The sequence below is a fragment of the Roseitalea sp. MMSF_3546 genome (assembly GCF_030732865.1).
Lineage (GTDB): Bacteria > Pseudomonadota > Alphaproteobacteria > Rhizobiales > Rhizobiaceae > Roseitalea.
In genome coordinates this window covers 1-57671 of record NZ_JASHKB010000011.1, presented here as the reverse complement: position 1 = coordinate 57671, position 57671 = coordinate 1, and the positions used below count along the sequence as shown (strand labels likewise).

Annotated in this window: 52 protein-coding genes and 1 tRNA gene (1 of these 53 running past the window's edge); 29 read left to right on the top strand and 24 right to left on the bottom strand. The window is 67.2% G+C overall.

Annotated features, from left to right (window positions below):
* The 6 genes from RBB34_RS10710 to RBB34_RS10685 all read left to right on the top strand — a co-directional run.
* Positions 1–1090 carry the 3' portion of an extracellular solute-binding protein gene (locus RBB34_RS10710; RefSeq protein WP_306119211.1) on the top strand. 143 nt of this gene lie to the left of the window's left edge, so 1090 of the gene's 1233 nt are visible here — the last part of the coding sequence; its start codon lies off the left edge, out of view; its stop codon occupies positions 1088–1090.
* A gap of 105 nt (positions 1091–1195) precedes the next feature.
* Positions 1196–2071, top strand: a complete 876-nt coding sequence (locus RBB34_RS10705; protein WP_306119210.1) for a sugar ABC transporter permease — start codon at positions 1196–1198, stop codon at positions 2069–2071.
* Positions 2068–2892 carry a carbohydrate ABC transporter permease gene (locus RBB34_RS10700; protein ID WP_306119209.1) on the top strand — a complete coding sequence of 275 codons (825 nt, stop codon included), beginning with the start codon at positions 2068–2070 and terminating at the stop codon, positions 2890–2892. Before RBB34_RS10705 ends, RBB34_RS10700 begins: the two co-directional genes overlap by 4 nt.
* A gap of 18 nt (positions 2893–2910) precedes the next feature.
* Positions 2911–3276: a RidA family protein gene (locus RBB34_RS10695; protein WP_306119287.1), complete on the top strand. Its 366-nt coding sequence runs from the start codon at positions 2911–2913 to the stop codon at positions 3274–3276.
* Between the two features lie 21 nt (positions 3277–3297).
* Positions 3298–4797 (top strand): M81 family metallopeptidase, encoded by a 1500-nt coding sequence (locus tag RBB34_RS10690; protein ID WP_306119208.1) that lies wholly within the window; start codon positions 3298–3300, stop codon positions 4795–4797.
* 73 nt (positions 4798–4870) lie between these two features.
* Positions 4871–5209, top strand: a complete 339-nt coding sequence (locus RBB34_RS10685) for an MmcQ/YjbR family DNA-binding protein (RefSeq protein ID WP_306119207.1) — start codon at positions 4871–4873, stop codon at positions 5207–5209.
* Positions 5210–5285: 76 nt separating this feature from the next.
* Here the strand turns inward: RBB34_RS10685 and RBB34_RS10680 are convergent, their stop codons facing one another.
* The 12 genes from RBB34_RS10680 to RBB34_RS10625 all read right to left on the bottom strand — a co-directional run bounded on the left by RBB34_RS10680 (position 5286) and on the right by RBB34_RS10625 (position 16580).
* Complete coding sequence (locus tag RBB34_RS10680) at positions 5286–6467, bottom strand: ABC transporter substrate-binding protein (RefSeq protein ID WP_306119206.1); 1182 nt, start codon at positions 6465–6467, stop codon at positions 5286–5288.
* Positions 6468–6618: 151 nt separating this feature from the next.
* Positions 6619–7359 (bottom strand): proteasome-type protease, encoded by a 741-nt coding sequence (locus RBB34_RS10675; RefSeq protein WP_306119205.1) that lies wholly within the window; start codon positions 7357–7359, stop codon positions 6619–6621.
* Positions 7360–7392: 33 nt separating this feature from the next.
* Positions 7393–8196, bottom strand: a complete 804-nt coding sequence (locus RBB34_RS10670; protein ID WP_306119204.1) for a transglutaminase family protein — start codon at positions 8194–8196, stop codon at positions 7393–7395.
* A gap of 3 nt (positions 8197–8199) precedes the next feature.
* Positions 8200–9141, bottom strand: coding sequence for an alpha-E domain-containing protein (locus RBB34_RS10665; protein ID WP_306119203.1), 942 nt, complete (start codon positions 9139–9141; stop codon positions 8200–8202).
* Between the two features lie 291 nt (positions 9142–9432).
* Positions 9433–10869 carry a circularly permuted type 2 ATP-grasp protein gene (locus RBB34_RS10660; RefSeq protein ID WP_306119202.1) on the bottom strand — a complete coding sequence of 479 codons (1437 nt, stop codon included), beginning with the start codon at positions 10867–10869 and terminating at the stop codon, positions 9433–9435.
* 209 nt (positions 10870–11078) lie between these two features.
* Positions 11079–12206, bottom strand: a complete 1128-nt coding sequence (locus RBB34_RS10655; protein WP_306119201.1) for a beta-ketoacyl-ACP synthase III — start codon at positions 12204–12206, stop codon at positions 11079–11081.
* Positions 12207–12320: 114 nt separating this feature from the next.
* Entirely contained in the window at positions 12321–14087 is a 1767-nt protein-coding gene (locus RBB34_RS10650; RefSeq protein WP_306119200.1) for an SLC13 family permease, read from the bottom strand.
* A gap of 52 nt (positions 14088–14139) precedes the next feature.
* Positions 14140–14601 (bottom strand): GNAT family N-acetyltransferase, encoded by a 462-nt coding sequence (locus RBB34_RS10645; protein ID WP_306119199.1) that lies wholly within the window; start codon positions 14599–14601, stop codon positions 14140–14142.
* Between the two features lie 11 nt (positions 14602–14612).
* Complete coding sequence (locus RBB34_RS10640; RefSeq protein ID WP_306119198.1) at positions 14613–14870, bottom strand: hypothetical protein; 258 nt, start codon at positions 14868–14870, stop codon at positions 14613–14615.
* Entirely contained in the window at positions 14867–15451 is a 585-nt protein-coding gene (locus RBB34_RS10635) for a DUF2953 domain-containing protein (RefSeq protein ID WP_306119197.1), read from the bottom strand. Before RBB34_RS10635 ends, RBB34_RS10640 begins: the two co-directional genes overlap by 4 nt.
* 350 nt (positions 15452–15801) lie before the next feature.
* Entirely contained in the window at positions 15802–16164 is a 363-nt protein-coding gene (locus RBB34_RS10630) for a spore germination protein GerW family protein (RefSeq protein ID WP_306119196.1), read from the bottom strand.
* 167 nt (positions 16165–16331) lie between these two features.
* Positions 16332–16580: a hypothetical protein gene (locus RBB34_RS10625; RefSeq protein WP_306119195.1), complete on the bottom strand. Its 249-nt coding sequence runs from the start codon at positions 16578–16580 to the stop codon at positions 16332–16334.
* 352 nt (positions 16581–16932) lie between these two features.
* Between RBB34_RS10625 and RBB34_RS10620 the strand changes: the two genes are divergently transcribed.
* Entirely contained in the window at positions 16933–18369 is a 1437-nt protein-coding gene (locus tag RBB34_RS10620) for a helix-turn-helix domain-containing protein (protein WP_306119194.1), read from the top strand.
* Here the strand turns inward: RBB34_RS10620 and RBB34_RS10615 are convergent.
* Positions 18347–19279 carry a LysR family transcriptional regulator gene (locus tag RBB34_RS10615; protein WP_306119193.1) on the bottom strand — a complete coding sequence of 311 codons (933 nt, stop codon included), beginning with the start codon at positions 19277–19279 and terminating at the stop codon, positions 18347–18349. The two genes, RBB34_RS10620 and RBB34_RS10615, sit on opposite strands and share 23 nt — an antisense overlap.
* A gap of 88 nt (positions 19280–19367) precedes the next feature.
* Here RBB34_RS10615 and RBB34_RS10610 point away from each other — a divergent pair, with 88 nt between their 5' ends.
* From RBB34_RS10610 to RBB34_RS10585, 6 genes are all read left to right on the top strand, one after another.
* The gene (locus tag RBB34_RS10610; RefSeq protein ID WP_306119192.1) at positions 19368–19604 is read left to right on the top strand and encodes a hypothetical protein; all 237 of its coding nucleotides are present in this window, start codon (positions 19368–19370) and stop codon (positions 19602–19604) included.
* Between the two features lie 27 nt (positions 19605–19631).
* Complete coding sequence (locus RBB34_RS10605; RefSeq protein ID WP_306119191.1) at positions 19632–21020, top strand: glutamine synthetase family protein; 1389 nt, start codon at positions 19632–19634, stop codon at positions 21018–21020.
* Between the two features lie 147 nt (positions 21021–21167).
* Entirely contained in the window at positions 21168–22247 is a 1080-nt protein-coding gene (locus RBB34_RS10600; protein WP_306119286.1) for a polyamine ABC transporter substrate-binding protein, read from the top strand.
* 164 nt (positions 22248–22411) lie between these two features.
* Positions 22412–23551 carry an ABC transporter ATP-binding protein gene (locus RBB34_RS10595; RefSeq protein ID WP_306119190.1) on the top strand — a complete coding sequence of 380 codons (1140 nt, stop codon included), beginning with the start codon at positions 22412–22414 and terminating at the stop codon, positions 23549–23551.
* 8 nt (positions 23552–23559) lie between these two features.
* The gene (locus RBB34_RS10590) at positions 23560–24492 is read left to right on the top strand and encodes an ABC transporter permease subunit (RefSeq protein ID WP_306119189.1); all 933 of its coding nucleotides are present in this window, start codon (positions 23560–23562) and stop codon (positions 24490–24492) included.
* On the top strand, positions 24489–25298 hold the full coding sequence (locus RBB34_RS10585; protein ID WP_306119188.1) for an ABC transporter permease: 810 nt from the start codon (positions 24489–24491) through the stop codon (positions 25296–25298). Before RBB34_RS10590 ends, RBB34_RS10585 begins: the two co-directional genes overlap by 4 nt.
* A 6-nt stretch (positions 25299–25304) precedes the next feature.
* Here the strand turns inward: RBB34_RS10585 and RBB34_RS10580 are convergent, their stop codons facing one another.
* Together RBB34_RS10580 and RBB34_RS10575 are read right to left on the bottom strand one after the other, a co-directional pair.
* Complete coding sequence (locus RBB34_RS10580) at positions 25305–25547, bottom strand: DUF6460 domain-containing protein (protein ID WP_306119187.1); 243 nt, start codon at positions 25545–25547, stop codon at positions 25305–25307.
* A gap of 125 nt (positions 25548–25672) precedes the next feature.
* Positions 25673–27472 carry an AsmA family protein gene (locus tag RBB34_RS10575; RefSeq protein WP_306119186.1) on the bottom strand — a complete coding sequence of 600 codons (1800 nt, stop codon included), beginning with the start codon at positions 27470–27472 and terminating at the stop codon, positions 25673–25675.
* Positions 27473–27669: 197 nt separating this feature from the next.
* Between RBB34_RS10575 and RBB34_RS10570 the strand changes: the two genes are divergently transcribed.
* Positions 27670–29622 (top strand): acetoacetate--CoA ligase, encoded by a 1953-nt coding sequence (locus RBB34_RS10570; protein ID WP_306119185.1) that lies wholly within the window; start codon positions 27670–27672, stop codon positions 29620–29622.
* 212 nt (positions 29623–29834) lie between these two features.
* On the opposite strand, the gene RBB34_RS10565 is transcribed toward RBB34_RS10570, so the two are convergent.
* The gene (locus RBB34_RS10565; RefSeq protein ID WP_306119184.1) at positions 29835–33353 is read right to left on the bottom strand and encodes an ATP-binding protein; all 3519 of its coding nucleotides are present in this window, start codon (positions 33351–33353) and stop codon (positions 29835–29837) included.
* Between the two features lie 225 nt (positions 33354–33578).
* Between RBB34_RS10565 and RBB34_RS10560 the strand changes: the two genes are divergently transcribed.
* Positions 33579–34073, top strand: a complete 495-nt coding sequence (locus tag RBB34_RS10560; protein WP_306119183.1) for a phasin family protein — start codon at positions 33579–33581, stop codon at positions 34071–34073.
* A 176-nt stretch (positions 34074–34249) separates the two neighbouring features.
* Positions 34250–34326: transfer RNA gene (locus RBB34_RS10555), tRNA-His, on the top strand.
* A gap of 48 nt (positions 34327–34374) precedes the next feature.
* Here the strand turns inward: RBB34_RS10555 and xseA are convergent.
* Positions 34375–35988 carry an exodeoxyribonuclease VII large subunit gene (gene xseA / locus RBB34_RS10550; RefSeq protein ID WP_306119182.1) on the bottom strand — a complete coding sequence of 538 codons (1614 nt, stop codon included), beginning with the start codon at positions 35986–35988 and terminating at the stop codon, positions 34375–34377.
* A gap of 117 nt (positions 35989–36105) precedes the next feature.
* Here xseA and RBB34_RS10545 point away from each other — a divergent pair, with 117 nt between their 5' ends.
* From RBB34_RS10545 to RBB34_RS10535, 3 genes are read left to right on the top strand one after another with little or no spacing between them, the layout of a single operon-like run.
* Positions 36106–37038, top strand: a complete 933-nt coding sequence (locus RBB34_RS10545; protein WP_306119181.1) for a DMT family transporter — start codon at positions 36106–36108, stop codon at positions 37036–37038.
* Between the two features lie 59 nt (positions 37039–37097).
* Positions 37098–38543, top strand: a complete 1446-nt coding sequence (locus RBB34_RS10540; protein WP_306119180.1) for a glutamine synthetase family protein — start codon at positions 37098–37100, stop codon at positions 38541–38543.
* A 14-nt stretch (positions 38544–38557) separates the two neighbouring features.
* Complete coding sequence (locus RBB34_RS10535; RefSeq protein WP_306119179.1) at positions 38558–39850, top strand: FAD-binding oxidoreductase; 1293 nt, start codon at positions 38558–38560, stop codon at positions 39848–39850.
* A 60-nt stretch (positions 39851–39910) separates the two neighbouring features.
* Here the strand turns inward: RBB34_RS10535 and RBB34_RS10530 are convergent, their stop codons facing one another.
* The 3 genes from RBB34_RS10530 to RBB34_RS10520 form a co-directional block, all read right to left on the bottom strand.
* Complete coding sequence (locus RBB34_RS10530) at positions 39911–40669, bottom strand: PRC-barrel domain-containing protein (protein ID WP_306119178.1); 759 nt, start codon at positions 40667–40669, stop codon at positions 39911–39913.
* A 113-nt stretch (positions 40670–40782) separates the two neighbouring features.
* A complete protein-coding gene (locus RBB34_RS10525; RefSeq protein WP_306119177.1) occupies positions 40783–42159 on the bottom strand; it encodes a glutamate--cysteine ligase in 1377 nt (458 codons plus the stop codon).
* A 98-nt stretch (positions 42160–42257) separates the two neighbouring features.
* Positions 42258–42995 carry a 16S rRNA (uracil(1498)-N(3))-methyltransferase gene (locus RBB34_RS10520; RefSeq protein ID WP_306119285.1) on the bottom strand — a complete coding sequence of 246 codons (738 nt, stop codon included), beginning with the start codon at positions 42993–42995 and terminating at the stop codon, positions 42258–42260.
* A gap of 273 nt (positions 42996–43268) precedes the next feature.
* On the opposite strand from RBB34_RS10520, the gene RBB34_RS10515 reads away from it, so the two are divergent.
* Complete coding sequence (locus RBB34_RS10515; protein WP_306119176.1) at positions 43269–43415, top strand: hypothetical protein; 147 nt, start codon at positions 43269–43271, stop codon at positions 43413–43415.
* A 111-nt stretch (positions 43416–43526) separates the two neighbouring features.
* Positions 43527–44693 (top strand): alpha-hydroxy acid oxidase, encoded by a 1167-nt coding sequence (locus RBB34_RS10510; protein ID WP_306119175.1) that lies wholly within the window; start codon positions 43527–43529, stop codon positions 44691–44693.
* A gap of 38 nt (positions 44694–44731) precedes the next feature.
* On the opposite strand, the gene RBB34_RS10505 is transcribed toward RBB34_RS10510, so the two are convergent.
* Entirely contained in the window at positions 44732–45514 is a 783-nt protein-coding gene (locus tag RBB34_RS10505) for a FadR/GntR family transcriptional regulator (RefSeq protein ID WP_306119174.1), read from the bottom strand.
* A 290-nt stretch (positions 45515–45804) separates the two neighbouring features.
* On the opposite strand from RBB34_RS10505, the gene RBB34_RS10500 reads away from it, so the two are divergent.
* Positions 45805–47082, top strand: coding sequence for a DUF3422 family protein (locus tag RBB34_RS10500; protein ID WP_306119284.1), 1278 nt, complete (start codon positions 45805–45807; stop codon positions 47080–47082).
* A gap of 121 nt (positions 47083–47203) precedes the next feature.
* Here the strand turns inward: RBB34_RS10500 and RBB34_RS10495 are convergent, their stop codons facing one another.
* Positions 47204–48235 carry a LysR family transcriptional regulator gene (locus RBB34_RS10495; RefSeq protein ID WP_306119173.1) on the bottom strand — a complete coding sequence of 344 codons (1032 nt, stop codon included), beginning with the start codon at positions 48233–48235 and terminating at the stop codon, positions 47204–47206.
* A 269-nt stretch (positions 48236–48504) separates the two neighbouring features.
* Here RBB34_RS10495 and RBB34_RS10490 point away from each other — a divergent pair, with 269 nt between their 5' ends.
* The 4 genes from RBB34_RS10490 to glcF are packed head-to-tail and all read left to right on the top strand — an operon-like array spanning position 48505 to position 52976.
* A complete protein-coding gene (locus RBB34_RS10490; RefSeq protein ID WP_306119172.1) occupies positions 48505–49947 on the top strand; it encodes an FAD-linked oxidase C-terminal domain-containing protein in 1443 nt (480 codons plus the stop codon).
* Between the two features lies 1 nt (position 49948).
* A complete protein-coding gene (locus RBB34_RS10485; RefSeq protein ID WP_306119171.1) occupies positions 49949–51169 on the top strand; it encodes an FAD-binding protein in 1221 nt (406 codons plus the stop codon).
* A gap of 28 nt (positions 51170–51197) precedes the next feature.
* The gene (locus RBB34_RS10480) at positions 51198–51590 is read left to right on the top strand and encodes a hypothetical protein (protein ID WP_306119170.1); all 393 of its coding nucleotides are present in this window, start codon (positions 51198–51200) and stop codon (positions 51588–51590) included.
* 27 nt (positions 51591–51617) lie between these two features.
* Positions 51618–52976, top strand: a complete 1359-nt coding sequence (glcF, locus tag RBB34_RS10475) for a glycolate oxidase subunit GlcF (protein ID WP_306119169.1) — start codon at positions 51618–51620, stop codon at positions 52974–52976.
* 36 nt (positions 52977–53012) lie between these two features.
* Here the strand turns inward: glcF and RBB34_RS10470 are convergent, their stop codons facing one another.
* Entirely contained in the window at positions 53013–53660 is a 648-nt protein-coding gene (locus RBB34_RS10470; RefSeq protein WP_306119168.1) for an outer membrane beta-barrel protein, read from the bottom strand.
* A 133-nt stretch (positions 53661–53793) separates the two neighbouring features.
* A complete protein-coding gene (locus tag RBB34_RS10465; protein ID WP_306119167.1) occupies positions 53794–54543 on the bottom strand; it encodes a L,D-transpeptidase in 750 nt (249 codons plus the stop codon).
* Positions 54544–54759: 216 nt separating this feature from the next.
* On the opposite strand from RBB34_RS10465, the gene RBB34_RS10460 reads away from it, so the two are divergent.
* From RBB34_RS10460 to hisS, 3 genes are all read left to right on the top strand, one after another.
* On the top strand, positions 54760–55383 hold the full coding sequence (locus tag RBB34_RS10460; protein WP_306119166.1) for a DNA-3-methyladenine glycosylase I: 624 nt from the start codon (positions 54760–54762) through the stop codon (positions 55381–55383).
* A gap of 106 nt (positions 55384–55489) precedes the next feature.
* Positions 55490–55969, top strand: a complete 480-nt coding sequence (locus RBB34_RS10455) for a BA14K family protein (protein WP_306119165.1) — start codon at positions 55490–55492, stop codon at positions 55967–55969.
* 115 nt (positions 55970–56084) lie between these two features.
* On the top strand, positions 56085–57614 hold the full coding sequence (gene hisS / locus RBB34_RS10450) for a histidine--tRNA ligase (protein ID WP_306119164.1): 1530 nt from the start codon (positions 56085–56087) through the stop codon (positions 57612–57614).
* The last annotated feature ends 57 nt before the right edge of the window (positions 57615–57671 follow it).

Here is a 57671-nt window from a genome sequence, read left to right as displayed (position 1 = left end):
TTTCGAACAGGCCAATCCGGACGCCGACGTGCAGATCGAGGTCGTGCCCTGGGACGTGCTGCTGCAGAAGCTGACCACCGACATTTCGGGCGGCGCAAATGCCGACCTGTCGATCATCGGCACGCGCTGGCTGATCGACTTCGTCTCCGAGGGCATCGCCGCCCCGCTCGACGAATATATGGACGAGGACTTCCGCGGCCGGTTCTTCGATGTGTTCCTGTCGCCCTCGGTGATGGACGGGCAGACCTACGGCCTTCCGGTCGCCGCGTCGGCGCGTGCCATGTACTACAACAAGGACCTTCTCGAGCAGGCCGGGATCGACGGCCCGCCCCAGACCTGGGACGAACTGGCCGAAGCGGCGCCGAAGATCTCGGCGCTGGGCGATGACATTGCCGGCTTCGGCATGCAGGGCAAGGAAATCGAGACGGACGTCTATTTCTACTATGCCTTCTGGGCCTATGGGGGCGATCTCGTCGAAGAGGACGGCACGTCGGGCCTTGACACCGAGGCCGGCTATCAGGCGGCCGAGACTTACAAGTCGCTGATCGATGCCGGCGCGACGCAGCCCGGCGTGACCGCCTATAACCGCGAGGACGTGCAGAACCTGTTCAAGCAGGGCAAGGTCGGCATGATGATCACCGCGCCGTTCCTGTCGAGCCAGATCGCCGAGGAAGCGCCCGATCTGGACTATGGCGTGACCGCCATTCCCGCCGGACCGGACGGCGATCGCGGCACCTATGGGGTGACGGACTCGATCATCATGTTCGAGAACTCGCAGAACAAGGAGCTTGCCTGGGAGTTCCTCGACTTCATCTTCACCACCGAGTGGCGCGCCAAGTTCACCGAGGGCGAGGGCTTCCTGCCCGTCAATCCCGAGGTTGCCGCCATGCCGGCCTTCGCCGACAATGCGGACCTGAAGGAGTTCACCGCCCTGCTGCCCGATGCCCGCTTCGCGCCGGTCATCGCCGGCTGGGAGGAGATTGCCGGCATCACCTCGGATGCGCTGCAGACGATCTATCTGGGCGAAGGCGAGATCCAGCCGACGCTCGATGCGGCCGCCGCCGAGATCAACGAGATCCTCGACCAGTAACGCCCGGCGTGCCCGGTGCCCTGCGCACCGGGCGCCCGGCTTCATGGATCATCGCGCCCCCGGCGCGGTGATCTTCTCGGCGACACGGCAAGAGACCTCCGAGCCATGCAGCGAACCGCACCGCTTGCGCCCTATGCCCTGGTGATGCCGGGCTTTCTGCTCGCGGCCTTCATCGTGCTGTGGCCGCTCTATCAGCTCGGCGTGATCTCGACGAGCGAGGTCAATCGCTTCGGCCAGTTGCGCGGTTTCGCCGGCCTTGAGAACTATGTCGCCGTCTTCACCGATCCCGACTTCATCGGCGCGCTGTGGCGCACGCTGATCTGGACCTTCGGCATCGTCTTCGGCGCGCTGGCGGTGTCGTTTCCCGTGGCGATGATCCTGCACGAGGACTTCTACGGCCGCGGCGTGGCGCGCGTCATCGTCATGCTGCCCTGGGCGGTGTCGATCACCATGACGGCGATCGTCTGGCGCTGGGCGCTCAATGGCGAGAGCGGCATGCTCAATTCGGGCCTGAAGAACCTGAACATCATCGATACCAACATTCAATGGCTGGCCCAGGCGGCGACCGCCTTTCCGGTGCAGATCATGATCGGCATCCTGGTGACGGTGCCGTTCACGGTGACGATCTTCCTTGGCGGGCTGTCGTCGATTTCCGGCGATCTTTACGAGGCCGCACGGCTCGAGGGATCCTCGCCGCTGCAGACCTTTCGCAAGATCACCTTTCCGCTGATGCGGCCCTTCGTGAACATCGCCGTGGTGCTGAACACGATCTACGTGTTCAACTCGTTTCCGATCATCTGGGCGACGACGCAGGGCGGGCCGGCCAATTCGACCGACATTCTGGTCACCTATCTCTACAAGCTCGGCTTTCGCTTCGGCAAGCTCGGCGAGGCCTCGGCACTGTCGCTGATGATGTTCGCGCTGCTGCTCGCCTTCACCATCCTTTACGTCTATCTCGCCTCGCGGGAGGTGCGCGAATGAGCGCCAAACTCAAGCGCACGGTCATCGCCTGGGCGGTGCTGTCGCCGCTGGTGGTGGTGACGCTGTTTCCGTTCGCGGTCATGCTGATCACCGCGCTCAAGCCGCCGACCGAGGTGCTGACGCCGAACTGGGTGCCCAGCCGGCTGGCGTGGGAGAATTTCGTCTCCATGTGGTCGGCGACCAATTTCGGCCCGGCGCTGTGGAACTCGATCTATGTCGGCGTCCTGTCGACGGCGATCGCGATCGCGGTGTCGATCCCGTTCGCCTATGCGCTCAACCGCTTCGACTTCGGCGCCAAGGGCTTCCTGCGCCAGTTCCTGCTGGTCACGCAGATGCTCTCGCCGATCGTGCTGGTGATCGGCCTGTTTCGCATCGCCGCCGCGCTGGGGCTGATCGACAACGTCAATTCGGTGGTGCTGGTCTATGGCGCGTTCAACATCGCGTTCACCGTGTGGATGCTGCAGAGCTATTTCGCCACCATCCCCAGGGACCTCGAGGAGGCCGCCTGGCTGGAGGGCGCCTCGCACGCATCGGCGCTGGTCCGCGTCTTCCTGCCGCTGGCGGTGCCGGCGATCACCGTGACGGCGATCTTCTCGTTCATCCAGGCGTGGAACGAATTCGTCATCGCATTGACAATGCTGCGCCGGCAGGAGAGCTACACCCTGCCGATCCAGATCTTCTCGCTGGTGGCCGGGCGCTACACGGTCGAATGGCATCACGTGATGGCCGCCTCGCTCGTCGCAACCATCCCGGTCGCCATCATCTTTGCCTGGCTGCAACGCTATCTGGTGCGCGGGCTGGGTGTCGGCGCGGTCAAGTAACGCAAACCGAAAGGACCAATCATGACCATCGAACATTTCGGCGCCGCCCATGTGCCGCTGTCGCCCGCCGTGCGGGCCGGCGACTTCGTCTATGTCTCCGGACAGGTGCCGGTGGTGGACGGCCGGGTCGTCGGCGCCGATGTGGGGGCGCAGACCGACCAGGTGATCGCCAATATCAAGCAGGTGCTGGAGATGGCCGGCTGCACGCTCGCCGACGTCATCAAGACCCATGTCTACCTGACCGACCGGGACGATTTCGCCGCCTTCAACGAGGCCTATGGCAGGCACTTCGCCACCAACCCGCCGGCGCGCACCACCGCCGAGGCCCGCCTGATGATCGACATCAAGGTCGAGATCGAGGCGATCGCCTACAAGCCTCTCTGACAGGCGGCGGAGGTATCGACGATGCGCGTCTTCACCGCCTCGCTGGCCACCGAGACCAACACCTTCTCGCCCGTGCCCACCGACCGGCTGTCCTTCGAGACCGCCTTTTACGCGGCGCCGGGCGCGCATCCCGACACGCCGACGCTTTGCTCGGCGGTGATGCCGGTCCTGCGCCGGCGCGCCGCCCTCGACCCCGATCTGGAGGTGATCGAGGGCACCGCCGCCTGGGCCGAGCCGGGCGGCTATGTGCGGCTCGACGTCTACGAAGCGCTGCGCGACGAGATCCTCTCGCAGCTCGAGGCGGCGATGCCAGTCGACTGCGTGGTGCTCGGCCTGCACGGGGCGATGGTGGCGCGCGGGCTCGACGATTGCGAGGGCGACCTCCTGGCGCGCGTGCGCACGATCGTCGGGCCCGATGTGATCGTTGCCGCCGAACTCGACCCGCACAGCCATCTGACGAAGAAGCGCGTTCAGGCGGCCGACATCCTGGCGGCGTTCCTGGAGTTTCCGCACACCGATTTCGAGGCGCGGGCCGAGCATGTGGTCGACCTCGCGCTCGCCGCCGCGCGCGGGCGAACGCGGCCGGTGATCTCGACCTTCGACTGCCGGATGATCGACATCTTTCCGACCAGCCGCGAGCCGATGCGCTCGTTCGTCGACCGCATCAAGGCGCTCGAGGGCAAGGACAAGGTGCTGTCGGTCTCGCTGATCCACGGCTTCATGGCCGGCGACGTGCCCGAAATGGGCACGCAGGTCATGGTCGTCACCGACGGCGCGAAGGCCAGCGGCGACGCGCTCGCCGAAACCCTCGGCCGCGAGGTGTTCGCGATGCGCGGGACGACCAAGATGGACCTGATCCCGGCCGAGGCGGCGGTGGCGCGTGTCAAGGCGACGCCCGCCGGCGCCGCGCCGGTGGTGCTCGCCGACGTCTGGGACAATCCGGGCGGCGGCACGGCGGGCGACAACACCGTGCTGCTGCGCGCGCTGATCGATGCGGGCATCGAGTCGGTCGGGGTGGCGACCATCTGGGACCCGCAGGCGGCGCTGCTCGCCCGTGGCGCGGGCGAAGGCACGCAGCTTGAAATGCGCATCGGCGGCAAGACGCACGCGACCAGCGGGGCGCCGATCGACGGGCTGTTCGAGATCCGCAAGCTCGCCGATCCGGGCTGGCAGTCCTTCCAGGCGAGCCGGGTAACGCTGGGGCCGACCGCCGTATTGCGGCTCGCGGGAACCCAGATCGACATCATCGTCAACTCCAACCGCACGCAGACTTTCGAACCGGACATATTCACCAATCTGGGCATCGAGCCGGCCGAAAAGCGCGTGCTACTGATCAAGTCGACCAACCATTTCCATGCCGGATTCGCGCCGATCGCCAGCCAGATCGTCTATGTGTCGGTGCCCGGCGGCTATCCGAGCCATCCGGCGGAGGCCGATTACAAGACATTCGACCGCGCCATCTGGCCGATCGTCGACGACCCGTTCGGCGAGGCGGAGGCGCCGCGCCGGTCGGCCGGATGAACGCTGGCGGCAACTGTCAGCTTGCCGGCAAGTCCCGATTGACCGCAAGGCCGCCGGGCGGCACCCTTGCGCCATGAGCCGCGAACGCATCAACGCCATTTGCGCGCAGTTTCCGGGCGCCGAATGCAGCGATCCCTGGGGCGGCGGCCATGATGCCTGGAAGGTGGGCGGCAAGATGTTCGCCTGCATCGGGGCGATCACGCCGGGCGTCAGCGTCAAGACGCCCGATGTCGAGACCGCGCAGATGCTGATCGAACAGGGCGCGGCGGCGCGGGCGCCCTATTTTCACAAGAGCTGGATCCTGGTGCCGTTCGAGGCAGAAGCGGAGGAACTCGAGCACCGACTGCGCATGTCCTACGAACTGGTGCGCTCGAAACTGCCAAAGAAAGTGCAGGCAGGACTGGGCGCCTGACACAAAACGACCCCGGAGCCGGGCTCCGGGGTCGTGGGTCTGCCTTGATGCGCACCGTTGCGGCGCGCAACGGCGGTCAGCGCGTTGTCACCACGTTCCACTCGCCATCCTCGATGGCAAGTTCGTTGAAGCGGCCCGACGGCTCGCCGACATCGTTGAACTCGACATCGGTGGCGCCCTGATAGTCGATCTCCTCGCCGGCGGCGATCAGTTCGAGCGCCTTGCCGATCTCGCCCGGGCCGATCTGCTCGCCCGGCGCATTGGCGACGTCCATGATGTGCTCGGCCATGGCACCGCGCTCGGCAGAGCCTGCCTTCTGCATGGCCAGGATCATCAGCGCGGCAGCGTCATAGCTCTCGCCGCGATAGACGCCGGTGCCGGTGATGCCGGCCTCGGCCGCCATCTCGTCGAACTTGGAGATGTTCTCGCTCTCGCCACCGGCGGCCGAACCGACGACCGTGACGTCCTCGAGACCGGGCAGGTCGAGCAGCGAATCGCCGATCATTCCGTCACCGACCGCGAACATGTCGAACGCGCCGGTGTCGATGGCCCCTTCCATGATGCCGCGGCCGCCCTCGTCGACATAGCCGAGCACGACGAGCGCGTCGCCGCCGGCAGAGGCCAGCGCGCCGACCTCGGCCGAATAGTCGCCGCGGCCGTCCTCATGCGGGGTGACGATGGTCACCTCGCCACCCAGGTCCTCGAAGGCGGCCTGGAAGGCGTCGGCAAAGCCCTTGCCGTAGTCGTTGTTGGTGTAGGTGATGGCGACCGATTCGACGCCCTTGTCGTTGACGATGCTGGCGAGCACCTGGCCCTGGCGCGCATCCGACGGCGCGGTGCGGAAGAACAGGCCGTTGTCCTCGATGTCGCTCAGGGCCGGCGATGTGGCCGAGGGCGAAATGGCGACCACGCCATTGGGCACGGCGACATTGTTGACCACGGCGGCGGTGACGCCCGAACAGTCCGGACCCATGATCGAGACGATGCCATCGGCCGTGATCAGGCGCTCGGCGGCGGCGGTCGCGGCGGCGTTGTCGACACAGGTGGAGTCGGCGCGCACCGATGTCACGGTCTCGCCATCGAGGAAATTGCCGGACTCCGAGGCCTCCTGCATGGCAAGCTCGGCGCCGGCCGCCATGTCCGGCGTCAGCGACTCGATGGGGCCTGTGAAGCCCAGAATGACACCCATCTTGACTTCGGCCTGGGCGGCGGCGGTCAGCGCCAGCACGCTCGCGGCGGCGAGAAGCGTTTTCTTCATTGCGATGATACTCCCTATTGCACGCGTCCGTCCGGCTGGCCGAACCGGCATCTTCCGGACTTACGTGCGCGGAGTTAACCTGAAAGACAAAGCCAAGACAAGCCAAAGCGTTCGCCAATGGTCGGCGGTGCGGCGCGCACCGAACCGCGCGCTACCGGTTGTCGAAGGAGAAGTCCGGCAGGGAATGGAAGGCGCTGCGCAGCGCCTGGCTCCAGCCTTCGGAGATGGACGAAAAATACGGGTCGGCGTGTTCGATGCGGCCCCAGGCGCCCAATGCGAAGCTGTCGCGCACATAGATCTGGTAGTCGATCGGCAGGCCGACCGACAGGTTCGCCTTGATGGTCGAATCGAACGAGACGAGCAGCAGCTTGATGGCGTCCTCGAAGCTCATGTCGGGGTCGTAGGCGCGCACCAGGATCGGCTTGCCGTATTTGGTCTCGCCGATCTGGAAGAATGGCGTGTCGGCGCTTGCCTCGACGAAATTGCCTTCCGGATAGACAAGGAACAGGCGCGGCTCGGACCCCTTGATCTGGCCGCCGACGATGATCGTCGCGCCGAAGGCGGCGTCGGCGTTCTGGCCGTCGACGGCGTGGCCCTGCACGACCTCGCGCAGCGTCTCGCCGACCATGCGCGCGACCTGGAACATGGAGGGCGCCTCGAGGATCGTCGGATGGCGCTCGCCGGGCGCCTTGGAACGCTCGTCGAGCAGGCTGACCACGGCCTGCGTGGTGGCGAGGTTGCCGGCCGTCATCAGCATGATGGCGCGCTCGCCACGATCCTGCCACGTGTACATCTTCTTGAAGACCGAGACGTTGTCGACACCGGCATTGGTGCGCGTGTCGGACATGAAGACCAGACCCCGGTTCAGGGTCAGGCCGACGCAATAGGTCATGGGGCGATTCCCGAGCGCTGAGCAGCGCGCAGACTATTGCTGCACCTGCAGTGTGACAACCATATCCTCGTCGCCTGCCCCCAGCAGAATGCCGGATATGGGAGCGGCCTCGCGATAGTCCAGACCCGTCGCCACACGGACATAGCGCTCGTCCGGCGAAATGGCGTTGGAGACGTCGAACCCCACCCAGCCAAGCCCGGCGACATGGGCTTCCGCCCAGGCATGGGTCGCCTCCTGCTCGATGCGATCGTTCATCATCAGATATCCGGAGACATAGCGGGCCGGATAGCCCAGCATGCGCGCCAGCGCGATGAACACATGGGCGTGGTCCTGGCAGACGCCATGGCCGGCTTCGACCGCCTCTTCGGCCGAGGTCTGCGTGTGCGTGTTGCCGGTCTCGTAACGCACCACCGCCTCGATCGATCCCATCAGGGCATGCAGATTGGCGATGTCATCGCCCTCGCCCGCACGGGGATGGCCGCGGGCCAGCTTGCGCAGCGTCGGCCCGGGCCGCGTCAGATCGGTGGTCCTGCGGAAATACCACAGCGGCGCAAAACCGCCATGGGCGCCGACGATCCCGCTGTCGTTGGTCATCTCCACCCTTCCATGCGAATGCAGCACGATCTCGGTCGCATCGGGCTCGAAGCTGACCAGGTCGACATGGTTGTTGTTCTGGTCGTCATAGGAAAGTTCCTTGCGGCCGCCGGTGACATCGAGCCGCCAGTCGACGATCGTCTGGCCGGCGCGGCTCTTGGGCGTCAGGCGGACCTGCTGCAGGGCATGCTGGGCGGGCCTGTCATAGCGGTAGCGGGTGGTGTGCGAGATGGTAAGCTGCATCGGCTACTCATAGAACCTGAAGTCGCGCTCGATCTGCGCGCCGAGCGCCTGGTTTTCGGCGATGAAGGCGGTGATGAACTCGTGCAGGCCCTCATCGAAGATATCGTCGATCGACCGGTTGCCGATGCTCTGGTAGCACGCGTCGGCCATGGTGTGGGCCGGCAGGCGCAGGCCGTAATCGGTCTCCAGGTAGCCCAGATTGTTGCAGATCTTGGCGTAGCAGAAGGCCAGCGAGCGCGGCAGGCGACGGTCGAGGATGAGGAAATGGGCGATGCCGCGCGGGTTGGTGTCGCCCTTTGTCACCCAGCGATAGGCCTGATGCGCCGAGACCGAGCGCAGGATCGTCTCCCACTGCACATTGTCGAGCGAGGAGCCGACCAGCGACAGCGAGGGCAGCAGCACGTAATATTTGACATCGAGAATGCGCGCGGTGTTGTCGGCGCGCTCGAGAAAGGTGCCGATGCGGGCGAAATCGTAGATGTCGTTGCGCAGCATGGTGCCGTGCAGGGCGCCGCGGACCAGCGCGCTCTGCTGGCGGATCGTGGCCAGGCACTCGGGCAGGTCGCGCTCGCGCACCGGGCGCGACAGTGCCTCGCTCAGCGTCATCCAGCATTCGTTGACCGCTTCCCAGACCTCGCGGGTCAGGGCGGTGCGCACCAGCCGCGCATTGTCGCGCGCCGCGCTTATGATCGACAGCACGCTCGAGGGGTTCGACCGGTCGCGCAAAAGGAAATCGACAACGGTTGCGCCCTGATAGGCCTCGTGGCGGCGCAGATAGAGGTCGCGCACACCGGCCGTGGCGATCACCGATTCCCACTCCTTTTCGGCCGCCTCGGAGCGGGTGAGCGCGATGCGAAAGCCCGCATCGACCAGCCTTGCAGTGTTCTCCGAGCGCTCGAGATAGCGGAACATCCAGAAGATGCCGCCGGCGGTCTTGCCCAGCATCAGCCGCTCCCGCCTTGCGCCGCTTGTGGTCCATGGCGGGGCCTGATTCGGTGCAGGAGATCGGGCGGTGCGGCTGTTTGCCTGTCCTGTCTTTTACCCCCCTCTGTCCCTTCGGGACATCTCCCCCACAAGGGGGGAGAGCGGAGTTCATGTTCACCGACTGCGCCGAGTTCTCCGGCTTTGGAGCGGTGTTCGGCTTCGGCTGCCCTCTCCCCCCTTGTGGGGGAGATGTCCCGAACGGACAGAGGGGAGTGTGCCGCCCGCCGCAATGTCAGCGCGATGCGCAACGCCTCACTCATCGAGCACCCAGGTGTCCTTGGTACCACCGCCCTGGCTGGAATTGACGACGAGCGAGCCCTTCTTGAGCGCGACGCGGGTCAGCCCGCCCGGCGTGATCGAGATCCCGTTCGGCGAGACCAGCACGAAGGGACGCAGATCGACATGGCGCGGCGCCAGCCCGGCCCTTGTCAGGATCGGCACGGTGGACAGCGACAGGGTCGGCTGGGCGATATAGTTGCCCGGCCGCGCCATGAGCTTCTTGCGAAACGAGGCGATCTCGCGCCTCGAGGCGGCCGGGCCGACCAGCATGCCGTAACCGCCCGAACCGTGCACTTCCTTGACGACCAGTTCGTCGAGATGATCGAGCACATAGGACAGGGCATCCTTTTCCGAGCAGCGCCAGGTCGGCACGTTCTTCAGCAGCGCCTTTTCGCCGGTATAGAACTCGACGATCTCGGGCATGTAGGAATAGATCGCCTTGTCGTCGGCAATGCCGGTGCCCGGCGCGTTGGCAATGGTGATGTTGCCGGCACGGTAGACGTCGAAGATGCCCGGTACGCCGAGCACGGATTGCGGGTTGAAGTTGAGCGGGTCGAGGAAATCGTCGTCGACGCGCCGATAGATGACGTCGATCGGCTGGTAGCCGCGCGTGGTGCGCATGGCGACATGGCCGTCGACGACCCGCAGATCGTGGCCCTCGACCAGTTCGGCGCCCATCTGGTCGGCCAGAAAGGCGTGTTCGTAATAGGCCGAATTGTGGATGCCGGGCGTGAGCACGGCGATGGTCGGCGTGCCGGTCGCCGCGCGGTCGGACGGCGCGCAGGCGGCGAGCGAGCGGCGCAGGTCGCGCGGATAGGTGCTCACCGGCTGCACCGGAACGGTGGCGAACAGTTCGGGAAACATGTTGAGCATGGTTTCCCGGTTCTCCAGCATGTAGGAGACGCCCGAGGGCGTGCGGGCATTGTCCTCGAGCACGTAGAACTCGTTCTCGCCGGTGCGCACCAGGTCGATGCCGACGATGTGGGTGTAGACATGGCCGGGCGGGGCGAGGCCGATCATCTGCGGCAGGAAGGTGTCGTTCTGCGCGATCAGTTCGACCGGGATGCGGCCGGCGCGGAGGATCTCCTGGCGATGGTAGATATCGTGCAGGAAAGCGTTGATGGCGCGCACGCGCTGCTCGATGCCGCGCGACAGGCGCGCCCATTCGCGCGCCGAGATGATGCGCGGGACGACGTCGAACGGGATCAGCCGCTCCGTCGCCTCCTCATCGCCATAGACATTGAACGTGATGCCAAGACGGCGGAAGAAGCGCTCGGCCTCGCCCGCCTTGCGCTTGAGCCGCGTCGGGTCCTCGCTGTCGAGCCAGTGCTGATAGCGGCGGTAGGGCACACGCACACCTTCGCCCCGGCCGCACATCTCGTCGAAATGGTCCCGCCCGCCTGATGCCATGGGTCAAGCTTAGGGCATTGGAATTTCTGCGCAACTGCCGATTGCGCCCAAGTTTTAGGCAGCATTCGGCGCGCGATGATCCCGACGCGCCGGTTCAGCGCCCGGCCTTCCTCGGTGGTGTTGGGGCAACCGGGGCGAGGAAGCCCGCGCCGGCATGCTGCATGCGCCCGCCATCGATGCCGTGCCCGCTTTCGAGCGCGACGTCGCGATTAGCCGGCCTTCTTCACGATCACCGAGCCGGCCGAATAGCCCGCGCCGAACGAGCAAATCACGCCCAGATCGCCAAGCTTGAGATCGTCGCTGAATTGCGAAAAGGCGATGATCGAGCCGGCCGAGGAGGTGTTGGCGTAGTCCTGCAGGATGTTGGGCTGCTCGTGCCGCTCTGGCGTGCGGCCGAGCACCTTGGCGCCGATCAGATCGTTCATGGACTTGTTGGCCTGGTGCAGCCACAGGCGCGCCACCTGATCGGGCGCGAGGGCATTGTCGGCAAGATGCCGGACGATCAGCTCGGCGACCATCGGCACGACCTCGCGGAACACCTTGCGCCCCTCCTGCCGAAAGAGCATGTCGCGCCGGTCCTCCATGTGTCCCGGCCGGGTGCGGCGCAAAAAGCCGTTGTCGTTGCGGATGTTGTTGGAGAACACCGTCTTGCATCGCGTCGAGACGATCTCGAAGCGGCCGGGCGCCTCGGTCGCGTCGGCGCGCTCGAGCACCATGGCGGTGCACACATCGCCGAAGATGAAATGGCAGTCGCGGTCGCGCCATTCCAGATGCGCCGAGCAGATTTCGGGATTGACGATCAGGATCGCGCGGGCCGAGCCATTGGCGATCATGTCGTGGGCGGCCTTTATGCCGAAGGTGGCCGACGAGCAGGCGACGTTCATGTCGAAGGCAAAGCCCTCGATGCCGAGCGCCTGCTGGATCTCGATGGCGATCGCCGGATAGGCGCGCTCGTGGTTGGAGGCCGCGCAGATCACCGCGTCGATGTCGGTGGGGGTGCGGCCGGCCCTTTTCAGCGCCTTGCCGGCGGCGTCGAGCGCCATCTCGGCCATAATGCTGAGCTCGTCCTCGGAGCGCGCCGGAAGCACCGGATGCATGATGTCGGGGTCGAGCACGCCGGACTTGTCCATGACATGCCGGTTCTCGATGCCCGACGCCTTGACGATGAACTCGGCCGAGGAATGCGACACCGGCGCGCGCTCGCCGGCGGCGATGGCGTCGGCATGGACGGCGTTCTGCCGGTCGGCCCAGGCGTTGAACGCTTCGACCAGCTCGTCATTGGTGATGACCAGTTCGGGGGTGAACACCCCGGTTCCGGTGATGGCGACCGATGTCATGGCCGGTCCTTCATTGTCTTCGTTTCGGGCCGGCCGCGCCGCCCCGCCCGGCTCCGTCATACCGGGACTTGTTCCCGGTATCCATGGCGCACAAGGCGAAGACGCGCCACCCATTCACAGCGGCCAGACCCACAGGATGGTCGGCACGGCGACAGCGATGACGATCACCTCGAGCAGCAGGCCCATGCGCCAGTAATCGCCGAACTGGTAGCCGCCCGGGCCCATGATGATGGTGTTGTTCTTGTGGCCGATCGGCGTCAGGAAGGCGCAGGAGGCGGCGACCGCCACGCCCATCAGGAACGGATCGGGGCTGGCGCCGATGGAACCCGCCACCGATACGCCGATCGGCGCGGCGATCAGGGCGGTGGCGACATTGTTGAGAAAGTCGCTCATCGTCATGGTGACGACCATCAGCACCAGCAGGATCACCCAGGCCGGCCAGCCATCGCCGTTGGCGACGATCAGGTTGGCGATCAGTTCGGTGCCGCCGGAAGCCTCGAGCGCGGCCGACAGGGGGATGAGCGAAGCCAGCAGCACGATCACCTTCCATTCGATGAGCGAATAGAAATCCTCGCCGCCTAGAAGGCCGAGCGCGACATAGGCGACCACGCAGGCGCCCAGCGCGATCGCCAGGCTGGTCACGCCCATGACGGCAAGCGCGATCGCGCCGGCAAAGGCGGCGATGGCGGCGGCCGCCTTGCGGCGTTGGATGACCGATGTCTTGCGGTCGGCGAGCGGATAGACGCCGAGCCAGTGGGCGGTCTGCTCCATCCGGTCGTCCGGGCCCAGCAGGAGCAAAACGTCGCCGGGCTCAATCGTCAGCTTGCGCACCCGGTCGCGGAAGCGCTTGCCCCGACGCGACACGCCCAGCAGCGTCACGCCATGGCGGTACAGCAGGCGCACATCCATGGCGGTGCGCCCGACGATGCGGGCGCCGTCAGGGACGATCGCCTCGATCAGCGTCAGATTGGCGCCGCGCAGGCCGCCATGCTTTTCCGAGCCCGAGAAGTCGAGTTCGGCGGCGCCCATGAAGGATTCGATGGATTTCGGATCGCCCTCCAGCACGAGAAAGTCGCCCTTGCGCAACTCCTGGGTGCGCGAAAAGCCCGGAAGGCGCTTGCCGCGCCGCACCAGGCCCAGGATCTGGATGTCCTTGTCGGCCGCGTCGGGGTAGAGATCGCGCACCATCGCGCCGATCGATCTCGAGCCCTCCTTGACGCGCGCCTCGGCCACGTAAAGGCCGGCATCGCCCTCGATGGAGGCGCGCTGCTCGCGCGCCGGGATCAGCCGCCAGCCGATCAGCGCGACATAGGCGATGCCGATGCTGGCGACGACCAGGCCGACCGGCGCGAAATCGAACATGGAAAACGGCGCGCCCAGCGCGTCGGCGCGATACTGGGCGATGACGATGTTGGGCGGCGTGCCGATCAGCGTGATCATGCCGCCCAGAATGGTGGCGAAGGACAGCGGCATCAGGCTCAGCGAGACGGCGCGCTTGGCCTTGGCCGCGACATCCATGTCCAGCGACATCAGCAGCGCCAGCGCGGCGACATTGTTGATCACCGCCGAAAGCGCCGCGCCGGCGACCGACATGATGGAAATGTGCACCGGCAGCGCGCGGTCGGGCTTGACCACGAACTGCGCGATCAGTTCGACGGCGCCCGAATTGACAAGGCCGCGGCTGACGATCAGCACAAGCGCGATGATGACGACGGCCGGATGGCCGAAGCCGGCGAACGCGGCGTCCGGTTCGACATGGCCGGCGAAGACCGCGATCAGCAGCGCGGTGAAGGCGACCAGATCGTAGCGCACCCGCCCCCAGACCAGGAAGGCGAACAGGGCACCGAAGAGCGAGAAAAGGAAGATCTGGTCGCCGGTCATGGCGCGCGGGATGGCACAACCGCTCCGTGAAGGAAAGAGGCCCGGCGGGCCGTCAGTCGAGCACCTTGCGGAAATAAACCCGGTCGAAGCCGTCTTCGGTGCGCCGGCCGGTCCGAACGAAGCCAAGATGCGGATAAAGCGCAAGATTGGCGGTCATCGCCGCATTGGTGTAAAGTTCGATGGCGGCAAGGCCCTGCCGCCGCGCCAGCGTTTCGCAAAACCGCATCAACCGGCCGCCAAGTCCGGTGCCCTGGGCCGCGGGCCGGACCGCGATGTTCTCGATGAAGAGATGGTCGCCGCGCGCAAAGGCCACCACGAAGCCGGCGACCGAACCGTCGTCTGCTTCGGCGACATGGACGTGCCCGGCCTCGATCTGCGCGGCGAAATCGGCGAGCATCGGCGCGGGCTTGCGGCCAATGGCGGCGACGAAGGGGGCGTAGGCCTGCCGGGCGATGGCGGCGACCGCCGCCTCGTCGACAGGCGCGGCGCGGCGCACGGGGGCGCGGTCAGACAATGGGCGCCGGTTCACGGCATGCCCTCGGCCAGGCGCTCGAACCGTGCCCGCAGCCCGGCAAACCGGCGGTCGACATCGGCCAGCGCGATCGGCTTGCCATCGGTGTCGAAGGCGGTCGTGACACCGTTGTGGCGGATCAGGATCGCCAGCGGTCGCTTGGCGCCCCAGGCGAACACGCCGCCGGCGCGCTGGCTGCCGATGCTGCGCTCGACGATAGCGGCAATGCGCGCTGCGCCGATGGTCACCACAGGATCGAGCGCCGCCGTCATCGCCGAGGCCCGAACAGGATCCACACAAGGCGCAGGCCCGGTGGCACGAAGGTCAGCGGCACGAAGCCGATTTCGGCGAACAGCGCACCCGATGCGCGCGCGGCGGTGAAATCGGGGCGGATGGCGATCGAACCGGGCAGGCGGCCCGCCAGGACGCTGCTCAGCGCGTAGACCAGCGCGAAAAGCTGGCCGGTGAGCGCCGGATCGCCAAGGCCGAGATCGGCCTCGACCTCGAGCCGCCGGACCTGGATCGGGCGGACGAGATCGACGAGATGACGCGGGCGCAGTGCGATGACGCGCGGTGCCCGGCGCTTGCGGCGTCGCCTCGGCTTCGGCTTGCCGCCGGTCTGCGGCTCCGGCTCGGGCTCTGGCTTCCTGGGTGGCCTCTTCGGACGCCGTCGCGCCGTGTCGTGCACGGTAATGCGCGGCACCAGATCGCCGAGCAGGCCCAGCCGGACGCTGATCCGTGGCGGCGCGGTCTGCGCTGCCAGCGCGAGGCGCACCGGCGCGGCGAGGACCGCCAGCACCAGAACCACGATCACGATCACGGCCCACACGATGGTCCACAGGATCGCGGCCATCGTGCCGGCTCAGAACGTGCCGTGACGAGAATGGACCATCGCGCCGGGACGTTCCGGGTCAAATCCGGCAGTCTTCGGCCCGGACGGATCCAGATCCGCCCTTCGCCAGAGCCCTTGGCGTTGATCCGAACCTGCTCCGGCACGATGGTTTAATCTCGTCACGGGACGCTCTTCCGTGGCTGACGCTCTTAAGGGGCTTTCGAGTGTCAGCGCGCGAGGCTGCCTTGGCGTCCGAAATCCGCCCGGTCGGCTTCGCTCCTCCCTGAAGGCGCGCTGCATGTCTGTCGTCCTTGCTTCCAGACCGGCGAAGTTGGCTGCGACGAAGCCCGCGCGATGTTGCTCAGCGGACCCTAGTCCGTGTCGGACGCGGTGTCCTTGTCCTTGCCGCCGGCGCGATCCATGGCGCGCGAGGCGACATCGCCGAGCGCCTCGACAAGGCTGCGGGTCGCGCCATGCACCGCCTCGACGCGGGCACCGTCCTTGTCGAAGACGATCGCGCCGATCGGCTTGATGCCGCCGCCGCCACCCGAGCCGCCGCCCTGGCCGGCCTTCTGGTCACTGCCGCCGCCGGCACCGAAGGCGAAACCATAGCTGACCATCGGGATGATCGTCGCGCCGTCCTTTTCGATCGGTGCGCCCAGGACGTTCTTGGCGCTGAGGAGCCGGTCGAGTTCCTCGACCGTGTTCTTGAGCAGTCGTTCTACGTCGTCCATGGGTTTTCTCCATCGGGTGAAACGAAGACCACCCGATGACAAAGCGCACATGCCGATGGCTCACGCATTGACCTGAATCAGGTCGCATGCATCTCGGCCGCTTGGCCCCGCCATGTGCCGGCGGCACGAAGGCCAGGAATGGCGGCGCCGGAGGGTCGCGGTCGCCTTCAGCTCTCGCGCGTGACAATCACCGGGATGAGCAGATCGCCCCAGTTGCCATCGCCGCCGTGATGGCGGGCCGAGCGGACCAGTTCCACCGACACGCCTGCCTCCACCGCCTTCATCACCGACTGGTTCAGGCGATGCAGGTCGTTGGCCAGCATGCGGATCGCCGCCTGCTGGTCGGCGCCCATGGTCGAGGACTGCTCTTCGGCGCGCTCCTTGACATGGGTCTTGGGACGTTCGTGGCTCGACATGTGCTCGTGCTCCGTGGCGATGTCTGGTTTCGGCCTTTATGGACGGGACGGCCGCGCAAAGTCCACCGCCCCTTTCGGTCATGCCCTGCCCCGGACGCTCACCGCGCTCGTCCTGCAGTGCTGTCAACATCGGCTGGCGTCCGATATCCGGCCCGGATTGACAACGTCCATACAGGTCACGACCGAAACCGACATATATCCCGCATTTGCCTGAAAGCACGCGATTTTTTGCAGTGCAGCGCCAGATTCACGTGGCCTGGTCGACGCTGTGACCTCGCGCTTATGTAAAGCTGTAAAGATTGTCAAAGCCCCGATTTCGTGTTTACTGACCGCACACGGGAAGGGCGCCGCCATGGCCGACCAGAAGATCTTCGCCGGAGCGCGCATCCGGCGAATCCGCACCCAGCGCGGGCTCACCCAGACGGCGATGGCCGCCGATCTGGGCATTTCGCCCAGCTATCTCAACCTGATCGAGCGCAACCAAAGACCTTTGACCGTGCAGCTGCTCCTGAAGCTCGCTTCGGTCTACAAGGTCGATGTGAACGAATTGCAGGGCGCGGGCGAATCGCTTTTGCCGCAGCTCAAGGAGATGTTCGCCGACCCGCTGCTCGCCGGCGAACTGCCGGGCGACCAGGAACTGGTCGAGATCACCGAGGGCGCGCCGAACGTCTCGAGCGCGCTCGTCAAGCTCTACCGGGCCTATCGCGAGGGGCAGCAGCGGCTGAGCGACCTTTCCGACATGCTGGCGCGCGAGGGGCACGAGACGCGCCTTGCCGCCGCGCGCCTGCCGGCCGACGAGGTGCGCGACACGCTGGAAAAGCGCCCCAACCATTTCGCCCGACTCGAGGAGGAGGCCGAGAGCTTCATCAAGCTGTTGTCGCCGGGCGACGATCTGTCCGGTGCGCTCAAGGACTGGCTGCGCGCCGACCACGGCATTTCGGTCAAGGTGCTTCCCGTGCAGGCCATGCCGAACTGGCGCCGGCGCTATGACCGGCACTCGAACCGGCTGTTCATCTCCGAGCGCCTGTCGCCGTTCGACCAGCTGCGCGAGGTCGCCATGGAGGCGGCGCTCATCCGCATGCAGGTGGCGATCACCGCCGAGATCGAGGACCTGGCGCTTTCATCGAACGAAGCCCGGCGCATCGCGCGGTTCGAGATGGCGCGCTATGCGGCGCATGCGCTGATCATGCCCTATGCGCGCTTCCTCGAAGTCGCCATGCGCGAGCGCTACGACATCGACGTGCTCAAGTCGCGTTTCGGCGTCTCCTTCGAGCAGGCGGCGAACCGGCTGACCATGCTGCAGCGGCGCGGGGCGGCAGGCGTGCCGTTCTTCATGGCCGAGATCGACCAGGCCGGTAACCGTTTCCGGCGGGCCGGCGCGCGCGGCTACCCGCAGGCGCGGTTCGGCGGCTCGTGCCCCAAGCTGCCCGTGCACGAGGCGTTCTCGACGCCCGGGCACATTCTGGTCGAGGCCGTGCAGATGCCCGACGGCGTCGAATTCCTGGTCATCGCGCGCACGCTGGAAGGCCCGCAAGGGGCCTTCCACGAACGGCCGCGCCGCACGGCGATCCTGCTGGGCTGCGAAATCGCCCATCGCAACGACATCGTCTATGGCACGATGCTGCGTCCGCTGGCCGGTGCCGAGGGCCGCGTGCACACCCTGCCGGTGGGGCCGGCCTGCCGGGTGTGCGAACGCGCCGGCTGCCTGGCGCGGGCCGAACCGCCGATCACGAGGCCGCTCGGACTCGACGACATGACAACCGGGCTCAGCGCGTTCGATTTCGTGTAGCGGGCATTGGTGCGGACGCCGCCGGCTCGGCCGATGCCGCCGGCGCGAAGGGCCGCTCGCCGCGATAGAGCGCGGCATTGGCCTCGACCAGCGCGGTGATCCGGCGGATCACGGTGCGCACCTCGGGCCGGTGGCGATCGTCGGCATGGGCGACGATGTACTGCGCCTGGTCCATTTCGGCGATCACCGGGCCGGCACGCACGAGCTGCGGGTCGCGGTCTCCGGCCATGCAGGGCAGAACGCCCTGCCCGGCCCCGGCGCGGATCAGGTCGCGCAGCGTCCTGAGCGTGTTCGACCACACGACGACGCGCATGTCCGGCTGGTCGAGCACCCAGCGGGCCGATGACGTCAGCGCCTCGTCGCGGCCGACCGCCACCCAGTCGAGCGGTTCGTCGGCGGGCAGGTGGCGGGCGCGATAGGGGGCGAAAGCGACGTCGGCGAGCTTGCGCCCGGCCAGATTGCCGCTTTCGGGCATGGCATTGCGCAGACCGATCTCGGCCTCGCGGTGGGCCAGGTCGAGACGGGCTTCGGTGGTCTTGAAGCACAGGTGGAAATCGTCCCCGGGCCGCCAGAGCGCATGGATGTTGGCGGCCAGGAAACTGGCCGTCCAGGTGCCGGCCGAAACGCGCACGCCGGGCCTCTGGCTCGATGTGCGCGACCAATCGGCGATCGGCCGCATGCTGGCGTCCATGGCCAGGGCCTTTTCCATCAGGGCGCGGCCGTCGGAGGTCAGGGCGTAGCCGGTCTGCGAGCGCACGAAGAGCGACCGGCCGATGCACTGCTCGAGCGCGGTCACGCGGCGGCCGACCGTTGCCGGGCTCAGGCCGGTGGTGGCGGCGGCCGCCGACAATCCGCCGCCCTGCGCCACACGCAGGAAGATGCGCACGTCATCCCAGTTCAGGTCTTTCACGTGCGAAAAGCTCCTTTCGATTCCGGCCCGTAGGACGGGCACGTTCAGCCTAATATGTTGCAGGCATGAAAAACAACGGGAGATTTTCATGTCTCAGATCATGCCACCGCCCATCTTCCAAAAGCCGCCCTCATGGGACGATTGCCGCTGCGCGAAGGCACAGGACCGCTTCTATGAGGAGCACGGCCTGGCGTTCGGCACCGGGTTCGCCGAAGCCATGGACGAAGCAAGCCGCATCGCGGCGCGGCTGCGCGGGCTCGCCGGGCGTCTGGCCACGCCGCGCCGGCGGCGATTGACAAAGCCCTCGCAAAGGCCTTCTTGTTGATCGCCCGAACAACAGGACACGCACAGATTGCTGCACACGCCGCAAGCGCCCGGCGAAGCCCCGGAACGTCACGACAGGCCGGCCAAGCGCGCCGAATACGAGGCTTTCATGGCCGCCCATCCGGGCCTTGCCGCGGTCGAACTCCTGATCGTCGACCCGAACGGCGTGCTGCGCGGCAAGTGGGCGCCGGCCGATGCGCTCGGCAAGGCCTATGCCGAGGGCGTCAACTTTCCGCTGTCGATCCACGGGCTCGACGTGTGGGGGCGCGAGGTGCCGGCGACCGGCCTTCACATCGAATCGGGCGACCGGGACGGCTTCTTTTGCGCCGTGCCCGGTTCGCTGGCGCCGGTGCCCTGGGCCGAGCGCGACACGGCGCAGGTGCTGCTGCGCACCTTCGATGCCGCCGGCCGGCCGTTCGCCGGCGACGCGCGCAACGCGCTCGTTCGCAGTGTCGAGCGCCTGGCCGCCATGGGCCTTGCCGCCTCGGTCGCCTTCGAGCTCGAATTCTTTCTTGTCGAAACCGATCCGGACACGGGCGCGATCAGCCCGGTCGACGATGCGGCGGGGCCCGATCGCCAGCTCATGTACGGCGTCGACCCGCTGCACGAACGGGCGGCGCTGATCGACGACATCCGCGCCTTTGCCGACGCGCAGGGCCTTCCGATCGACACGATCGTCAAGGAGGCCGCGCCCGGCCAGTTCGAGGTCAATCTCCGGCACCGTGCCGATGCCCTGGCGGCCGCCGACGACGTGATCAGGCTGCGCCGGCTGGTGGCGGCGGCGGCGCGGCGGCACGGGCTGACCGCCAGCTTCATGGCCAAGCCGTTCATCGAGGCGGCGGGCAACGGCATGCATGTGCATGTCTCGCTGCTCGACCAGAACGGCGCGAACGTCTTCGCCGACCCGGCCGAGGGCGAGGCGCGGCTGCGCGGCGCGGTGGCCGAACTGCTGTCGACCATGGAGGAGGCACTGATCGTCTTCATCAACACATGGAACGGCTTTCGCCGCCTGCAGCCGGGCTCGTATGCGCCCACGCGGGCGGTCTGGGGCGAGAACAACCGGTCGGTCGCGCTGCGCATACCGGCCTGTGGGCCGGCCAACCGACGCATCGAGCACCGCATTGCCGGCGCCGATGCCAATCCCTATCTCGTTCTGGCCGCGATACTGGCGGCGATGGCCGAGGGCCTGCAAGCACGACGCCCGCCACCGCCGCCGGTCGAGGGCAATGCCTATGACGATGACGGCGCGCGGCTTCCGGCCGACATGGCGGTGGCGCTCGACGCCTTCCGGTCGAGCGCCTTCGTGCGCCGCGCGCTCGGCGCCGAACTCGCCGCCATTGTCGGCCATGTCAAGGATGCCGAAATCGCCGCGTTCCGCCGCGAGATCTCGCCGCTCGAACGCGCGAGCTATCTGTGACCGGCCGCGATGTTCGGGGCGCAAAAGCCGCTTGTGCAGCGCGGTGAAGACCAATAGGTTTCGGCCAATGGCGGGCGCCGGTCGGCGCCGCGCCCCGCACACGAACACCAATCCGGGAGAGCTTCTCGCATGCGTTTGACATCCCTCATGGTTACCACGGCGCTCGCCGCGTTCGCACTGACCGGCGCCGCAAAGGCGCAGGATCGCGTGGTCAAGATCTTCAACTGGTCGGACTATATCGACGAGGCGATCCTGGAAGACTTCACCGAGGAAACGGGCATCGAGGTCGTCTACGACGTGTTCGATTCCAACGAGATCCTCGAAACGCGCCTGCTCGCCGGCTCGACCGGCTACGACATCGTCGTGCCCACCGGCACGTTCATGGCCAACCAGATCAAGGCCGGCGTGTTCCAGCCGCTCGACAAGGATGCCCTGCCCAATCTTTCGAACATGGACCCGGTGATCATGGAGCGGCTCGAACTCTACGATCCGGGCAATGAATATGCGATCAACTACATGTGGGGCACGACCGGCATCGGCATCAATGTCGACATGGTGCGCGAGCGCCTCGGCGAGGACGCCGATCTGAACAGCTGGGATCTGGTGTTCGATCCGGAAGTGGCCGGCAAGCTCGAGGATTGCGGCATCTACCATCTGAACGCGCCCGCCGAGATGATCCCCGCCGCGCTCAACCATGCCGGCATGGACCCGGACGCACGCGACGCCGACAGCCTGGCCAAGGCCGCCGAGGTGTACGAGCCGATCCGGCCGCTGGTGCGCAAGTTCCACTCGTCCGAATACATCAACGCGCTCGCCAATGGCGACATCTGCCTGGCCGTCGGCTGGTCGGGCGATGTCCTGCAGGCCCGCGACCGTGCCGCCGAGGCCGATTCCGGCGTCACCGTCGACTACATCATCCCCAAGGAAGGCGCGTTGATGTGGTTCGACAACATGGCCATTCCGGCCGACGCGGAAAATGTCGAGGAAGCGCACGAATTCCTCAACTACATCATGCGGCCCGAGGTCATGGCCCGCGCCTCGAACTATGTCTACTACGCCAATGGCAACAAGGCCTCGCAGGAATATCTCAACGAGGACGTCATCGGCGATCCGGCGATCTATCCCAGCGACGAGACGCTCGAGCGGCTCTATACCGTCACGCCCTATACCCAGCGCGAACAGCGCATGGTGACCCGGACCTGGACCAAGATCACCACGGGCCAGTAGGGGGAAGCGGCCTTGTCGGGCGCGTTGCCGCCGTCCCGGGACATGTTCCCGGGATCGCGCGCCCCCGTCCGCGCCGGGGACCAGGCGACAGGCGCGACACAAGCGCGCGCAGGTCGGGCCCGGACTGGCAGGATGCGTCGACGTCCCGGCCAACGGTCGCGTCGATGAAATCGCTGGGCAATGTGCGGCGGTCGTTCGCGCCATGGGCCGATTCGTCGGCGCGGCCCTATATCGCGTTCGAGAACGTGACCAAGCGTTTCGACGATTTCACCGCGGTCGACGACCTGACGCTGCACGTCTTCGAGCGCGAGTTCTTTTCCCTGCTCGGTCCGTCGGGCTGCGGCAAGACGACGCTCTTGCGCATGCTGGCGGGCTTCGAGGAGCCGACCGCCGGCGATATCTTCCTTGACGGCCAGCCGCTGAAGAACGTGCCGCCGCACCGGCGGCCGGTGAACATGATGTTCCAGTCCTACGCCCTGTTTCCGCATCTGACGGTGGCCGACAATGTCGCCTTCGGCCTGAAGCAGGAGGGCATGGCCAGGGGCGAGATCGCCGAACGTGTCGGCCGGATGCTCAAGCTGGTGCGGCTCGAGCAGTTCGCAAGCCGCAAGCCGCACCAGCTTTCGGGCGGCCAGCGCCAGCGGGTCGCGCTGGCACGGTCGATCGCCAAGCGCCCCAAGCTGCTGCTGCTGGACGAACCGCTCGGCGCGCTCGACAAGAAGCTGCGCGAGCAGACCCAGTTCGAACTGATGGACCTGCAGGAAGAGCTCGGCCTGACCTTCATGATCGTCACCCACGACCAGGAGGAGGCGATGACCATGTCGGACCGCATCGCGGTTATGGATGCAGGCGTGGTCAGGCAGGTCGGCACGCCGGCGGAGATCTACGAGGCGCCCAGTTCGCGCTATGTCGCCGACTTCATCGGCAATGTGAACACCTTCGAGGGGCGGGTCACCGCGATCGAGAACGGGATGGCAGACATGGCGGCAAGCGACGGCTTTGCCATCCGCACCCACGCCGGCGCACATGGCAGAAGCGGCGCGCATGCCTATTTCGCCATCAGGCCCGAAAAGATCGAGGTGACGCGGCAAAGGCCGGATCAGGAGCACAACGCCGTCGAGGGCGAGGTGTGGGACATCGCCTATCTGGGCGGGCTGACCGTGTTCAACGTCAAGCTCGACTCCGGCACGATCGTCAAGGCGACCGTGCTGAACACCGAACGCGGGGTCGAGGATCCGATCGGCTACGAGGAGCGGGTCTGGCTGTCGTTCACGCCCGATTGCGGTCTCTTGCTGGAGAATTGAGCGCGGCGATGGCGCAACCGGAGCAGGCAAACAGGACCGGCGGCAGCGAAGCGTTCCGGCGCATCGCCATCGTCGTGCCCTATCTGTGGCTGCTGGCGCTGTTCCTGCTGCCCTTCCTGATCGTGTTCCGCATCTCGCTGTCCGAACCGGTGCTGGCGATGCCGCCCTATGCGCCGCAATTCGACTGGTCGGCGGGCTGGCAGGAATTCCTCGAGGCGCTGTCGCAGCTATCCCCGGCCAACTATCTGTGGCTCGCCGAGGACGCGCTCTATCGCAACGCCTATCTGTCGAGCCTGCGCATCGCGCTGATCTCGACGGCCCTGACGCTGCTGATCGGCTTTCCGCTGGCCTATGGCATGGCGCGGGCGCCCGAAAGGCTGCGCCCGATACTGTTGATGCTGGTGATCCTGCCGTTCTGGACGTCGTTTCTGATCCGGGTCTATGCGTGGATCGGCATCCTCAAGCCCGAGGGCCTGCTCAACCAGTTCCTGATGTGGATCGGCGTCATCGGCGAGCCGCTGACCATCCTGAACACCGACACGGCGGTCTATATCGGCATCGTCTATTCTTACCTGCCGTTCATGGTCCTGCCGATCTATGCCACGCTCGAGCGCATGGACCATTCACTCGTCGAGGCAGCGCTCGATCTGGGCTGCACGGCGTTCGGCGCGTTCTGGAAGGTGACGGCGCGGCTCGCCCTGCCCGGCATCGCGGCGGGGTGCCTGCTGGTCTTCATTCCGGCGGTGGGCGAATTCGTCATTCCCGATCTGCTCGGGGGAACCGAAACGCTGATGATCGGGCGCACGCTGTGGATCGAGTTCTTCGCCAACCGCGACTGGCCGGTCGCCTCGGCGGTGGCGATCCTGTTGCTGCTGCTGCTCGTCGTGCCGATCGTGCTGTTCCAGAACGCCCAGGCACGCGCCCAGGAGAAGGCCAAATGAGCGGCCGCTGGAGCTGGTTCAACATCACCTCGGTGGTGATCGGATTCGCCTTCCTTTACATCCCCATCGTGCTGCTGGTCATCTATTCGTTCAACGAATCCAGGCTGGTGACCGTCTGGGCGGGCTTTTCCACCAAGTGGTACGTGGAAATGCTCGGCAATGAGGGGCTGATGGACGCCGCCTGGGTGACGATCCGCGTCGCGCTCGCCGCGGCCACCGTCGCCACCGTGCTCGGTACGCTGGCGGCGATCGCGCTGGTGCGCCATACGCGCTTTTTCGGCCGCACGCTGTTCACCGGCATGGTCTATGCCCCGCTCGTCATGCCCGAGGTCATCACCGGTCTGTCGCTGCTGCTGCTGTTCGTGTCGATCGACATGGACCGCGGCTTCTGGACGGTGACGCTGGCGCATATCACCTTTTCGATGTGCTTCGTGGCGGTCGTCGTGCAGTCGCGGCTGGTCAGCTTCGACATGGCGCTGGAGGAGGCCGCACAGGACCTGGGCTGCACCCCGATGCAGGCCTTCGTGAAGGTCACGCTGCCGGTGATCTTCCCGGCGGTGCTGGCCGGCTGGATGCTGGCCTTCACCCTGTCGCTCGACGATCTGGTGATCGCCTCGTTCACGTCCGGGCCGGGGGCGACGACGCTGCCGATGAAGATCTACAGCCAGGTGCGGCTCGGCGTGACGCCGGAGATCAACGCCGTGTCGACCATCCTGATCGGGCTGGTGGCGATCGGCGTGATCACGGCGACCCTGGTCAACAAGCGGCGCATGGTCGCCGATGCCCGCGCCGCCGCGGCGCGCTGAGCGCAATCACCCGCGCGGCGGGCGCAACAGATAGGCCAGGCACCAGATCGGCACGATGATGATGGAGCCCAGGACCATGTTGGGCAGCGCCCATTCGAACGCCGCAATGGCCAGTTCGGCGACGCGCTCGGGCGTCAGCCCGGCCTGGGCGAGCAGTTCGGCGGCGGTGACGTCGAAATAGGAAAGCCCCGCCCCCAAGAGCATGGAAGCGGCGGCAATCTTGATGACGACGGACAGGACGTGAAACACCGATACCGACAACCAGGCCGCTGAAAACCGGCGCCATTGTCGCGGCAGAACGTAAAAATCGACTAAAAGCCCGCCAATGGCGTTTACCGCGCGTTGACCTTGCGCAGGCGGGCCGGCGGCCGCGATCAATCCCGGCGTTCAGGCGCCGATGTCACATGGGTGGCAAAGGGCCGGTTCCACGACCCGCCAATGAAAAAGCGCGTCGGCTCCTGCGGCCCCAGCCCCTCGCCCTGGGCCGGCGGCGCGGGCTGGGCAAAGGCGGTCAGGGCCAGGCTGCCGCCATGGGAGACGATGCCGCGCAGCATCACGTTGCCGTCGGGATAGCTCACCAGCGCATCGTCGAGCGAGACCACCCCGTCGCGGACCTCGCCATGGATCCTGGCGCTGGCAAAGCCGGGCGCCCGCGCCTGGGTGTCGAGCGAGAAGTAACGGGTCGTGCCGGTGCTGTTCATCAGTGTGTCGAGGCCAAGGCCGGGCATGACGCCGGCGGTCATCTCTATCGACACCTTGCCCTGGGCATTGCGCGCCATTTCGCGCCAACTGGCGATCGGCGCATTGACCGTGATCGAGAAATCGCCCAGGCCGCGCGGCAGGGCGCGCGGCAGCGCCATTGCCTGGTCGAGGCGGGCCGTGTCGACCTGCTGGCCCGAGACGATGACTTCGGCGCGCCCCGGATAGGGCTCGGTGGAAAGCTGCAGACGCGCCTGCGCGTGACCGCCATAGGCCTCGGCGTCGCCGATATCGAATATCGCCGAATCGCGCGTCACCTGGGCGGTGGCGGCAAGATTGGTCAGCGACAGTTCGCCAAAGCGCGCATTGGTCGCCGAAACCCGCAGGTCGGCGTCGGGGCGGGCGACGAAGCCCGGACCCACCGGCTTGTTGTCGCCGCCGCCATGAGGGATCTCGATGAAGGCGGACAGGAACGCGCCGATGTCGAGCGAGGCGAAATCGAGCGTGCCGGTGACCGAGGGCGACCTGCCGGGCGTCGGCAGGGCGATCTCGAGCACGCCGGTGCCGGCATTGCCATCGACGCTGATGTCGAGCGCCTCGAAACGCAGGCGCTGCTGCGCCAGGCGCATCGGGCCGGCAAGATCGACCGAGCCCAGTGCGCGGCTTGCCGGCAATTGCCGGTCGAGCACGGTCATCAGGCCGCGCATCGACGGCGTGGAGAATTCGATCGGTCCGTCGGCAAAGGGGCCACCGCCAAGGTTCGCGGCCCCGTCAAAGCGTAACTCGGCGATCTCCGAAACGATCGCGACGGTGGTCTTGGTCGGCTCGCCGAAGAAGAAATCGGCCGGCGACTGCGTGGCGAACTCGAGCGTGGCGGACGTGCCGCGCCAGATGCCCGAGGCGGACACCGAAAGCGGCGCGTCGATCCGCGGCCAGACGATGGACGCATCGATCGAGGTGAACGTCTCGAGCGTCTCGCCATCGTCGGCCAGAAGAGTGATCCGGCCGTGCTCGGTCACCACGGTGCCGAGACGGTCGCCGGCGTCTTCGCCATGCGCGTCGTCGCCGGGCTCGGCATGGCGGCGGGCGAACAGCCGGCCAATGCGGCCGGTCGACGAGCGCCAGTCGATGGCGCCCGTATCGGAGCGCACGAGCCGCACGTGCGGACGCACCAGGAGGAAGGAGGAAAAGCGCGGCCGCCCGCGCAACAGCGAGAAAAGTCCCACTTCCGCCTCGAGGCGCTCGGCGGACAGGATCGGCGCGTCGCCGCCATCGGGAGCGGCGATCGCGACATCGCTGAGCCGGGCGCGGGGCCGGGGAAAGACGGTGACCTCGGTGCGGCCACCCAGCGTCGCCGGCGTGCCGAAGAAGTTGCCCAGTTCGCGCTCGATCGCGGTCTGCACGGTCTCCGAGGAGACCAGCCAGGGAAGCAGCGCCCACGCCGTGCCCGCCGCGACCGCAAGCACGACAACCATCGCAGCAACAAGGCGCAACAACCGACCGACCATGAGGCCATCTACCACAAATATGCCGCACCGGAAGCCGTCGGCGCCCTTTCGGTGCGGCAAGCCTCGACAGATGCCAGGGGGCCCGACGTGCCGGGACCGCTTGCCGACCGGCGCATGATTGCCTACCAGACACAAGATCATGAAAATGAGGAGGGTTCGTGGTCATGGCAACTCCATTGTGGTCGCCCTCGGAGGCGATGGCCGAAGCGTCGGCCATGCGCGTGTTCATGCGCTTCATCGCCGAGCGCCATGACGTGCCGCTTTCCGGCTATGGCGACCTACATGCCTGGTCGATCGACAATCGCGCGGATTTCTGGTCGGCGGTGTGGGACGACAATGGCGTGATCGGGCACAAGGGCGAGCGCGTGGTCGAGAACGGCGATGCCATGCCGGGCGCACGCTTCTTCCCCGATGCCTCGCTGAACTTCGCCGAAAACCTGCTGCGCCGGTCCGGCGATGGCGATGCGATCGTGTTCACCGGCGAGGACAAGGTGACGCGCCGGCTGAGCTGGGACGACCTGCACGCCATGGTCTCGCGGCTCCAGCAGGTCATGCTGGCCAGCGGGGTGAAGGCCGGCGACCGCGTCGCCGCGATGATCGCGAACCTGCCCGAGGCCGTCGCCGGCATGCTGGCGGCCAGTTCGATCGGCGCGATCTGGTCCTCATGCTCCCCCGATTTCGGGCCAAGGGGCTTGCTCGACCGGTTCGGACAGATCGAGCCGGTCATGTTCATTGCCTGCGATGGCTACTGGTACAACGGCAAGCGCATCGCGATCGCGGACAAGCTGGCCGAAATCGTGCCGAACCTGCCCAGCGTCAGGCGCGTTCTGGTCGTCGACTATCTGGGCGAGGCGCAAGCGGTGGCCGACACTTTGCCCAATGCGAGCGCCTTTGCTGCGGCGCTCGGCGCGTTCGAGGCGCGGCCGGTCGACTTCGTCCGGCTGCCTTTCGACCACCCGCTCTATATCCTTTACTCATCGGGCACGACCGGCATTCCCAAGTGCATCGTGCATTCGGCCGGCGGCACGCTGCTCCAGCACATCAAGGAGCAGCGCTATCACTGCGGCATCGGCGCCGGCGATCGCGTGTTCTACTTTACGACCTGCGGCTGGATGATGTGGAACTGGCTGGTCTCGGCGCTGGCCTCACGGGCGACGCTGCTGCTGTTTGACGGTTCGCCCTTTGCCCCGGACGGCAACGTGCTGTTCGACCTGGCGGACCGCGAGAAGATGACGTTCTTCGGCACGTCGGCCAAATATGTCGACGCGGTGCGCAAGGCGGGTCTCGGGCCGATCGACACGCACGATCTGGCGAGCGTGCGGGTGATCGCCTCGACCGGCTCGCCGCTTTCGCCGGAATGCTTCGGCTTCGTCTATGAGGGCATCAAGGCGGATGTGCATCTGGCCTCGATCTCCGGCGGCACGGACATCGTGTCGTGCTTCGTGCTCGGCATTCCGGGCGAGCCGGTCCATTCGGGCGAGATACAGGGGCCGGGCCTGGGCATGGCGGTCGAGGTCTGGGACGAGGCGGGCCGGCCGGTGACCGGCAAAAAGGGCGAACTGGTGTGCACGCGGCCGTTTCCTTCCATGCCGATCGGATTCTGGAACGATCCGGACGGCGCCAAATACCGCGCGGCCTATTTCGAGCGCTTCGACAATGTGTGGTGCCATGGCGATTTCGCCGAGATCACCGAAAACGGCGGCATCGTCATCCATGGCCGTTCCGACGCCACGCTCAATCCGGGCGGCGTGCGCATCGGCACGGCCGAGATCTACAATCAGGTCGAACAGATGCCCGAGGTGCTCGAGGCGATCTGCATCGGCCAGCAATGGGACAGTGACGTGCGCGTGGTGCTGTTCGTGCGGCTGGCCGAGGGCGTGGCGTTCACCGACGATCTGGTCAGGGCGATCAAGACAAGGATCCGGCAGGGTGCCTCGCCGCGCCATGTGCCGGCCGTGGTGCTGCCGGTCGATGACATTCCGCGCACCAAGTCGGGCAAGATCGTCGAACTGGCCGTGCGCGAGGTGGTCCATGGCCGTCCGGTCAGGAACATCGAGGCACTGGCCAACCCCGAGGCGCTGACCCAGTTCGCCGACCGGCCTGAACTGGGCGCATGATGCGCGGCAGCGTTAACCACGGTTGCCTCGCCGGACGCGATCGACCTCGCGTTAACCACGGGCCGTAACGAACCGTTAAGGTGCGCGGCTTAATGTGCCGTTAACATCTTGTATGCCCCGTCCGACGGGCATTGGCGGCACACTCGTTCATACAGCAGTTCCCTTTGTCTGGCCGGTCCTTCGACCGGCCATTTCTTTGCGCCGGCGGCCGGTCAGCTCGCCAGCACGCGCGCGGGCGGGAAGATCACGTCGATGCGCGTTCCCTGGCCCGGCTGGGAGGTGATGACGAACTCGGCGCGGTTGGCCTCGACCAGTGCCTTGGTCAGCGGCAGGCCCAGCCCGGTTCCGTCGCCGCGCTTTTCGCCCACCGAAGCGACCTGCTGGAACGGCTTGAGCGCGCTTTCGAGCTCCTTTTCGCTCATGCCGATGCCGGTATCGCGAATGCGCATGACGACCGAACCGGCATCGGTGTAGCTCGTCGAGACGATCACCTGCCCGCCGGCATGGGTGAAGCGGATCGCGTTGGACAGAAGGTTCAGCACGATCTGCTTGACCGAGCGCAGATCGGCGACCACCGGCGGCACCGAGGCTTCCAGGCTCGAGCGCACGATGATCTGGTTGCGGTTGGCCTGGGGCTGGATCATCGCCACCGCCTCGGCGATCGCCTCGTTCAGGGCGACGCTCTCGAATTCGAGCTCCTGCTTGCCCGCCTCGATCTTGGAGATGTCGAGCAGGTCGTTGACCAGATCGAGCACATGGCGGCCGGAGCGGTTGATGTCGTCCAGATAGTCCTTGTAGCGGGCATTGCCGATCGGGCCGAATCGCTCCTCGCTCATCAGTTCGGAAAAGCCGATGATGGCATTGAGCGGGGTCCGGATCTCGTGGCTGATCTTGGCCAGGAACTCCGACTTGGTGTTCGATGCGGTCTCGGCCTGCCGGCGCGCCTCCTGCAACGCCTGTTCGGTCTGCTTCCAGGGCGTGATGTCGCGGATCACCGCGCAATAGCCGTTGGAGGCCGCGAGCCGGCCAACGGTCATGAACAGCGGCACGAAGCCGCCATTGCGCTCGCGCCCGAGCACCTCGCGGCCCTCGTTGAGCACGCTGGCCACGCCGTTGTTGGACAGCCCGTGCAAATAGTCCATCGCCGCGCGCTGGCTTTCATGGGCGAACAGATAGGAGAACGACTTGCCCTCGATCTCCTCGTCCGCATAGCCGAACAGCGCCGAGGCCGAACCGCTCAGCGAACGGATCGTGCCATCCTCGTTGATGACGATGACGCCGTCGCTGGCCGTGTCGAGAATGGCGCGCAGTTCGTTGACCTCGGCATCGCTGACCGCCGCGCGCGGCCGGTCGAACGGCTCCTGCCCGGACGCGGTGCCATCGGGCACGGCATCATCGGCATCGGCGACGTCCCGGTCGGCTGGCGGCTCGGCCACGTCGCGCGGCTCGAAGGCGAACATCATCGCGGTCGATCCCATCCACGGGACGATCTGCAAATGGGCACGGGCCGCAAAGGGCTCGCCATCGGCATCGACGAGCGCGACGGGCCGCTCCTCGGCCTCCTCGTCGTCCGCCTGCGGCGCGGCGCCGTCGAACAGCGCGTCGAGCCCGCGCGCATTGAGCGCGCCGACGTCGGCATCGCCGGTCATCGCTGCGAACGCATCATTGATGTAGAGCGCCTCCTCGCCGCGCACGACCAGCAGTGCCAGTGGCAGGGCGTCGAGCGTTTCGGGGCCGATTCCCGAAACGGCAGGCGCGGGCGTTTCCTCCCCGTCGCCTTCGCGATCGCCCTCCGGCTCCGCGAGCCGCGTCCGGTCGAGCTCCGCATCGTCGTCGACCGCCGTCTCAACGGTGCCGTCGGCCGTTTCGCCGTTGTCGGCGGGCGCGTGCGCCAACGGCTCGGCCGACGCTTCGTCGCCGGTCGCAGGCGCGGTCGGCAGGGGCCGCAATTCGGCGACCGTGTCGGCCGGGGCATCGCCCGTGTCGGCCGCCGGCACCTGCGCGGCGTCGCCGGCGCTGTCGCGCCGCCCGCCCAGCGCCTGGCCGATCTTGCGGAACGCTTCGGCCTCCTGGTTGCTCAGATGCGGCGGCACGGCGCCGTTGCGCCGTTCCTGAAGGTCGACGATGCGGTCGGTCTGGCGGCGCATGGGGTGGACCGGCGCCCTGGCCAGCACCGGCGGCTCGTCGGCCAGCGCCCCGGGCTCGTGCGACGGCTCGGCGGGCTCGGCCGTTTCCGCGGCGTCTGCGGCTTTTGCTGATTCTGCGGCGTCCGCGGTTGCTGCGGCTTCAGCGGCTCCGGCCTCGTCTGCCTCACCGGAAGCCTCGGCCTCGGCGGCCGGTTCATCGGCCTTCATCTGTGCGGCGCCCGGCGCGGTCAGCGTCAGACCCGTCTCCTCAGCGTCGACGACGGCATCGGCCATGCGCACGATGCCGAAGCCGCGATAGCCCTGAAAGACCCGCTCGCGGTCGTAATAGGGCAAGGCGGCCAGGTCGACGGGCACGCGCAGATCGGTGCCCTGGATCGGCCAGAGCACGCTCTTGCCCGACCAGGTGTCGCGACGGCTCAAGGCCGCCTTGATGTCGCCGGCCGGATCGAGATCGTAGGCGCGTGCGATGTCGTCGAAGCCGCGCCCGACGACATCGGCCGCCACCGGCCCGACGGCGCGCGCGAATTCCGGCGACATGTCCGTGAAGACGCCGTGGGCATCTGTCTTCCAGACGAAGCGAACCGGCCCGGAGGCGAAATCCTCGCGCGGGAACGCCTCGGCCAGCGGCGCCGGGCTGGCGCCGGCCACCTCCGCGCGCGCCCGATCCCCGGTCGTGCGGGACACGGCTTCATCGCCATCTTGCTGGACGTCGGGCTCGGCCATGTCTTCACCTTCTGCGGTTGGTCGTGTCGGACCGGGTTCGGCGGCACGCGGCGCGTCCGTGTCGGCCGTCGACGCCGGGCTCATCTCGCGCCAGGCCGGGCGGTCCGGCCGATCCGCCGGTTGCGGCCGGGGCCAGCCAAGCGCGCCGCGCGCGGCCGGCGCCTCGGCGCGGCCCGCCGGTTCGGCGACGGGCAGCGCAACCACCAGATAGCGCTCGGGCATATCGCCCAGCCGGCCGACGCCGACGGCCAGTTCGCCATCGTCGCTGCCGGCCTCGACGATCTTCTTGACCAGCCGGTCGTCCTCGCGGCGCGTCTGTTCGGCCAGCAGCGCAAGCGCGCGCTGGGAAAGGCCCAGTGCGCCAAACCGCGTGCCGGCGCGCAGCGCGCGGCCGGCGCCGTCGATGATCGCCGCACCGGCCTCGTCGTCGCCCTCAAGTCCGCCAAGCGCCAACGCCAGTCGCTCGTCCTCGGCAAGGGCGATGTCGCTGGCGGGCGCGGTGACGAGCGCATGGCTGCCGGCAACGGGCAGATCGATGGCGCGCACATGGGCCTTGATCAGCCGCGTCGTCATGCCCGTGGGCAGGCGCACCAGCGCCGTGCGCGGGCCCTCGCCGAGCGCGGACAGGACGGCCCGGACCTGACGCAGGCCGACTTCGGCGCCCGCTCCCGGCACGGCGTCGCCGGCACGCGTGCCGATCGCGCCGAGCCCGAACAGGCGCGCGGCGGCGCCATTGCCCCAGCGCACCGCGCCCGTCGGCCGGTCGAGCACAAGTGCGGCCTCGCCGGCCAGCATGGCCTCGCGCACGCCATCCTGCACGGCGATGTCGATGAAGGAGGTTTCCGTCCAGTGACGTGTCATGATCGCTTGGCTTTGCCCGTGCCTGGAAAGGTCCCGTCCACGGTAATATCTGTTAACAAAGCATTAATTGCGGCATTGGCGTTCGGAGTCCAGTTTTGCGGCACGCGTGCGCCACAAAGAAGTCAAGTCTGGTTAACGTCGTTGTGCGGCGCACAAAAATATTGCATTGCACAACGAAACCTGCTAGCCGGGTCCGGTCCCGTTTTCCGTTCCGGAGCAGCAATCATGGCCAAGACGACCCAGACCAAACCCGACCCCGCAACCAGCGCCGCCGAGCAGGCCGCGGACGACGCGTTCGCCATGGCCCAGATGGGCAATCCGGCCGAATACGTCGAGCGCTTCCGCGCCATGGCCGAGGACAATATGGAAAAGTCCAGAGCCGCCTTCGACAAGGCACGTTCGGTCTATGAGGACCTGCAGAAGGAGGCCGAGACCGGCCTGCATTCGGCGCAGGCGCATTCGTCGAAGATCACGCTGGCTGCCATCGACACCATGCGCGCCAACACCGAAACCACGTTCGGCCACATGCAAAAGCTCATGGGCGTCAAGTCGATGGCCGAACTGGTCGAACTGCAAAGCGCCTTCGTGCGCCAGCAGGCGGAAATGGCCGTCGACACGGCCAAGACCATGCAGGGCCTGTACCAGAAAGCCGGCGAAGACATGACCGCGCCGGCAAAGGCGGCCGCCGAAAAGGCGATGGGCGCGCTCAAGACGCAGTAACCCCGGCCATTGCGCGTTTCAGGCGCGGGCCGCATGGTGCCGCGCCTGGTTCCCTGCAAAGCGATTGGGCGCCCCGGTTATCGCCGCAAGGGGCGAAATAGATCGCCCAGAAGCGGGCGCGACGCTTGCAAATCGCGGCGCGCGCGACTATGCGAGGCAGGCGGATCGACGCATCTGCGGGCGTAGCTCAGTTGGTTAGAGCGCTGGATTGTGGCTCCAGAGGTCGGTGGTTCGAATCCACCCGCTCGTACCAGTTCCGCAAGGGTCCGTTGCGGACGCGACAGCATCGCCATTTCCCAGATCAGAACAGCGAGCCCTGCGGGCCGTTCTTCCTTTTTTGCGCGTTCTTCGCGTCCTGACCCCTGGCCCTTGCCGGATTGCCGGTCGATGGCGGGCCGCCGCTGCGGCCATCGGCGCGCACCTCGAGCCGGTCGTCGCCGGCGAACTGGATCGACAGGCGGTCGCCCGTCCTGACGCCGGCCGAACCGCGTACCGGCGCGCCGGACGCATCGCGCACCAGGGCGAATCCGCGCTCGAGCACGCCCTCATAGGACAGTGACTTCATCAGCCGGGCGATCTCCTCGAGCCGCCCGCGCGCCGCACCGGGCGTCTGGACCGCCGCCCGGTCGAGACGGGCAGTGGCCAGCGTCAGGCGTCGGGCGCCCTCCGCGCCAAGGCGCTGGGGCGTGCGCGTGGTCAGCCGCGCCGCGCGGAACTCGAGATCGCGGCGGCGCTGCGCATTGCCGCGCGAGAGTGCCTGGGGCAGGTCGCGCGAGAGCCTTGCCAGCGTCGCGCGGTGCTGATCGAGCAGGACGCGCAGCCGGGCCGGCGACAGATGCGCGCCAAGCGCATCGAGCCGGGCGCGCTTGCCGGCGACGGCCGCGCCCAGCCCGGCGCGCAGGCGCATCTCCTGGCCGTCGAGGCGCTGTCGCGGCATCGCGAGAAGCTGGTCGGGCTGCGGCAGGCCGCGCGCCAGCGCGCGCAGCCGCGCACGCCGGTCATCGGCAGCGCGCGTCGCCGAACCGGCGAGCCGCGCGCCGAGCTGGGCGACATGGGCCTGCAATTCGGCGCGCACGGGCACGGCGATCTCGGCGGCGCCCGTGGGCGTTGGCGCGCGCCGGTCACCGGCGTGATCGATCAGCGTGGTGTCGGTCTCGTGGCCCACCGCCGAGATCAGCGGGATCTGCGAACGCGCCGCCGCGCGCACGACGATCTCCTCGTTGAAGCCCCAAAGATCCTCGAGGCTGCCGCCGCCGCGCGCGACGATCAGCACGTCGGGGCGCGGCACCGGGCCACCGGGCGCAAGCGCGTTGAAGCCGTCGATGGCGGCGGCAACCTCGGCGGCCGAGGTCTCGCCCTGCACGCGCACCGGCCAGACGAGCACATGGGTCGGAAAGCGGTCGGCGATGCGGTGGACGATGTCGCGGATCACCGCGCCGGTCGGCGAGGTGACGACGCCGATCACGCGCGGCAGATAGGGCAGCGGGCGCTTGCGCTCGCCGTCGAACAGGCCCTCGGCTGCAAGCTTCCGGCGCCGTTCCTCGAGCAGCGCCATCAGCGCGCCGGCGCCGGCGGGCTCGATCGTGTCGATGACGATCTGGTATTTGGACGAGCCCGGATAGGTCGTCATCCGGCCGGTGGCGATGACCTCGAGCCCTTCCTCGGGCTTGAAGGCGAGCTTGGAGAAAGCACCGCGCCAGATCACCGCCTCGAGCGTGGCCCGCTCGTCCTTGAGGCGGAAGTAGCAATGGCCGGAGGCGTGCGGCCCGCGGTAGCCCGACACCTCGCCGCGCACGCGCACGCGGCCGAAGGTGTCCTCGACGGTGCGCTTGACGGCCTGGCTGATCTCAAAGACCGAGTATTCGGCGACATTGGAAGCCGGCGCGGGGCCGGCCGGTTTGGCGGTGACAGGCATGGCCCGTTGTCACAGGCGCGCCCGAACCGGTCAAGTATCGGCTTGCACGGCTCGGTGGATAGGCGTAGGCGACCGCTCGAACCGAGCCCCAAGCCGCCTTTTCCGAGCCGTTCCACAATGCCAGAAGCCCCGCTCATCGCGCGCACGCGCGCCCAGGACGAAGCGCCGTTCGCGCCCGTCGACTACGGGCTATACGCGGTCACGGTGATGGCGTGGTCGTTTTCCTGGTATGCGCTGTCGCTGCAGCCGGGCGTGGTCGCCAACGAGGTCTCGATCGCCTATCGCTTCGCGCTCGCCGCGGCGATCATGCTGGTCTGGGCCCTGGCCAGTGGCCGGCGCATGCGCTTTGCCGCGCGCGAGCATGCCGCCTTCGCTGCAATGGGCGTACTGATCTTTTCGACCAATTTCCTTTTCTTCTACTACGGCTCGTCCTTCCTGGTCAGCGGGCTGTTGTCGGTGGTCTTCTCGCTCGCTTCGCTGACCAATGTGTTCGTGGCCGCGCTCGCCTATCGCGAATGGCCCTCGACGCGCACCGTGGCGGCCGGCGCCATCGGCTTTGCCGGCATCGCGCTGATGTTCTGGCCGAAGATTACCGAGGGCGGGTTCGATACCGACGTGGCGCGCGGCCTGGCGCTGTGCATCACCGGCACGCTGTGCTTTTCGGTCGGCTCGCTGATCTCCTCGCGGCTGTCGCGGCGGCGCGCCGAAATCCCGCTGGTTTCGGCCAATGCCTGGGGCATGGTCTATGGCGCGGCGTGGTGCGCGGTCCTGGCGCTGATCATGGGCAAGCCGTTCGGCTGGGACCCGCGGCCCGAATATCTGTTCGCGCTCGTCTTCCTTGCGGTCGTCTCCACCGTCATCGCCTTTGCCGCCTATCTGACGCTGGTCGGCCGCATCGGCTCGGGCCGGGCGGGCTATGCGACGGTGATCTTTCCGATCTTCGCGCTGCTCGTCTCGACCGTGCTCGAAGGCTATGAATGGACGTTCACCGCGTTCGGCGGGCTGGCGCTGGTGATCGCCGGAAACGTGATGGTCATGCGCGGGCGATGAACCGCTTCACCACCACGCCGCGAACAGGCTATAAGGGGCCAAATCCACTCAGGTGAACGATGGCGAAAGACCCGATTGCGGCCAAGCCGAGATCCCTCAAGGCCAAGACCAAGCAACCACCGACCCCGACCTACATAAACAATGTGCGCGGCGTGGCCGACTGGAGCCAGGCCGGGCCATGGCTCGCCGCCCGCTCGATCGAGGATGTCGAATGCATCACGCCCGATCTCGCCGGCGTGCCGCGCGGCAAGATGATGCCCTCGTCCAAGTTCACCTCCAAGACATCGCTGGCGCTGCCCTCGGCGCTGTTCCGGCAGACGATCTCGGGCGAATATCCCGACGAGACCGGCGAATTCCGCTACGATCCGCGCGATGGCGACCTCAAGCTCATGCCGGACCTTTCGACCCTGTCGGTCGTGCCGTGGGAAACCGATCCCACGGCGCAGGTCGTGTGCGACCTCGTCGAACAGCGCACCGGCGATCCGTCCTGGATCACGCCGCGCCAGGTGCTCAAGCGCGTCGTCACCGCCTATGGCGAGCGCGGCTGGGAGCCGGTCGTCGCACCGGAGATCGAATTCTATCTGGTCGCCAAGAACCCCGATCCGGACTATCCGCTGGCGCCGCCGACCGGCCGGTCGGGCCGGCCGATCTCGGGCGGGCAGAGCTATTCGATCGCCGGCATCAACGAGTTCGACGAACTGATCGACGACATCTACGCCTTCTGCGAGGCGCAGGGCCTGGAGATCGACACGCTGATTCACGAGGAAGGGCCGAGCCAGCTCGAAATCAATCTGCGCCATGGCGACCCGCTGGCGCTCGCCGACCAGGTGTTCATGTTCAAGCGCACGATCCGCGAGGCGGCGCTCAAGCACGACATGTATGCCACCTTCATGGCCAAGCCGATCCAGGGCGCGCCGGGCAATGCCATGCACATCCATCAGTCGGTCGTCGACGCGGCGAGCGGACAGAACGTGTTCACCGCCCAGGACGGCAGCGAAACGCCGCTGTTTCACGCCTTCATCGGCGGCATGCAGCACTACATGCCCAAGGCGCTGGCCATGACCGCCCCTTACGTGAACTCCTATCGGCGGCTCACGCAGTCGATCGCCGCCCCGGTCAACACCGCCTGGGGCTATGACAACCGCACCACCGCCTTTCGCATCCCCAATTCCGAGCCGGCTGCCCGGCGCGTCGAGAACCGGCTGCCCTCTTCGGACGCCAATCCCTATCTGGCGCTCGCCGCCTCGCTCGCCTGCGGCTATCTGGGCATGGTCCATGGGCTGGTGCCGACCGACCCCACCGCCGAGACGGCCAATGAAGGCGATATCGACCTGCCGCGCGGGCTGCTCGAAGCGGTCTCGCTGTTCGAGCGGGAGCATGCCTTCGACGGCATTCTGGGCCGCGAGTTCATCGCCAACTATGCCGGGGTCAAGCGCGGCGAGTTCGAGACCTTCATGCAGGTGATCAGCCCCTGGGAACGCGAATACCTGCTGCTCAATGTGTAGGTGAACGCAAGCCGATGCGCTATCAGAGTCCGATCTCGCCGGGCCGGTCCTGGTACGAGGATTCGGTCGGCGAACGGCCGGCCTGGCCGGCGCTGGACGGCGACCGGCGCGCCGATATCTGCATCGTCGGCGGCGGCTTCACCGGGCTGTCGGCGGCGGCCGAGGCGGCGCGGCTGGGCGCATCGGTCGTGCTTGTCGACGGCGCGCGCCTTGGCGACGGCGCCTCGGGGCGCAATGGCGGCCAGCTCAATACCGGCCAGCGCGGCGAAGCGCCGGAGATGGCCGAACGGCTCGGGCTCGAACGGGCGCGCGCGCTCTTCGATCTCGCCGAGGAAGCCAAGGCGAATCTTCTGTCCTTCGCCTCGGACAACGCCGTCGACATCGACTACACGCAAGGGCACCTTTCGGTCGCCCACAAGGGCCGGCTGGTCGAGGCCTTCCGGCGCTATCCCGATCAGATGGCCCAGATGTTCGGCTACGGGGATCTGCGTTTCGTCGACCGGCACGAGACCGCGCGGCTGCTCGGCTCGGAGCGCTATCATGGCGGCGTGTACGACAGCGGCACCGGGCACATCCATCCGCTCAAGCTGGTCGTCGGCACCGCCAGGGTGGCCGCCGCGCGCGGCGCCGGGTTGCACGAAATCACGAAGGTCCGGCGGATCGTGCCCACGGGTGGCGCTGTCAGGGTGGAAACCGACCATGGAACGGTGACCGCCGACCGCGTGCTGGTCGCCGTCAATGCCCATGGCAGCGAAAGGCTCGAGCCGGCGATGGCGGCGCATGTGATGCCCATCCGCTCGTTCATCGGGGCGACCGTGCCGCTCGAAGGGGCGCTCGATTCGATCCTGCCGGGGCGTCAGAGCGTCGATGACAGCCGTTTCGTGGTCCGCTATTTCCGGCGGCTGAAGGACGGGCGGCTGCTGTTCGGCGGGCGCGAGACCTATGGCGGCGAGACACCGGGCGACATCGCCGCCGGCGTGCGCCGGCAAATGACGGAGGTCTATCCGCAATTGCGGGGCATCGGGATCACCCATGCATGGGGCGGCTCGGTGGGCATCACGCTGCCGCGCGAGCCGTTCGTGCGCGAAGTCATGCCCGGCGTGACCGCCATGGGCGGGTATTCCGGCCACGGTGTCATGCTCGCCAATTTCACCGGCAAGCTCTGGGCGGAGGCGGTGGCCGGCAATCGCGACCGGCTCGATCTCTTCAGGGAAATGAAGATCCCGCCGTTTCCCGGCGGGCGGCGGTTTCGCAAGCCGCTGCTGACGCTTGCGCTGACATGGTATGCGATGCTGGACCGGCTGTGAGCCGGCCGCGGGCGGCATAGCCGGCCTGCCGGACAACCGGCAGGCCGCGCCTCGCATCGGTCAGTCGTAGACGCCCGCATCGAGCGGCTGCAATTCGGCGACATCCTGCTCGGTATAGGGCAGATCGTAATAGGGGCTGCCCGGCGCCCAGCCATAGCCGCGGCCGGCATAGCTCGGATAGGCATAGTAACCGCCCGGATAGCGGGCGTTGATGATCGTGCCGACGACCTCGCCGTCGCGGATGATCATGTCGTAGACATAGCCGTGATAGAGCGGCTCTCCGTCGCCGCCGGCCAGGCGTGCGAAATCTCCGATCAGCTCGCTCGTCCGCCAGGCCCGGCCCTCGAAGTCGGCATCGTCGACGATGCGGGTGAGGTCGGAACCGGCGGTGATCGGATCGCTATCGTCGCCGAACAGGTCGAAATCGGTCACGTTGTCCTCGTTGACGGGAATACGGACGTCGAACTGCGTGTCGAACCAGTTGTCGTCGGCATCGGCGTTGACGGTCACCTCTTCCCAGGGAACGTTGATGTGCTGGTCGCCGATGTCCCAGAATCCACCGACTTCGGCGATGATCGATATCACCTGGCCGTCGGGACCGACGATGATGTCCTCGACGGTGCCGATCTCTTCACCGTCTTCGCCATTGACGTCGCTGCCGTTGAGCCGGCGCACGCTGACGCCGTTGATGTTCTCGCCAAGTACGGTGTTCCAGGTCCCCAGAGGGACGACCTCGCCCGGGTCGATCGCGTTTTGCGCCGCCGCCGGGGCGGCCACCAGCGCGGTCGTCACAGTCAGGATTGCCAGTTTGGGTGCCATTGTCGGTCCTCCGATCGTCTCGTGTCGCTGTCGGTGCGGGGCGCCGCATGGCGCACGCAGCCGCTTCGCCAGTGGAACGGCGGGACCGACGGAGAGTTCCGGCGGGCGGCGGATCAGTATGCGTATTCGAGGAAAGCGGGCTCGACGCTGCCGCACCAGACCGAGTGATACTTGGTGACCATCTGCTCGGCCGGCGTGGTGCCGCGCGCGACGATCTCCTCGAGCGGGGCGAGAAAGTGCGTCTCGTCGAAACCGTCGGGATTGACGCGGGCGCGCGCCTTGAGCCCGTCGCGGGCGATGTCGAGCACTTCATAGGCGATATCGCGCATGGAGACGTTGTGAATGCGCGCGTTCAGACCTTCGGTCGGCACCGCATCGCGCAGCGCGATGACGTCGTCATAGCTCCAGGCGCGCGTCAGCGCGTCGGCGGCCTCCCGCGCCGTCGGGTCATAGAGCAGACCGACCCAGAGCGCGGGCAGCGCGCAGATGCGCCGCCACGGCCCGCCATCGGCGCCGCGCATCTCGATGAAGCGCTTCAGGCGCACCTCGGGAAACAGCGTCGACAGATGGTTGGTCCAGTCGCCGAGATTGGGGCGCGGATCGGGGATCTCGCCGACCAGCGCGCCGTCCATGAACTGGCGGAAGGTGACATGGGTGCAGTCGATGTAGCGCCCGTCGCGAAGCACGAAATACATCGGCACGTCGAGCGCCCATTGCACATAGTCCATGAAGCCGAAATCGTCGGCGAAGACGAAGGGCAGGACGCCGCAGCGGTCCGGATCGGTGTCGCGCCAGATGTCGGCCCGCCAGGAGACGAATCCGTTCGGCCTGCCATCGGTGAAGGGCGAGTTGGCGAACAGCGCCGTTGCCAGCGGCTGCAGGCGGTAGGCGATCTGCATCTTGGCACGCATGTCCGCCTCGCAGCAGAAGTCCAGATTGACCTGGATCGTCGAGGTGCGGTGCATCATGTCCAGCCCCTGGCTGCCCCTTGTGGGCATGTAGGCGCGCATGATGTCATAGCGCGACTTGGGCATGCGCGGCGTGTCCTCGAGCGACCATTTGGGGCTGGCGCCAAGGCCGAGGAACTTGATGCCGAGCGGATCGGCGATCTGGCGGAGCTGGGCGAGATGGGCGTTCGATTCGCGGCAGGTCTGGTGCAGCGTCTCGAGCGGGGCGCCGGACAGCTCGAACTGGCCGCCCGGCTCCAGCGAGATCGCTCCGCCAATGCCGGTCGCCTCGTACAGCCCGATGATGTTGCCATCGTCCACGATCGGCTGCCAGCCGAGCTTTGCGCGCATGCCCTCGAGCAAGGCGGCGATCCCGCGTTCGCCCGCATAGGGCACCGGGCCGTTGTCCTCGGCATAGAAGGGAAATTTCTCGTGCTCGGTGCCGATGCGCCAGTCGTCTTCCGGCTTGCAGCCGGAGGCGAGATAGTCGGCAAGTTGCGCCACGCCTTCGATCGGCGTGTCGTCTGTGGTGTCACGGGCCATCGATCAGCATCGTCCGTTGGTCGATTTGGCGCGTGCATGGCCGATTGCGCCCGGCGCGGCAAGTGCAAATCGCGGCGCTTTCGGACGCGTTGCGCCGATCAGTCCCAGTCCCCGGCCACCGCCTGCACGAGCGCCAGCGCGGCCACCGCCGCGGTGTCGGCGCGCAGAATGCGCGGGCCCAGCGCAATGGCGGTGACGAAGGGCAAGGCCCTGAGCGTGGCCCGTTCGCTGTCGGAGAAGCCGCCCTCCGGCCCGATCAGAAGGCCGAGCGGGCGGCCCTTGAGCGGGGCGAGCGCCGCAAGCGGGTTGTGATCGGCATGGGCCTCGTCGCAAAAGACGAGCGCACGGTGTTCGTCGCAGCCGGCGAGGAACGCGTCGAGGCCGAGCGGGGCGCGGCACTCGGGGATGGCGAGGACGCCGCACTGCTCGGCCGCCTCGATGGCGTTGGCGCGCATCTTGTCGACGTTCACCCGCCCGACCTGGGTGTGCTGCGTCATGACGGGCTGGAGCACGCCGGCGCCCATCTCGACGGCCTTTTGCACCATATAGTCGAGCCGGCCCGCCTTGAGCGGGGCGAAGGCGTAGACGAGATCGGGGGCCGGCGGCTGCGGGCGCTCGCACCCCACGATCACCGCCGCGGCCTCGCGCTTGCCCGCACGCTCGACGACCGCCCGCCATTCGCCATCGCGGCCGTTGAAGAGCAGGATCTTGGCGCCCGCCTTCAGCCTGAGCACGTTGAACAGATAGTTGTGCTGGGCCGGCTCGAAGCCGACCCTTGCATCGGCGGCGAGCGGGATGTCGACGAACAGTCTTTGCAGCTTGTAGTTGGCGCGCATGGCGATGCGATGGCGCCGATGGCGGCCAAGGTCAAGCATTGCGAGCGCGACGGCCGGCGATGTCCGGTTGCCGCAAGACCGGACAAGGCAATACGCGCGCAAAACTTGCCTGCCACTTTTTCACCGCTTTTGCCGAAAGGGGCTGGCCAAAAGCCGGCCGTCAGGCTACGCCGCAACGCGTCGGGCGCACGCCGCGTGAGAGTTGTCACACCGGCGATAAGAACACTGGTCCATGATGCCCGCAGAAATGACGTAGTATGATGGGGTATCGTCATGACAATGCGTGCGATGTTGCTTTCGCTTGCCACCTTGTTCGGGATCTCGCTGTGGGGCCTGTCGGTCTACAGTGAGGCTGCGATCACCGGAAACGTGCCGGTCGACGGATACGGCGTTTCCGCCAACTTCGTTTCCAGCCCGTAATCGCCGGGGCCGCCGGAAGGCCGTATCGCCGGCCGGGGCACGATGGCGAAAGGGCACCTTTTCACACCTTCCGCGAGGCGGTATCAGGGCGCGTCACAGGGAGGTGTGAAGATGTTCGGACCCGTCACCGAAATCCGCGATCTGCAGCGGCGCGCGAAGATCCGCGTGCCGAAGATGTTCTATGACTACGCGGATTCGGGCGCCTGGACCGAATCGACCTATCGCGACAACACCGACGCATTCGGCCGAATCAGGATCCGCCAGCGCGTGGCGCGCAACATCGACAAGCGCTCGCTGAAGACGAAGATGATCGGCAAGGACGTGGCCATGCCGGTCGCGCTGGCCCCGGTCGGACTGACCGGCATGCAGCATCCCGACGGCGAGATCGTCGCCGCGCGCGCGGCCAATGCGTTCGGTGTGCCGTTCACGCTGTCGACCATGAGCATCTGCTCGATCGAGGCGGTGGCCGAGGCGACCGGCCAGCCGTTCTGGTTCCAGCTCTACGTCATGCGCGACCGCGGTTTCGTCGAAGACATGATCGCGCGGGCGCGAAACGCCGGGTGCGACGCGCTGGTGCTGACGCTCGACCTGCAGGTGCTCGGCCAGCGCCACAAGGATCTGCGCAACGGGCTTTCGGCCCCGCCCAAGCCGACGCTGAAATCGATCGCCGACCTGGCCCTGCGGCCGCAATGGTGCCTTGGCATGATGGGCACGAAGAACCGCAGCTTCGGCAACATCGTCGGCCATGCGCCGGGCGTGACCAACATGACGTCGCTGTCGGAATGGACGCACGCGCAGTTCGACCCGACGCTCGACTGGGACTCGATCGAGTGGGTGAAGTCCAAATGGGGCGGCAAGCTGATCCTGAAGGGCATCAACGACGTCGAGGATGCCAGGATCGCCGCCGATGTGGGTGCCGATGCCATGGTCGTGTCCAACCATGGCGGCCGGCAGCTCGACGGCGCGGTTGCCTCCATCGATGTGTTGGCGCCGATCGTCGATGCGGTCGGCGACAGGATCGAAATCCACATGGACAGCGGCATCCGCTCGGGCCAGGACGTGTTCAAGGCCATCGCGCTGGGCGCCAGGTCGACCTATATCGGACGGGCCTACATCTACGGCCTGGGCGCGATGGGCCAGGCGGGCGTAACCAAGGCGCTCGAGATCATTCACAAGGAACTGGACATCACCATGGGCCTTGCCGGCGAAACCGACATCAACGAGGTCGGCCGGCACAACCTCGCCGAGCCGTCGCGGCCCTGGCCGCACAATGCCTGAGCGGCATCGGCCGCCGAGAACGATGGCGGCCGGCGCGCTCAGCCCGCCGTCCGCTGCTCGCGGCGCAGGCGCGACACCGATTCCCATCCCCTGACCTTCTCGGCCTCGGTCCGGCACGCCTGGATGAAGCGGATATGCGCCTTGGCGGCATCGCGCGCAGCGTTCGGATCGCCGGCAAGGATCGCGTCATGGACGGCCCGGTGCTGTTCGATCAGCCGGTCCCGGGCGCCAGGGAAGCCATAGACCAGCGAGCGCGAAAAGAACGAGCCGTTCGACAGCAGCCGGTAGCACGAGCGCAGCGTGTGCATCAGGATGACGTTGTGGGCGCTCTCGCACACCGCCTGGTGAAACTCGACGTCGAGCCCGGCCTCCTCGCCGAAATCCTCCTTGGCGTGCGCGGCCTCCATGCGCTCCATGATCGCGGTCAGCAGCGCCTTGTCATCGGCGGTGGCACGGCGGGCGGCGTAGTCGGCGGCGATCGCCTCGACCTCGAGCCGGTATTCGAGATAGTCGTCGGTCGCCTTGGGGTGGTCGGCGATCAGCTCCAGCATGGTTCTGGAGAAGACGTCGCCGATGACATCGGCGATGAAGGTGCCGCCGCCATGGCGCGTGCACAAGAGGCCGCGGCTTTCGAGCTGCTTGAGCGCCTCGCGCACGATCGGCCGGGAGACGTTGAACTGCGTTGAAAGGTCGCGCTCGCCCGGCAGCTTGTCGCCGACCCGCAACACGCCCTCCAGCACGAGCGATTCGATCTGCGCGCAGACCTCGTCGGCCGTGCGTGCGTGATTGACGCGTGAAAATATCGTTGCTTTGCTGGCCATGAATCGCGCCGCCCTTTCGGAGCAAGGATATCCAAGCCGACCGTCACTGGTCAATTTGCTTGTCCAATTGTGGTGCCGCCGCGCGACAATGTCGGGCGCGCATGGCGGCCGGTCCCGGTCGAGGCGGCGCCCGCGTCGATGTTTTTGCGTGCCAATCGGGCCATCTGCGCTAGAATGATCGAAAGCAAGGCGAGGACGGCGACTTGACGGCATTGGACAAGCAGAAGACGGCGGAACGGACGGACGCGCCAAAGGCGGCCCCGGAACCGCTCGAAGCGCGACCGCGCGACATCGCCAGCGCCGGCGCCTTCGGCTTTCCCGTGCATCCGCAACGCTCGGTCGCGCTGGGCGAGGTGCATTCGCGGCCCGCGCCGTCGGTGACCGCGCCGCGCGCCCTGCTCAAGCTGTGCTTTGTCACCGATGGGGGCTCGGGCGTCGACCAGGCTGTGCTGGCCGAACTGTCGCGCCGCCAGGGCGTCGCGCCGCCGGCCGAAAACGCCCGCCATCACCGGATCAGCACCGGGGTCGGCAGCCTGTGGTGGGAGCGCCATACCGAGGCGTCGACCTATCTCTGGGAGGGCCCGCTGCCCGACGCGCCCGGCGAAAACATCACCGGTCATCCCTTCGGCGATGCCTTTCCCGCCCCGGGCTCGCTGCTCGCCGGCGTGCGCATCGACGTGCGCCCCTTCGACGACGATCACGAGAAGTGGCTGGCACCGTTCGACCGGCAGACGCTGTGCATGTCCTCGACAGAGAGCGGGTTTGCGCTGATCGCCACCGACTTCCGTCAGGACGAGCACGGGCTGACCCGCATCGTCATCCTCGACAAGGGTCTGACGCCGCAGCGCACCGGTGCCCTTGCGCAGCGCCTTTTCGACATCGAGATCTACCGCACCATGGCGATGCTCGGCCTGCCGCTGGCCCAGAGCCTTTCGCCGCGCATGCGCAAGGCCGAGGACCGGCTGGCCGAACTGACCCACCGGATGCGCAACATCGAGCCGGGCGGCGCCGAGTATCTGCTCGACGACATCACCGCGCTTGCCGGCGAACTGGAGGCCGATGCCGCATCGAGCCTTTATCGCTTCGGCGCGAGCCGGGCCTATGACGAGATCGTTTCGGACCGCCTCAACGCGCTGGAGGAAGAGCCACTGCCCGGTTACGATACCTGGCGGTCATTTCTGGAACGCCGGCTTGCGCCGGCCATGCGCACCTGCCGCGCCGTCGAGGAACGCCAGGCAAACCTGTCGCGCAAGCTCGCCCGGGCGGCCAACCTGCTGCGCACGCGCATCGATGTCGAGGTCGAAAAGCAGAACCGCAATCTGCTGCAGTCGATGGACCGGCGCGCCAAGCTGCAATTGCGGCTGCAGCAGACGGTCGAGGGCCTGTCGGTGGCGGCCGTCTCCTACTACATCGTCGGGCTGTTCGCCTATGCGGTCAGGGGCGTCAGCGGTCAACTGCCCGGCCTGAGCGCCGACGTGCTGATCGCACTTCTGGTGCCGATCACCGTCCTGACGATCTGGACGATCGTGCGACGCATCCGCGCACGCAATGTGGAAAGGGACCGGTAACCGGCCGAGCCCGGCATCGGCAATCCCAGCGGCATCGGACACCTCTGAAATTGCCGGCACGGCTCGACCAACCGCGACTGCCTGTTCCTGATCGCTTCGTTGGGTGACCGCCATTCGGCGATCACTCGGCGGCCGGCGCCCTGCCGCGACCGTGGCCGTTGGCCCCGTTCGAAGCGATGCCGTTGCCGCCCAGCGGGCGGTGACCGGCACGAGCCTCGCCCTTGACCATGGCGGGCCTTGGCGCAACGGCCGGCGCACCGCGCTCCCAATAGGGCACCGAGCCGAACAGCTCGGCGAAATGATCGATGAACAGGCGCACCTTGACCGGCAGGAACTGGCGCGAGGGATAGATCGCGTAGATGCCGATATTGGTCGAACCCTCGAAATCGGGGAGGACCTGCACCAGCCGGCCGGCGGCCAGGTCGCCGCCGACATCCCAGGTCGAGCGCAGCGCGATGCCCAGACCCGAGAGCACCGCCTCGCGCACCACTTCGGAGGAATTGGTCGCCAGATTGCCGCGGGGCCGGAAACCGATCGCACCGTCCGGCCCTTCCAGGCGCCAGGTGTCGGAGGTCTGGTGCGTCAGGCAATTGTGCCTTTCGAGCTCTTCGAGCGTCCGCGGCGTGCCGTGCCGGTCGAGATAGTCGGGGGCGGCGCACAGAACCCGCCGCACCGGCGCGAGCTTGCGCGCGACCAGGCTCGAATCGGCCAGTTCGGCGATGCGGATCGCCACGTCGAACCCCTCGCCGACGATGTCGACCAGATCGTCCGACAGCAGAAGGTTCACCGAAAGGTCTTCATTGGCGTTCATGAACGGGGCCAGATGCGGCGCGATATGCATGCGGCCGAAGGAGGTGGGCGCGCTGATCTTGAGCGTGCCGCGGGCATGGGCGGAGCGGCGCGAGACGAAGGCCTCGGCCTCCTCGACGCCGGCGAGAATGGCGACGACGCGCTCATAGAAGCCCTGGCCGGCCTCGGTCAGCGCGATCTGGCGCGTGGTTCTTTGCAAAAGCCGCGTGCCGAGCCGATCCTCGAGCCGCCGCAGCCGCTTGGAGACGACCGCGGGCGACAGACCAAGCTCGCGTCCCGCCGCCGACATGCTGCCCGCGGCGACGACGCGCGCGAAGATTTCCAGATCCCCGAAATTGCTCATGTCCAACCGACTTTCTTTTCAAGAACGGAAAAACACGCGTCGCACCTTGTCATGGCACATTGGAATGCGGTCCAAGGAAAGTCGACAAAATGTCGCGGTCCGCCCATGGCATGCATCCATTGCCTCACCCCAACCGCGCTAGATGGGGCAGCCGCACCGGGAGTCCAGAGCCCGCGCGCCGCTGCGTCGGGCGGCGTTGCCTTGTGGGAGGATCAGTGGTAAAGTTTCTTGACCAGTCGGACGAACCCGGCGGTCCACGGAGGGCAGGCATGAACGCCATCGAATTTCCCGCACCCGATCCGGCGATCATGGCGCGCCGGGCCGAAATCGTGGCCGCGCTCGCGGATCGGGTCGGCGAGCAGGGCCTGATCACCGATCCGCGCGAGCTGGTTCCGTTCGAGACCGACGCCTTCACCGCCTATCGGCGCGTTCCGCTGGCCGTGGTGCTGCCCGAAAGCACGGCCGAGGTCTCAGCCGTCCTGAAATACTGCTCCGGCAACCGCGTGCCGGTGGTCCCGCGCGGCGCGGGCACCTCGCTCGCCGGCGGCGCCATCCCGCAGGAGGATGCCGTCGTCATCGGCGTCAGCCGCATGAACCGCATCCTCGAAGTGGACCATGACAACCGGACGGCGACGGTGCAGGCCGGCGTGACGAACCTTGCCATTTCCGAGCGCGTCGCCGCCGACGGGTTCTTCTATGCGCCCGATCCCTCCTCGCAGCTCGCCTGCACGATCGCCGGCAACATCGCGATGAATTCGGGCGGCGCCCATTGCCTCAAATACGGCGTGACCACCAACAACCTGCTCGGTGCGACGGTGGTGCTCGCCGATGGCACGGTGGTCGAGCTGGGCGGCAAGGCGCTCGATGCGCCCGGGCTCGATCTGCTCGGCGTTCTGTGCGGGTCGGAGGGGCAGCTCGGCATCGTCACCGAGGCGACGGTGCGCCTGCTCGCCCGGCCGGAGGGCGCGCGGCCGGTGCTGTTCGGCTTTGCCTCCTCCGACGAGGCGGGTCGGTGCGTCTCCGACATCATCGGGGCGGGCATCATTCCGGTCGCCATCGAGTTCATGGACAAGCCGGCCATCGAGATCTGCGAAGCCTTCGCCCAGGCCGGCTATCCGCTCGACGTCGAGGCGCTGCTGATCATCGAGGTCGAGGGCTCGGAGGCCGAGATGGACGCCATGCTCAAGCGGATCATCGCCATCGCCAGGCGCCATGGCGTGGCCTCGATCAAGGAAAGCCAGTCGGCGACCGAGGCGGCGCAGATCTGGAAGGGGCGCAAGAGCGCGTTCGGCGCGACCGGGCGCATCGCCGACTATATCTGCATGGACGGCACGGTGCCGCTCGGCCAGCTCTCGCACGTCCTGCGCGAGACCTATCGCATCGTCGATGGCTACGGGCTGCGGGTCGCCAACGTGTTCCATGCCGGCGACGGCAACATGCACCCGCTCATCCTCTACAACGTCAACGATCCGGCGGAGGCCGAAAAGGCCGAAGCGGCGGGCGCGGACATTCTCAAGCTGTGCGTGGATGCCGGCGGCTGCCTGACCGGCGAGCACGGCGTGGGCATGGAAAAGCGCGACCTGATGGGCCACCAGTACGCCGAGGTCGACCTTGACCAGCAAATGGCGGTGCGCGCCGCCTTCGATCCCGGCTGGATCCTCAACCCGGCCAAGGTCTTCCCGCTCGACCTGCCGGCGCGCAAGGCGGGCTGACATGGCCGAAACCGAGCAACTGACGCCGCAAAGCGAGGATGAAGCCTGCGCCATGGTCGCCGAGCAGCGCGCCGGCAAGCGCACGCTCGCCATTGCCGGCGCGGGCTCGAAGGCGGTCATCGGCCAGCCGACGACGGCCGATGCGACGCTTTCGTCAACCGGGCTGCGCGGGATCGTCGAATACAATCCCGAGGAGTTGGTGATCGTGGCGCGCGCGGGCACACCGCTTGCCGAGATCGAGGCCGCGCTTGCCGGAAACAACCAGATGCTGGCCTTCGCCCCGCCCGACTGGGGCCGGCTGCTGGACGCCGATGCCGGCCAGACAATCGGCGGGGTCGCGGCGACCAACCTGTCGGGCTCGCGGCGGCTTTCGGCGGGCGCGGCGCGCGACGCGCTCCTGGGCGTGCGCTTCGTCAATGGCCGGGGCGAGGCGGTCAAGAGCGGCGGGCGGGTGATGAAGAACGTCACCGGGCTCGATCTGGTCAAGCTGATGGCAGGGTCCTGGGGCGCGCTGGGACTGATCACCGAAGTCGCCTTCAAGGTGCTGCCGCGACCGGCGAGCGAAACCACGCTCCTCATCAGGGGGGCCGACGATGCCGCGGCCGCCCGCTTGATGGCACGGGCCATGGCGACCAGCGCCGAGGTCTCGGCGGCCGCGCACCTGCCGGCGCGCGTGGCCGAAACCGTTGTCGGCGAAGGTCCGGCAACGCTGTTGCGGCTCGAGGGTTTCGCCGATGCCATCGCCGAGCGCATCGGCCGGCTCGAGCCGGCGCTCGAAACCGATCTTGCGCTCGAAGAGATCGGCGAGACCGCCTCGCGCGCGGCCTGGGCGGCGATCGGCGATGGCGCGCCGTTCGCCGACGGACAGGGAATCGTCTGGCGCATCTCGGCGGCGCCGATGGCGGGCCATGCCATCGTCGGCGACGTGCGCGCCATGACCCGGGGCGAGGCCTATTACGACTGGCAGGGCGGGCTCATCTGGCTGCGCCTTGCGGGCGAAGACCCGCAGGCAGCCCTGGTGCGCGGCGCAGTTGCGCGAAACGGCGGCGGCCATGCCACGCTGATCCGGGCGCCGGAGGCGGTCCGCGCGCAAACCCCGACCTTTCAGCCCGAGGCGCCGGCAATCGGCGCATTGTCCGAGCGAATTCGGGCTTCAATCGATCCCGATGGCGTGTTCAACTGCGGGCGCCGCAGCTTCCAGGCGGAGCGCGATGCGGCATGAGGCGATCATGCAGAAGGGACCCGCAGCCATGAGCCAGACCCCCGATCCATCCGGACCCGACCACAGCCGCCCCGTTTCCGCGCAGGGCTGGTTCGAGCCGGGGCCGCGCAACATTCAACTGATCTACGTTCTCTATCTTGCCGCCTTCGTGGTCGGGCTGAGCGCGCTGGTCGGCGTGGTCATCGCGTACATGAACCGCGGCAAGGCCGGCGGCTATGTCGAAAGCCATTACACCTGGGCGATCCGCACCTTCTGGATCGGCCTTCTGGCCAGCTTCGTCGGCCTGTTGCTGATGATCGTCGGGATCGGCTTCCTGATCTTCCTTGCCGTCGCGATCTGGGTGATCATCCGCATGATCAAGGGCCTGCAATGGCTCGGCCGCGGCGAGCCGGTGCCGGACCCGCAGAGCTGGTGGATCTGACCGCCAGCACCGATACGGACAGTCGTCATGCAGACCAGTTTCACGCCCGAGCAACTCGCCGACCCGCACGTCGCGCAGTCCGAGAAGATCCTGCGCTCGTGCGTGCATTGCGGCTTCTGCACGGCGACATGCCCGACCTATGTCACGCTCGGCAACGAACTCGACAGCCCACGCGGGCGGATCTATCTGATCAAGGAGATGCTGGAGAACGACCGGCCGGCGGACGAAAAGACGGTCCTGCACATCGACCGGTGCCTGTCGTGCCTGGCGTGCGTGACGACCTGTCCGTCGGGCGTGGACTACATGCATCTGGTCGACCACGCCCGCGCCCATATCGAAAAGACCTATCGCCGGCCCCTGCTCGACCGGCTGACGCGGGCGGTGCTGGCGATGGTGCTGCCATATCCGGGCCGGTTCCGGGCAGCGCTGCACGCCGCACGGATCGGCCGGCCGCTGGCGCCGATCTTCAACGCCGTCGCGCCGCTCAGGCGGTTCGGCGCCATGATCGAGCTGGCCCCGGCGAGGCTGGAGCGGCCTTCGGTCTATTCGGTGCCGGCGGTGCATCCGCCGCTGCGCGGCCGGCGCGGCCGGGTGGCGATCCTGACCGGGTGCGCGCAATCGGTGCTGGCGCCATCGATCAACACCGCCACGATCGCGCTTCTGACACGGCTCGGCGTCGAGGTGGTGGTGCCCGAGGGCGAGGGCTGCTGCGGCGCGCTCGTCCACCACATGGGCCGCGAGGAACAGGCGCTCGAAGAGGCCCGCAACAATGTCGATGTGTGGACGCGCCTGATCGAGGAGGGCGGGCTGGACGCCATCATCGTCACCGCCTCGGGCTGCGGGACGACGATCAAGGATTACGGGCACATGCTGCGGCTCGATGCGGACTATGCGGACAAGGCCGCCCGCGTCAGCGCCCTCGCCAGCGACATCACCGAGTATCTGGCAAAGCTCGACATGCCCGAACCTGCGATCCGGCCGAACCTGACGGTCGCCTACCATTCGGCCTGCTCGATGCAGCACGGCCAGAAGATCACGGGCGCGCCCAAGGACCTGCTCAAGGCCGCCGGCTTCGCCGTCAAGGACCCGCCCGAGGGGCATCTTTGCTGCGGCTCGGCGGGCACCTACAACATCATGCAGCCGGAAATCGCCGCCGAACTCAAGCAGCGCAAGGTGCGCAACATCGAATCGACGCGGCCCGACCTGATCGCCACCGGCAATATCGGCTGCATCACGCAGATCGGCACGGGCACCGCGCTACCGATCGTGCACACGGTCGAACTGCTGAACTGGGTGCATGGCGGCAACAAGCCGGACGGCGTGCCCGAGGCGCGGCCGGAGCCGGAACGCTCGAACCTGTCGCGCCTGATCGAAGCGGCCGAGTAGACCGCCGCGCCCGCGCTCGGAACCCCCCGCGCGCCCTCAGAAATGTATCGAGACGCCGGCCACCAGCGCGTTGGTGACCAGATCGACCTCGAGTTCGTCGCCGCCGGTCAGCTTCATCCGGTTCATCGAATAGTTGAAGCGGTATTCGCCGAACAGCGAGACGCGGTCGCTCACATGATAGTTGGCGCCGATCTGCGCCTGGATGACCGCGCCGGCAAGCTGGTATTCGAAGGTCGTGTCGCTAGGCCGGGTAACCTCGACATGAGGGACCGAAATGCCCGCACCGAGGCCGGCATAGGGCTCCAGAGCGTTCCACCGCTGAAAGCGGCGCATGGCATTGAGCGTCAGGAAGTTGATGCCGTCGGAAAACTCGAACCGGCTCCAGCCGGCATCGGCGAGCGTGGCCGCATCGGCGTAGACCTTGGCATGGGTGTAGTCGAGCCCGACGCCCCATTGCGGCGCCTGGTCGAACCACCAGATGCCGCGCACCCCCCAATAGGGCGGCGTCTCGAAGGACCGGCCCTGCCAGCGGGCGCTGAAAGCGGCCGGATTGGCTCCGGTGACGGTGACGTCGCTGTCGGCTGCGCCCTGCCATCCGCCGAACACGGACAGCTGGAAATCGGCGTAGGCCGGTGGCGCTGCAGCAAGAAAGATGGCTGCGGCGAGAACTGCCAGGCGGTGCATGAGTCCCCTCTTCGCTCGGCGCGACGGTAGTCGAAGGCAGGACGCCGGCCAAGATGCAACGCGCGCCGGGGCCCGCAATGCGCATGAAAGCTCACCGCTGTGGCATACGCGCCACAGCATGCGGGCGCATGGCTCAGCGCACGATCACGGTCGTGCCGACATCGACGCGGGCATACAGATCCTCGACGTCCTGATTGCGCATGCGGATGCAGCCCGAGGACACCGCCTGGCCGATCGACCATGGCTGGTTGGTGCCATGGATGCGGTAGAGCGTCGAGCCGAGATAGAGCGCGCGCGCGCCGAGCGGGTTTTCCGGGCCGCCGGGCATGTAGGTCGGCAGGTGCCGGCCCTTCTTGGCTTCGCGCGCGATCATCGCCGCCGGCGGGCGCCAGCTCGGCCATTCGGCCTTGCGTGAGATCGTTTCGGTGCCCGTCCACTCAAATCCCTGCTTGCCGACACCGACGCCGTAGCGCCGCGCCGTGCCGTCCGAGCCGACCAGATAGAGAAACTTGTCGCGCGTATCGATGACGATCGTGCCCGGCGCCTCGCTACCGTGATACGGCACGGTCTGGGGCAGATAGACAGGGTCCATGCCGCGCGGACGCGGCGTGGGCGTCGGCGTCAGCGCCGCCTGCCGGGTCTCGCGCCGCGGCTCGTAGACCTGCCGCTCGCCGGTCCGCCGGCGGATGACCACCTGCGGCGCGGCGGCCGCGACACCGCGCGCCGAGCCACCGTGAAGCTGCAGAACCCAGGGCTGCGTCAGGTTCGGGCTGACGACCACGGGCGGCGGTGCGGTATAGCGGTCCTGGGCGCCGGCGACGCCGGCACCCGCAACAAGCCCGATGGCCGCCGTCGCGGCCGCAAGGTCAAGTCTCATTCTCATCGGTCCACTCGCAACATTGTTCACCGATCGCCCCGACGCCCGGCGGCACCGGCTGTCATGAGCGTTCGACGGGACGATGACTCCGCGCGCCCAGCAAACTATGAATCGAATCTCGTAAAATCGCGCCGGCGGGCGAAAGCTTTCGGCAAGGTTAGCGCGCGGTTTGCCGGCGTGGTGAACGGGCCGCTAACCGTCAGGGTTAACAGGCGGGACGATATGGACGGGCTGGTGAGGGGCGAGGATGGGCTGGCGCGCTGCTGGTGGCATGGCGGACTCGCGGACTACATGGCCTATCACGACACCGAATGGGGCGTGCCGGTCGCCGACGATGTCCGCCTTTTCGAGAAGCTGTGCCTTGAGGGTTTCCAGGCCGGCCTGTCCTGGCTGACCATCCTCAGAAAGCGCGACAATTTCCGCGCCGCCTTCGCCGGCTTCGACTTCGAGCAGGTGGCGCGCTTCGGCGAGGCCGATATCGAGCGGCTGGTCACCGATGCGGGCACCGTGCGCCATCGCGGCAAGATCGTCTCGACGATCAACAACGCGCGCCGCGCCATCGAGATGCGCGCCCAGTTCGGTTCGCTGGCCGCCTATTTCTGGGCGCACGAACCGGGCCCGCAGGAGCGCCCGGCGGTCTGCGACCACGCCACGCTGAGCGCGCTCGCCGCAACGCCGACATCGACGACGCTCTCGACGGACCTGAAGAAGCGCGGCTGGACCTTCGTCGGGCCGACCACGGTCTATGCCTTCATGCAGGCGATGGGGCTGGTCAACGATCATCTGGAAGGCTGCCACCGCCGGCCGCAGGTGGAGGCGGCGCGGGCCGCGTTCCAGCGGCCATGAGTGCGCGCCGGGCCGCCGGCGACCGGTCCCTTTTGCTCCCTTGCCCGATTCATGGTTTATTAACCAGCGAAGGGATGCGACCGAACCGGCAATCGGGAGATTGACAATGCGTAGGATTCTGGGACTGGCAACGGCGCTGGCCGTCGCGGCCGCATTTGCAACGGCTACGCCCGCCGAAGCGGCGGCGACATCGTTCAAGCTGCCGGCGGCGGCGGCCGAGGCCGGCGTTTCCGACATCGTCAAGGCCGGCCATCGCGGCCATGTGAGCGTGCGCATTCACTGGCGCGGCGGCCACATCTATCTCAACGGTCATCGCGGCTACAAGTACAAGCGCTCCGGCTACAGGCACTACAAGGGCTACTGGTATCCGCCGCGCGCCTTCGTGGTGATCGGCCCGGACCACCGGCGCCATGTCTATGTGCGGCGCTATCACAGGCCGCACAAGGTGCGTCCGCGGATCATCGATCTGAACCGGGCGCATTACCGCTGGTGCGATGCGAAATATCGCTCCTACCGGGCGAGCGACAACAGCTTCCAGCCCTATCACGGGCCGCGCAAGCCGTGCATCTCGCCCTATTGGCGCTGAATTGACGCTGACCGGCTGACCCCGGCGGCGACGGACCCGGCGCCCTTGCGGCGCACAAACGGCTCGTCTAGGGAAAGCGCGCGCTCGCCCGCGCGCTTTTTCATGCAAGGTTGTCATGTCCGCCAAGACCAAAAAGCAGCCACGGCCGAAGGCTCGCCTGCCGCGCGGTTTCACCGACCGGACCGCCGCCGACATTCGCGCGACCGACGAGATGATGGGCAGGATCCGCGCCGTGTTCGAGCGTTACGGCTTCGATCCGGTCGAAACGCCGGCCTTCGAATATACCGACGCGCTGGGCAAGTTCCTGCCCGACCAGGACCGGCCGAACGAGGGCGTGTTCTCGCTTCAGGACGATGACGAGCAGTGGATGAGCCTGCGCTATGACCTGACCGCGCCGCTGGCCCGCCATGTCGCCCAGAACATCAACCGGATCGCCCTGCCCTACCGCACCTATCGGGCCGGCTGGGTCTTCCGCAACGAGAAGCCGGGGCCGGGCCGGTTCCGCCAGTTCATGCAGTTCGACGCCGACACGGTCGGCGCGCCGGGCGTGCAGGCCGACGCCGAAATGGCGATGATGATGGCCGACACGATGGAGGCGCTGGGAATCAAGCGCGGCGACTATGTGATCCGCGTGAACAATCGCAAGGTGCTCGATGGGGTGATGGAGGCGATTGGCCTCGGCGGCGAGGACAATGCCGGCCGGCGGCTGACCGTGCTGCGGGCGATCGACAAGCTGGATCGGCTGGGTATCGAAGGTGTGCGGGAGCTCTTGGGCGAAGGGCGGTGCGACGAGAGCGGGGATTTCACGCCGGGGGCGGGGTTGGATCGTAAGCAGATCGACCGTATTCTATCGATCATCGCTGCTGCACGGATCCATAAGGAGCCGGATGGTTCAAAGAAGAGCCAAAACACTGTCGACTTCCTATTGGAGCGCTTTTCAGACACTAAACTGGGTTTGGAAGGCCTCAGGGAGTTAGGCGCAATTGGAGCGTTGGTAGAAGCCAGCGATTATGCATCCGACAGGATTATCGTCGATCCCTCCGTCGTCCGCGGTCTCGAATATTATACCGGCCCGGTCTACGAGGCCGAACTCCTGTTCGATGTCGTCAACGAAAAGGGCGAGACCGTTCAATTCGGCTCGGTCGGCGGCGGCGGGCGCTACGACGGGCTGGTCAAGCGCTTCACCGGCCAGGACGTGCCGGCGACCGGCTTTTCCATCGGCGTGTCGCGCCTGATGTCGGCGCTGAAAAACCTCGGCAAGCTCGGCACGGATGAGGTCGTGGCGCCCGTGCTGGTGACCGTCATGGATGGCGACACCGAAGCGCTCGGGCGCTACCAGCAGATGACGCAGAAACTGCGCGAAGCGGGCATCCGCGCCGAGATGTATCAGGGCAACTGGAAGAAGTTCGGCAACCAGTTGCGCTATGCCGACCGGCGCGGCTGCCCGATCGCGATCATTCAGGGCTCGGACGAGCGCGCGGCGGGAAAAATCCAGATCAAGGACATGATCGAGGGGCGCAAGGAAGCCGCCGCGATCGAGAGCAACGAGGAATACCGCGCCGCCCGCCCGGGGCAGATCGAGATCGATCAGGATGATCTGGTGGCCGAGGTCATGAAGTTGCTGGCGGCACAGGCGGGTGGGTGAATGTGCCGCGGCGCAGTTACCCCCACCCCTCACCCCTCCCCTCAACGGGGAGGGAAG

Coding starts and splice junctions, on each gene's coding strand:
- RBB34_RS10575 (WP_306119186.1), bottom strand. CDS start 27,472: ATGGTTGTCGTGCTTGCGGTCGCGGCGGGCACGGCGTGGGCGCTGCTT.
- RBB34_RS10470 (WP_306119168.1), bottom strand. CDS start 53,660: ATGCACCGCCTGGCAGTTCTCGCCGCAGCCATCTTTCTTGCTGCAGCG.
- RBB34_RS10515 (WP_306119176.1), top strand. CDS start 43,269: ATGACAATGCGTGCGATGTTGCTTTCGCTTGCCACCTTGTTCGGGATC.
- RBB34_RS10675 (WP_306119205.1), bottom strand. CDS start 7,359: ATGACCTATTGCGTCGGCCTGACCCTGAACCGGGGTCTGGTCTTCATG.
- xseA (WP_306119182.1), bottom strand. CDS start 35,988: ATGCCTGTCACCGCCAAACCGGCCGGCCCCGCGCCGGCTTCCAATGTC.
- glcF (WP_306119169.1), top strand. CDS start 51,618: ATGCAGACCAGTTTCACGCCCGAGCAACTCGCCGACCCGCACGTCGCG.
- RBB34_RS10455 (WP_306119165.1), top strand. CDS start 55,490: ATGCGTAGGATTCTGGGACTGGCAACGGCGCTGGCCGTCGCGGCCGCA.
- RBB34_RS10560 (WP_306119183.1), top strand. CDS start 33,579: ATGGCCAAGACGACCCAGACCAAACCCGACCCCGCAACCAGCGCCGCC.
- RBB34_RS10465 (WP_306119167.1), bottom strand. CDS start 54,543: ATGAGAATGAGACTTGACCTTGCGGCCGCGACGGCGGCCATCGGGCTT.
- hisS (WP_306119164.1), top strand. CDS start 56,085: ATGTCCGCCAAGACCAAAAAGCAGCCACGGCCGAAGGCTCGCCTGCCG.
- RBB34_RS10690 (WP_306119208.1), top strand. CDS start 3,298: ATGCGCGTCTTCACCGCCTCGCTGGCCACCGAGACCAACACCTTCTCG.
- RBB34_RS10665 (WP_306119203.1), bottom strand. CDS start 9,141: ATGCTGGGCAAGACCGCCGGCGGCATCTTCTGGATGTTCCGCTATCTC.
- RBB34_RS10485 (WP_306119171.1), top strand. CDS start 49,949: ATGGCCGAAACCGAGCAACTGACGCCGCAAAGCGAGGATGAAGCCTGC.
- RBB34_RS10535 (WP_306119179.1), top strand. CDS start 38,558: ATGCGCTATCAGAGTCCGATCTCGCCGGGCCGGTCCTGGTACGAGGAT.
- RBB34_RS10490 (WP_306119172.1), top strand. CDS start 48,505: ATGAACGCCATCGAATTTCCCGCACCCGATCCGGCGATCATGGCGCGC.
- RBB34_RS10525 (WP_306119177.1), bottom strand. CDS start 42,159: ATGGCCCGTGACACCACAGACGACACGCCGATCGAAGGCGTGGCGCAA.
- RBB34_RS10635 (WP_306119197.1), bottom strand. CDS start 15,451: ATGGCCGCGATCCTGTGGACCATCGTGTGGGCCGTGATCGTGATCGTG.
- RBB34_RS10610 (WP_306119192.1), top strand. CDS start 19,368: ATGTCTCAGATCATGCCACCGCCCATCTTCCAAAAGCCGCCCTCATGG.
- RBB34_RS10700 (WP_306119209.1), top strand. CDS start 2,068: ATGAGCGCCAAACTCAAGCGCACGGTCATCGCCTGGGCGGTGCTGTCG.
- RBB34_RS10540 (WP_306119180.1), top strand. CDS start 37,098: ATGGCGAAAGACCCGATTGCGGCCAAGCCGAGATCCCTCAAGGCCAAG.
- RBB34_RS10625 (WP_306119195.1), bottom strand. CDS start 16,580: ATGTCGAGCCACGAACGTCCCAAGACCCATGTCAAGGAGCGCGCCGAA.
- RBB34_RS10520 (WP_306119285.1), bottom strand. CDS start 42,995: ATGCGCGCCAACTACAAGCTGCAAAGACTGTTCGTCGACATCCCGCTC.
- RBB34_RS10680 (WP_306119206.1), bottom strand. CDS start 6,467: ATGAAGAAAACGCTTCTCGCCGCCGCGAGCGTGCTGGCGCTGACCGCC.
- RBB34_RS10660 (WP_306119202.1), bottom strand. CDS start 10,869: ATGGCATCAGGCGGGCGGGACCATTTCGACGAGATGTGCGGCCGGGGC.
- RBB34_RS10650 (WP_306119200.1), bottom strand. CDS start 14,087: ATGACCGGCGACCAGATCTTCCTTTTCTCGCTCTTCGGTGCCCTGTTC.
- RBB34_RS10620 (WP_306119194.1), top strand. CDS start 16,933: ATGGCCGACCAGAAGATCTTCGCCGGAGCGCGCATCCGGCGAATCCGC.
- RBB34_RS10585 (WP_306119188.1), top strand. CDS start 24,489: ATGAGCGGCCGCTGGAGCTGGTTCAACATCACCTCGGTGGTGATCGGA.
- RBB34_RS10630 (WP_306119196.1), bottom strand. CDS start 16,164: ATGGACGACGTAGAACGACTGCTCAAGAACACGGTCGAGGAACTCGAC.
- RBB34_RS10510 (WP_306119175.1), top strand. CDS start 43,527: ATGTTCGGACCCGTCACCGAAATCCGCGATCTGCAGCGGCGCGCGAAG.
- RBB34_RS10655 (WP_306119201.1), bottom strand. CDS start 12,206: ATGACATCGGTCGCCATCACCGGAACCGGGGTGTTCACCCCCGAACTG.
- RBB34_RS10495 (WP_306119173.1), bottom strand. CDS start 48,235: ATGAGCAATTTCGGGGATCTGGAAATCTTCGCGCGCGTCGTCGCCGCG.
- RBB34_RS10480 (WP_306119170.1), top strand. CDS start 51,198: ATGAGCCAGACCCCCGATCCATCCGGACCCGACCACAGCCGCCCCGTT.
- RBB34_RS10545 (WP_306119181.1), top strand. CDS start 36,106: ATGCCAGAAGCCCCGCTCATCGCGCGCACGCGCGCCCAGGACGAAGCG.
- RBB34_RS10600 (WP_306119286.1), top strand. CDS start 21,168: ATGGTTACCACGGCGCTCGCCGCGTTCGCACTGACCGGCGCCGCAAAG.
- RBB34_RS10460 (WP_306119166.1), top strand. CDS start 54,760: ATGGACGGGCTGGTGAGGGGCGAGGATGGGCTGGCGCGCTGCTGGTGG.
- RBB34_RS10685 (WP_306119207.1), top strand. CDS start 4,871: ATGAGCCGCGAACGCATCAACGCCATTTGCGCGCAGTTTCCGGGCGCC.
- RBB34_RS10640 (WP_306119198.1), bottom strand. CDS start 14,870: ATGACGGCGGCGCTCGATCCTGTGGTGACCATCGGCGCAGCGCGCATT.
- RBB34_RS10590 (WP_306119189.1), top strand. CDS start 23,560: ATGGCGCAACCGGAGCAGGCAAACAGGACCGGCGGCAGCGAAGCGTTC.
- RBB34_RS10530 (WP_306119178.1), bottom strand. CDS start 40,669: ATGGCACCCAAACTGGCAATCCTGACTGTGACGACCGCGCTGGTGGCC.
- RBB34_RS10570 (WP_306119185.1), top strand. CDS start 27,670: ATGGCAACTCCATTGTGGTCGCCCTCGGAGGCGATGGCCGAAGCGTCG.
- RBB34_RS10705 (WP_306119210.1), top strand. CDS start 1,196: ATGCAGCGAACCGCACCGCTTGCGCCCTATGCCCTGGTGATGCCGGGC.
- RBB34_RS10505 (WP_306119174.1), bottom strand. CDS start 45,514: ATGGCCAGCAAAGCAACGATATTTTCACGCGTCAATCACGCACGCACG.
- RBB34_RS10670 (WP_306119204.1), bottom strand. CDS start 8,196: ATGCAGCTTACCATCTCGCACACCACCCGCTACCGCTATGACAGGCCC.
- RBB34_RS10565 (WP_306119184.1), bottom strand. CDS start 33,353: ATGACACGTCACTGGACGGAAACCTCCTTCATCGACATCGCCGTGCAG.
- RBB34_RS10595 (WP_306119190.1), top strand. CDS start 22,412: ATGAAATCGCTGGGCAATGTGCGGCGGTCGTTCGCGCCATGGGCCGAT.